Source organism: Sphingomonas oligophenolica (assembly GCF_039522915.1).
GTDB lineage: Bacteria > Pseudomonadota > Alphaproteobacteria > Sphingomonadales > Sphingomonadaceae > Sphingomonas > Sphingomonas oligophenolica.
Genome location: NZ_BAAAEH010000002.1, coordinates 115,344 through 168,847, shown reverse-complemented (window position 1 = coordinate 168,847; position 53,504 = coordinate 115,344). Strand labels below are relative to the sequence as shown.

64 protein-coding genes and 1 pseudogene (2 of these 65 cut by a window edge) are annotated in these 53,504 nt (G+C 65.6%); 35 read left to right on the top strand and 30 right to left on the bottom strand.

Going from position 1 to position 53,504, the window contains the following annotated elements; translation table 11 throughout:
* From ABD050_RS28985 to ABD050_RS01115, 5 genes and pseudogenes are all read right to left on the bottom strand, one after another.
* A pseudogene (locus tag ABD050_RS28985) lies at positions 1 to 11 on the bottom strand (glutaminase); its annotated part reaches 203 nt to the left of the window's first position; the annotation flags it as partial.
* Entirely contained in the window at positions 12 to 770 is a 759-nt protein-coding gene (map, locus tag ABD050_RS01130) for a type I methionyl aminopeptidase (RefSeq protein ID WP_343887275.1), read from the bottom strand.
* Positions 770 to 976: a ParD-like family protein gene (locus ABD050_RS01125; protein ID WP_343887274.1), complete on the bottom strand. Its 207-nt coding sequence runs from the start codon at positions 974 to 976 to the stop codon at positions 770 to 772. The genes map and ABD050_RS01125 overlap by 1 nt, the downstream gene beginning before the upstream one ends.
* A 90-nt stretch (positions 977 to 1,066) precedes the next feature.
* The gene (locus tag ABD050_RS01120; RefSeq protein ID WP_343887273.1) at positions 1,067 to 1,387 is read right to left on the bottom strand and encodes a hypothetical protein; all 321 of its coding nucleotides are present in this window, start codon (positions 1,385 to 1,387) and stop codon (positions 1,067 to 1,069) included.
* 6 nt (positions 1,388 to 1,393) lie between these two features.
* Positions 1,394 to 2,335, bottom strand: coding sequence for a glutaminase (locus tag ABD050_RS01115; protein WP_343887272.1), 942 nt, complete (start codon positions 2,333 to 2,335; stop codon positions 1,394 to 1,396).
* Between the two features lie 194 nt (positions 2,336 to 2,529).
* Here ABD050_RS01115 and ABD050_RS01110 point away from each other — a divergent pair, with 194 nt between their 5' ends.
* Positions 2,530 to 4,953, top strand: a complete 2,424-nt coding sequence (locus tag ABD050_RS01110; protein WP_343887271.1) for a TonB-dependent receptor — start codon at positions 2,530 to 2,532, stop codon at positions 4,951 to 4,953.
* Positions 4,954 to 5,061: 108 nt separating this feature from the next.
* Here the strand turns inward: ABD050_RS01110 and ABD050_RS01105 are convergent, their stop codons facing one another.
* Together ABD050_RS01105 and ABD050_RS01100 are read right to left on the bottom strand one after the other, a co-directional pair.
* Positions 5,062 to 5,754 carry a response regulator transcription factor gene (locus ABD050_RS01105; RefSeq protein ID WP_343887270.1) on the bottom strand — a complete coding sequence of 231 codons (693 nt, stop codon included), beginning with the start codon at positions 5,752 to 5,754 and terminating at the stop codon, positions 5,062 to 5,064.
* A gap of 137 nt (positions 5,755 to 5,891) precedes the next feature.
* Positions 5,892 to 6,224, bottom strand: coding sequence for a hypothetical protein (locus ABD050_RS01100; RefSeq protein WP_343887269.1), 333 nt, complete (start codon positions 6,222 to 6,224; stop codon positions 5,892 to 5,894).
* 171 nt (positions 6,225 to 6,395) lie between these two features.
* Here ABD050_RS01100 and ABD050_RS01095 point away from each other — a divergent pair, with 171 nt between their 5' ends.
* Complete coding sequence (locus tag ABD050_RS01095; protein ID WP_343887268.1) at positions 6,396 to 7,322, top strand: GGDEF domain-containing protein; 927 nt, start codon at positions 6,396 to 6,398, stop codon at positions 7,320 to 7,322.
* 51 nt (positions 7,323 to 7,373) lie between these two features.
* Here the strand turns inward: ABD050_RS01095 and ABD050_RS01090 are convergent, their stop codons facing one another.
* Positions 7,374 to 8,006 carry a PilZ domain-containing protein gene (locus ABD050_RS01090; RefSeq protein ID WP_343887267.1) on the bottom strand — a complete coding sequence of 211 codons (633 nt, stop codon included), beginning with the start codon at positions 8,004 to 8,006 and terminating at the stop codon, positions 7,374 to 7,376.
* A gap of 199 nt (positions 8,007 to 8,205) precedes the next feature.
* Between ABD050_RS01090 and ABD050_RS01085 the strand changes: the two genes are divergently transcribed.
* The 6 genes from ABD050_RS01085 to ABD050_RS01060 all read left to right on the top strand — a co-directional run bounded on the left by ABD050_RS01085 (position 8,206) and on the right by ABD050_RS01060 (position 16,544).
* The gene (locus ABD050_RS01085; protein ID WP_343887266.1) at positions 8,206 to 9,351 is read left to right on the top strand and encodes a sensor histidine kinase; all 1,146 of its coding nucleotides are present in this window, start codon (positions 8,206 to 8,208) and stop codon (positions 9,349 to 9,351) included.
* 10 nt (positions 9,352 to 9,361) lie between these two features.
* Positions 9,362 to 10,138 (top strand): LytR/AlgR family response regulator transcription factor, encoded by a 777-nt coding sequence (locus ABD050_RS01080; RefSeq protein WP_343887264.1) that lies wholly within the window; start codon positions 9,362 to 9,364, stop codon positions 10,136 to 10,138.
* 624 nt (positions 10,139 to 10,762) lie between these two features.
* A complete protein-coding gene (locus ABD050_RS01075) occupies positions 10,763 to 11,002 on the top strand; it encodes a hypothetical protein (RefSeq protein ID WP_343887263.1) in 240 nt (79 codons plus the stop codon).
* Entirely contained in the window at positions 11,003 to 12,412 is a 1,410-nt protein-coding gene (locus tag ABD050_RS01070; protein WP_343887262.1) for a sulfotransferase, read from the top strand.
* Positions 12,413 to 12,538: 126 nt separating this feature from the next.
* Positions 12,539 to 15,322 carry a TonB-dependent receptor gene (locus tag ABD050_RS01065; RefSeq protein ID WP_343887261.1) on the top strand — a complete coding sequence of 928 codons (2,784 nt, stop codon included), beginning with the start codon at positions 12,539 to 12,541 and terminating at the stop codon, positions 15,320 to 15,322.
* Between the two features lie 13 nt (positions 15,323 to 15,335).
* Positions 15,336 to 16,544, top strand: a complete 1,209-nt coding sequence (locus tag ABD050_RS01060; RefSeq protein ID WP_343887260.1) for a histidine-type phosphatase — start codon at positions 15,336 to 15,338, stop codon at positions 16,542 to 16,544.
* A gap of 4 nt (positions 16,545 to 16,548) precedes the next feature.
* Here ABD050_RS01060 and ABD050_RS01055 read toward each other — a convergent pair whose 3' ends face one another.
* Together ABD050_RS01055 and ABD050_RS01050 are read right to left on the bottom strand one after the other, a co-directional pair.
* The gene (locus ABD050_RS01055; RefSeq protein WP_343887258.1) at positions 16,549 to 19,905 is read right to left on the bottom strand and encodes a DUF3857 domain-containing protein; all 3,357 of its coding nucleotides are present in this window, start codon (positions 19,903 to 19,905) and stop codon (positions 16,549 to 16,551) included.
* A gap of 246 nt (positions 19,906 to 20,151) precedes the next feature.
* Entirely contained in the window at positions 20,152 to 20,502 is a 351-nt protein-coding gene (locus tag ABD050_RS01050; protein ID WP_343887257.1) for a c-type cytochrome, read from the bottom strand.
* Positions 20,503 to 20,956: 454 nt separating this feature from the next.
* Between ABD050_RS01050 and ABD050_RS01045 the strand changes: the two genes are divergently transcribed.
* A complete protein-coding gene (locus ABD050_RS01045) occupies positions 20,957 to 21,973 on the top strand; it encodes an alcohol dehydrogenase (protein ID WP_343887256.1) in 1,017 nt (338 codons plus the stop codon).
* 45 nt (positions 21,974 to 22,018) lie between these two features.
* Here the strand turns inward: ABD050_RS01045 and ABD050_RS01040 are convergent, their stop codons facing one another.
* On the bottom strand, positions 22,019 to 22,786 hold the full coding sequence (locus ABD050_RS01040) for an SDR family NAD(P)-dependent oxidoreductase (protein ID WP_343887255.1): 768 nt from the start codon (positions 22,784 to 22,786) through the stop codon (positions 22,019 to 22,021).
* A gap of 143 nt (positions 22,787 to 22,929) precedes the next feature.
* On the opposite strand from ABD050_RS01040, the gene ABD050_RS01035 reads away from it, so the two are divergent.
* The 7 genes from ABD050_RS01035 (at position 22,930) to ABD050_RS01005 (ending at position 26,889) form a co-directional block, all read left to right on the top strand.
* Entirely contained in the window at positions 22,930 to 23,253 is a 324-nt protein-coding gene (locus ABD050_RS01035; protein WP_343887254.1) for an ArsR/SmtB family transcription factor, read from the top strand.
* Entirely contained in the window at positions 23,250 to 23,660 is a 411-nt protein-coding gene (locus ABD050_RS01030; protein ID WP_343887253.1) for an SRPBCC family protein, read from the top strand. The genes ABD050_RS01035 and ABD050_RS01030 overlap by 4 nt, the downstream gene beginning before the upstream one ends.
* 32 nt (positions 23,661 to 23,692) lie before the next feature.
* A complete protein-coding gene (locus ABD050_RS01025; protein WP_343887252.1) occupies positions 23,693 to 23,938 on the top strand; it encodes a hypothetical protein in 246 nt (81 codons plus the stop codon).
* Complete coding sequence (locus ABD050_RS01020; protein ID WP_343887251.1) at positions 23,935 to 24,315, top strand: DUF1801 domain-containing protein; 381 nt, start codon at positions 23,935 to 23,937, stop codon at positions 24,313 to 24,315. Before ABD050_RS01025 ends, ABD050_RS01020 begins: the two co-directional genes overlap by 4 nt.
* A 128-nt stretch (positions 24,316 to 24,443) precedes the next feature.
* Positions 24,444 to 24,677 carry a hypothetical protein gene (locus ABD050_RS01015; protein WP_343887250.1) on the top strand — a complete coding sequence of 78 codons (234 nt, stop codon included), beginning with the start codon at positions 24,444 to 24,446 and terminating at the stop codon, positions 24,675 to 24,677.
* Entirely contained in the window at positions 24,635 to 26,035 is a 1,401-nt protein-coding gene (locus ABD050_RS01010; RefSeq protein WP_343887249.1) for an FAD-binding protein, read from the top strand. The genes ABD050_RS01015 and ABD050_RS01010 overlap by 43 nt, the downstream gene beginning before the upstream one ends.
* A 92-nt stretch (positions 26,036 to 26,127) precedes the next feature.
* Positions 26,128 to 26,889: an energy transducer TonB gene (locus tag ABD050_RS01005; RefSeq protein ID WP_343887248.1), complete on the top strand. Its 762-nt coding sequence runs from the start codon at positions 26,128 to 26,130 to the stop codon at positions 26,887 to 26,889.
* A gap of 24 nt (positions 26,890 to 26,913) precedes the next feature.
* Here the strand turns inward: ABD050_RS01005 and ABD050_RS01000 are convergent, their stop codons facing one another.
* The 4 genes from ABD050_RS01000 to ABD050_RS00985 all read right to left on the bottom strand — a co-directional run bounded on the left by ABD050_RS01000 (position 26,914) and on the right by ABD050_RS00985 (position 29,682).
* Positions 26,914 to 27,438 (bottom strand): nuclear transport factor 2 family protein, encoded by a 525-nt coding sequence (locus tag ABD050_RS01000; protein WP_343887247.1) that lies wholly within the window; start codon positions 27,436 to 27,438, stop codon positions 26,914 to 26,916.
* A 2-nt stretch (positions 27,439 to 27,440) separates the two neighbouring features.
* On the bottom strand, positions 27,441 to 27,794 hold the full coding sequence (locus ABD050_RS00995; protein ID WP_343887246.1) for a hypothetical protein: 354 nt from the start codon (positions 27,792 to 27,794) through the stop codon (positions 27,441 to 27,443).
* A complete protein-coding gene (locus tag ABD050_RS00990) occupies positions 27,791 to 28,978 on the bottom strand; it encodes an aromatic ring-hydroxylating oxygenase subunit alpha (protein WP_343887245.1) in 1,188 nt (395 codons plus the stop codon). The genes ABD050_RS00995 and ABD050_RS00990 overlap by 4 nt, the downstream gene beginning before the upstream one ends.
* Positions 28,979 to 29,058: 80 nt before the next feature.
* Positions 29,059 to 29,682: a TetR/AcrR family transcriptional regulator gene (locus ABD050_RS00985; RefSeq protein WP_343887244.1), complete on the bottom strand. Its 624-nt coding sequence runs from the start codon at positions 29,680 to 29,682 to the stop codon at positions 29,059 to 29,061.
* Positions 29,683 to 29,743: 61 nt separating this feature from the next.
* Here ABD050_RS00985 and ABD050_RS00980 point away from each other — a divergent pair, with 61 nt between their 5' ends.
* From ABD050_RS00980 to ABD050_RS00965, 4 genes are all read left to right on the top strand, one after another.
* A complete protein-coding gene (locus ABD050_RS00980) occupies positions 29,744 to 30,130 on the top strand; it encodes a nuclear transport factor 2 family protein (protein WP_343887243.1) in 387 nt (128 codons plus the stop codon).
* A gap of 121 nt (positions 30,131 to 30,251) precedes the next feature.
* Positions 30,252 to 30,716, top strand: a complete 465-nt coding sequence (trxC, locus tag ABD050_RS00975; RefSeq protein ID WP_343887424.1) for a thioredoxin TrxC — start codon at positions 30,252 to 30,254, stop codon at positions 30,714 to 30,716.
* Positions 30,717 to 30,825: 109 nt separating this feature from the next.
* Positions 30,826 to 31,071: a hypothetical protein gene (locus ABD050_RS00970; RefSeq protein WP_343887242.1), complete on the top strand. Its 246-nt coding sequence runs from the start codon at positions 30,826 to 30,828 to the stop codon at positions 31,069 to 31,071.
* A gap of 247 nt (positions 31,072 to 31,318) precedes the next feature.
* Positions 31,319 to 31,543: a DUF6771 family protein gene (locus tag ABD050_RS00965; protein ID WP_343887241.1), complete on the top strand. Its 225-nt coding sequence runs from the start codon at positions 31,319 to 31,321 to the stop codon at positions 31,541 to 31,543.
* Between the two features lie 28 nt (positions 31,544 to 31,571).
* Here the strand turns inward: ABD050_RS00965 and ABD050_RS00960 are convergent, their stop codons facing one another.
* Positions 31,572 to 31,964, bottom strand: a complete 393-nt coding sequence (locus tag ABD050_RS00960) for a hypothetical protein (RefSeq protein WP_343887240.1) — start codon at positions 31,962 to 31,964, stop codon at positions 31,572 to 31,574.
* A gap of 146 nt (positions 31,965 to 32,110) precedes the next feature.
* Between ABD050_RS00960 and ABD050_RS00955 the strand changes: the two genes are divergently transcribed.
* Entirely contained in the window at positions 32,111 to 32,263 is a 153-nt protein-coding gene (locus ABD050_RS00955) for a hypothetical protein (protein WP_343887239.1), read from the top strand.
* A 33-nt stretch (positions 32,264 to 32,296) separates the two neighbouring features.
* Here the strand turns inward: ABD050_RS00955 and ABD050_RS00950 are convergent, their stop codons facing one another.
* The 6 genes from ABD050_RS00950 to ABD050_RS00925 all read right to left on the bottom strand — a co-directional run bounded on the left by ABD050_RS00950 (position 32,297) and on the right by ABD050_RS00925 (position 36,094).
* Positions 32,297 to 32,452: a hypothetical protein gene (locus tag ABD050_RS00950; protein ID WP_343887238.1), complete on the bottom strand. Its 156-nt coding sequence runs from the start codon at positions 32,450 to 32,452 to the stop codon at positions 32,297 to 32,299.
* A gap of 50 nt (positions 32,453 to 32,502) precedes the next feature.
* Positions 32,503 to 32,892, bottom strand: coding sequence for a hypothetical protein (locus tag ABD050_RS00945; RefSeq protein WP_343887237.1), 390 nt, complete (start codon positions 32,890 to 32,892; stop codon positions 32,503 to 32,505).
* Positions 32,893 to 32,957: 65 nt separating this feature from the next.
* On the bottom strand, positions 32,958 to 34,487 hold the full coding sequence (locus ABD050_RS00940) for a terminase (RefSeq protein ID WP_343887236.1): 1,530 nt from the start codon (positions 34,485 to 34,487) through the stop codon (positions 32,958 to 32,960).
* Positions 34,484 to 34,744: a hypothetical protein gene (locus ABD050_RS00935; RefSeq protein ID WP_343887235.1), complete on the bottom strand. Its 261-nt coding sequence runs from the start codon at positions 34,742 to 34,744 to the stop codon at positions 34,484 to 34,486. The genes ABD050_RS00940 and ABD050_RS00935 overlap by 4 nt, the downstream gene beginning before the upstream one ends.
* 202 nt (positions 34,745 to 34,946) lie before the next feature.
* A complete protein-coding gene (locus ABD050_RS00930; protein WP_343887234.1) occupies positions 34,947 to 35,417 on the bottom strand; it encodes a hypothetical protein in 471 nt (156 codons plus the stop codon).
* Positions 35,414 to 36,094, bottom strand: a complete 681-nt coding sequence (locus tag ABD050_RS00925) for a hypothetical protein (RefSeq protein WP_343887233.1) — start codon at positions 36,092 to 36,094, stop codon at positions 35,414 to 35,416. Before ABD050_RS00925 ends, ABD050_RS00930 begins: the two co-directional genes overlap by 4 nt.
* Before the next feature lie 230 nt (positions 36,095 to 36,324).
* Between ABD050_RS00925 and ABD050_RS00920 the strand changes: the two genes are divergently transcribed.
* Positions 36,325 to 36,741, top strand: a complete 417-nt coding sequence (locus ABD050_RS00920) for a helix-turn-helix domain-containing protein (protein WP_343887232.1) — start codon at positions 36,325 to 36,327, stop codon at positions 36,739 to 36,741.
* A 546-nt stretch (positions 36,742 to 37,287) separates the two neighbouring features.
* Here ABD050_RS00920 and ABD050_RS00915 read toward each other — a convergent pair.
* Positions 37,288 to 37,575 (bottom strand): hypothetical protein, encoded by a 288-nt coding sequence (locus ABD050_RS00915; RefSeq protein WP_343887231.1) that lies wholly within the window; start codon positions 37,573 to 37,575, stop codon positions 37,288 to 37,290.
* Between the two features lie 206 nt (positions 37,576 to 37,781).
* Here ABD050_RS00915 and ABD050_RS00910 point away from each other — a divergent pair, with 206 nt between their 5' ends.
* Positions 37,782 to 39,026, top strand: a complete 1,245-nt coding sequence (locus ABD050_RS00910) for a hypothetical protein (protein ID WP_343887230.1) — start codon at positions 37,782 to 37,784, stop codon at positions 39,024 to 39,026.
* A gap of 610 nt (positions 39,027 to 39,636) precedes the next feature.
* Here ABD050_RS00910 and ABD050_RS00905 read toward each other — a convergent pair.
* From ABD050_RS00905 to ABD050_RS00895, 3 genes are all read right to left on the bottom strand, one after another.
* Positions 39,637 to 41,127 carry a phospholipase D-like domain-containing protein gene (locus ABD050_RS00905; protein WP_343887229.1) on the bottom strand — a complete coding sequence of 497 codons (1,491 nt, stop codon included), beginning with the start codon at positions 41,125 to 41,127 and terminating at the stop codon, positions 39,637 to 39,639.
* Positions 41,128 to 41,159: 32 nt separating this feature from the next.
* Positions 41,160 to 41,390 (bottom strand): hypothetical protein, encoded by a 231-nt coding sequence (locus tag ABD050_RS00900; RefSeq protein ID WP_343887228.1) that lies wholly within the window; start codon positions 41,388 to 41,390, stop codon positions 41,160 to 41,162.
* Positions 41,391 to 41,456: 66 nt separating this feature from the next.
* Positions 41,457 to 41,780 (bottom strand): hypothetical protein, encoded by a 324-nt coding sequence (locus ABD050_RS00895; protein WP_343887227.1) that lies wholly within the window; start codon positions 41,778 to 41,780, stop codon positions 41,457 to 41,459.
* 210 nt (positions 41,781 to 41,990) lie between these two features.
* Between ABD050_RS00895 and ABD050_RS00890 the strand changes: the two genes are divergently transcribed.
* On the top strand, positions 41,991 to 42,515 hold the full coding sequence (locus ABD050_RS00890) for a DUF1993 domain-containing protein (RefSeq protein ID WP_343887226.1): 525 nt from the start codon (positions 41,991 to 41,993) through the stop codon (positions 42,513 to 42,515).
* Positions 42,516 to 42,592: 77 nt separating this feature from the next.
* Positions 42,593 to 43,252, top strand: coding sequence for a retropepsin-like aspartic protease family protein (locus tag ABD050_RS00885; RefSeq protein ID WP_343887225.1), 660 nt, complete (start codon positions 42,593 to 42,595; stop codon positions 43,250 to 43,252).
* Here ABD050_RS00885 and ABD050_RS00880 read toward each other — a convergent pair.
* Positions 43,249 to 43,743 carry a hypothetical protein gene (locus tag ABD050_RS00880; protein ID WP_343887224.1) on the bottom strand — a complete coding sequence of 165 codons (495 nt, stop codon included), beginning with the start codon at positions 43,741 to 43,743 and terminating at the stop codon, positions 43,249 to 43,251. The genes ABD050_RS00885 and ABD050_RS00880 overlap by 4 nt on opposite strands.
* 277 nt (positions 43,744 to 44,020) lie before the next feature.
* Between ABD050_RS00880 and ABD050_RS00875 the strand changes: the two genes are divergently transcribed.
* Positions 44,021 to 44,623 (top strand): alpha-ketoglutarate-dependent dioxygenase AlkB, encoded by a 603-nt coding sequence (locus ABD050_RS00875; RefSeq protein ID WP_343887223.1) that lies wholly within the window; start codon positions 44,021 to 44,023, stop codon positions 44,621 to 44,623.
* A gap of 4 nt (positions 44,624 to 44,627) precedes the next feature.
* Here ABD050_RS00875 and ABD050_RS00870 read toward each other — a convergent pair whose 3' ends face one another.
* Positions 44,628 to 45,797, bottom strand: coding sequence for a DUF418 domain-containing protein (locus ABD050_RS00870; protein ID WP_343887222.1), 1,170 nt, complete (start codon positions 45,795 to 45,797; stop codon positions 44,628 to 44,630).
* Positions 45,798 to 45,890: 93 nt separating this feature from the next.
* Here ABD050_RS00870 and ABD050_RS00865 point away from each other — a divergent pair, with 93 nt between their 5' ends.
* From ABD050_RS00865 to ABD050_RS00850, 4 genes are all read left to right on the top strand, one after another.
* Positions 45,891 to 46,127 carry a hypothetical protein gene (locus tag ABD050_RS00865; RefSeq protein ID WP_343887221.1) on the top strand — a complete coding sequence of 79 codons (237 nt, stop codon included), beginning with the start codon at positions 45,891 to 45,893 and terminating at the stop codon, positions 46,125 to 46,127.
* Positions 46,128 to 46,130: 3 nt separating this feature from the next.
* Positions 46,131 to 46,757, top strand: a complete 627-nt coding sequence (locus tag ABD050_RS00860) for a hypothetical protein (protein ID WP_343887220.1) — start codon at positions 46,131 to 46,133, stop codon at positions 46,755 to 46,757.
* 183 nt (positions 46,758 to 46,940) lie between these two features.
* The gene (locus ABD050_RS00855) at positions 46,941 to 47,687 is read left to right on the top strand and encodes a helix-turn-helix domain-containing protein (protein ID WP_343887219.1); all 747 of its coding nucleotides are present in this window, start codon (positions 46,941 to 46,943) and stop codon (positions 47,685 to 47,687) included.
* 116 nt (positions 47,688 to 47,803) lie between these two features.
* On the top strand, positions 47,804 to 48,253 hold the full coding sequence (locus ABD050_RS00850; RefSeq protein WP_343887218.1) for a nuclear transport factor 2 family protein: 450 nt from the start codon (positions 47,804 to 47,806) through the stop codon (positions 48,251 to 48,253).
* 20 nt (positions 48,254 to 48,273) lie between these two features.
* On the opposite strand, the gene ABD050_RS00845 is transcribed toward ABD050_RS00850, so the two are convergent.
* Positions 48,274 to 50,112: a hypothetical protein gene (locus ABD050_RS00845; RefSeq protein WP_343887217.1), complete on the bottom strand. Its 1,839-nt coding sequence runs from the start codon at positions 50,110 to 50,112 to the stop codon at positions 48,274 to 48,276.
* 481 nt (positions 50,113 to 50,593) lie between these two features.
* Between ABD050_RS00845 and ABD050_RS00840 the strand changes: the two genes are divergently transcribed.
* From ABD050_RS00840 to arsC, 5 genes are all read left to right on the top strand, one after another.
* The gene (locus tag ABD050_RS00840; protein ID WP_343887216.1) at positions 50,594 to 51,028 is read left to right on the top strand and encodes a hypothetical protein; all 435 of its coding nucleotides are present in this window, start codon (positions 50,594 to 50,596) and stop codon (positions 51,026 to 51,028) included.
* A gap of 226 nt (positions 51,029 to 51,254) precedes the next feature.
* A complete protein-coding gene (locus ABD050_RS00835; protein WP_343887215.1) occupies positions 51,255 to 51,695 on the top strand; it encodes an ArsI/CadI family heavy metal resistance metalloenzyme in 441 nt (146 codons plus the stop codon).
* Complete coding sequence (locus ABD050_RS00830) at positions 51,695 to 52,054, top strand: ArsR/SmtB family transcription factor (RefSeq protein ID WP_343887214.1); 360 nt, start codon at positions 51,695 to 51,697, stop codon at positions 52,052 to 52,054. The genes ABD050_RS00835 and ABD050_RS00830 overlap by 1 nt, the downstream gene beginning before the upstream one ends.
* Before the next feature lie 11 nt (positions 52,055 to 52,065).
* A complete protein-coding gene (locus ABD050_RS00825) occupies positions 52,066 to 52,722 on the top strand; it encodes an MIP/aquaporin family protein (protein ID WP_343887213.1) in 657 nt (218 codons plus the stop codon).
* On the top strand, positions 52,719 to 53,129 hold the full coding sequence (gene arsC, locus ABD050_RS00820; RefSeq protein ID WP_343887212.1) for an arsenate reductase (glutaredoxin): 411 nt from the start codon (positions 52,719 to 52,721) through the stop codon (positions 53,127 to 53,129). The genes ABD050_RS00825 and arsC overlap by 4 nt, the downstream gene beginning before the upstream one ends.
* 16 nt (positions 53,130 to 53,145) lie before the next feature.
* Here arsC and ABD050_RS00815 read toward each other — a convergent pair whose 3' ends face one another.
* Positions 53,146 to 53,504: the final stretch of a 2OG-Fe(II) oxygenase gene (locus ABD050_RS00815; protein WP_343887423.1), read on the bottom strand. The gene runs 394 nt beyond the window's last position; the window shows 359 of its 753 coding nt (coding positions 395-753); its start codon lies beyond the right edge, outside the window; the stop codon is at positions 53,146 to 53,148.

The window sequence follows — 53,504 nt, the reverse complement described above, 5'->3', positions numbered from 1 at the left end:
TCATAATGGCCTCACGTCCCATCACGCCGCAAGGTGAGCACCTCGACGCCGTCCCCGGTCACCGCCACGGTGTGCTCGAACTGGGCCGACAGCTTCCGGTCCTTCGTGACGACCGTCCAGCCGTCCTGCTCGGTCGAAACCAGGCGGCTGCCCTGGTTCAGCATCGGCTCGATGGTGAACACCATGCCCTCCCGCAGTTTCAGCCCTGCCCCCGGCCTGCCGAAATGGAGGATCTGCGGCTCCTCGTGCATCTGCCGGCCGATGCCGTGCCCGCAATAATCCCGCACGACCGAATAGCCGTTCTTCTTGGCATGCCGCTCGATCGCGAAACCGATGTCCCCCAGATGCGCACCGGGCCGCACCGCCCTGATGCCTTTCCACAGCGCCTCCTGCGTCACCTGGACCAGCCGCCGCGCCGCCGGCGGCGCATTGCCGACGAGATAGGTCTTGCTCGAATCGGCGATGAAGCCGTTCTTTTCCAGCGTGATGTCGAGATTGATGATGTCGCCGTCCCGGATGATCTCGTCGGGGTCGGGCACGCCGTGGCACACGACATGGTTGATCGAGCAGTTCAGGACATATTTGAAGCCATATTGCCCCTTGCTCGCCGGCCGCGCGGCGAGATCGACGGTGATGAAGCGCTCGACCAGGTCATTGACCTGCATCGTCGACATGCCGGCGAGATCCTGCCCGTCCAGCATCTCGAAAACCGAGGCGAGCAGCCTGCCGGAGGTTCGCATGAGCATCAGCTCATCGAGCGTCTTGACCATCAGGCAGCCATCGCGCCGGCCATGCTGACATGCGCGATCTCGAACTGCATCTTCACGATCTCGTTGAACGACAGGGTGGGATTGGCCTCGGCGAGCATGCCGATCTTCATCCAGAACTCGGCCTGGGCATTGATCGACCGGCACATGACCGTGCTGGCCCGGCGCGCCTCCTCGTGAAGTTCGCCGTCGATTTTCACAATGCCCATCGGATCCCTCGGCGCTCGCTTGAAAGTACGAACCATATACGGTTCGTATATTCTGCGGTCAACGAGTTGGTGGCAGTGCGTGCCGGAGTCCTAATCTCGCTCGGAATATCGGGGCGGGTTGCGATATCCGGTTCGGCGTTGCGCGTTGATATCGCGGAGAGCAATGATCGCCCATGCGGCGGCGGCGGCGACGAAGAGCATCAGGGGCCACAAGGGCGGATCGTCGGGACTGGCAAAAACGCCTACCGTAATGGTGGCTGCCGCGAGCAAGAAGAGGCTGATCAGGCGCAACCGTTCCAGCGGCCAATAGCGGTAGTCGAAGTCCGAATAATAGTCAGCGACGCGGGTCACGCCCACCCAGTCCAACGCGGGCACGAACAGGACCGCGCCGATGATTTCCGCCGTGCTCATCCGCCGTCAGCCCCCAACCACCGGCTCGAACACCGACCAGCCGGTCCGGTGCACCAGCCGCTCCAGCGCCAGCGCGCCGAGCTGCGAATTGCCCCGCGCGTTCAGCCCCGGCGACCACACGGCGATCGAGGCCCGCCCCGGCGCGATCGCGAGGATGCCCCCGCCGACGCCGGATTTGCCCGGCAGGCCGACCCGGAAGGCGAATTCGCCCGAGCCGTCATAATGGCCGCAGGTCATCATCAGCGCGTTGATGCGGCGGGCGCGCCGCGGCGAGATGACTGAATGGCCGGTCGCCGGGTTGATCCCGCCCGCCATCAGATAGCGCCCGGCAAGCGCGAGTTGGCGGCAGCTCATCGCCAGCGCGCACTGGTTGAAATAGACGCCGAGCGTCAGTTCGACCTGATGGCGGATATTCCCGAACGCGCGCATATAGTTGGCGAGCGCGATGTTGCGGAATCCGGTCTCCTGCTCGGCCGCCGCGACGGCGCCGTCGACGAAGATGCCGTCTTCCCCGGCCAGCGACCGCACGAAGCGGAGGATCTCGCCGATCGCCTCGCGCGGCGCGTGATTGCCGAGGATCATGTCGGCGATGACGATCGCGCCGGCATTGATGAAGGGATTGCGCGGGATGCCCGCCTCGGTCTCGAGCTGGACGATCGAGTTGAACGCAGTGCCCGAAGGCTCGCGCCCCACCCGCTCCCACACCTTGTCGCCGATCGAGCCCAGCGCAAGGGTCAGACTGAAGACCTTCGAGATGCTCTGGATCGAAAAGGCCTCGTCGGCGTCGCCGGCCATGTGGCAGGTGCCGTCGGCCTCGACCACCGCGATGCCGAATTTGCGCGGATCGACCGTCGCCAGCGCGGGGATGTAATCCGCCACCATGCCGCGATGCGGCGCTTCCGCCATTTCAGCGGCGATCTCGGCGATGATGGTTGCGAGCCCGGGCATAGCCGCTTTTAGCGAGCGGCCGGGCTGTGAACAGCAGCTTCTCGATCGGCGAAGCCTGACATGGCCGCAGCTATCCCGCACCGCAGCAAAATATTAAAACCGTAGCCTGGCTGTAACCCCGGCGTCGCACAGCGCGCCTAGCCGCACCCCCATCGGAGGTTCCGACTGAACGGAACCCGGTTGGGGGTCAAACCATGAAGAAATCCGCCATTCGCAAGCCGTTGCTTGGGACAGTCGCCATGCTCGCGCTGCTGGTCGGCACGCCCGCCCGGGCCGCTGGCTCGTCCGATGCGGCGCCGGCGAAGGCCCCCGATACCGACGCTGCGCCCGCGAAGGCCACCGATGCGGACGCGCCCGCCGGCGACAGCGAGATCGTCGTCACCGGCCGCAAGACCCGGTCCGTGGCTGAAGTCTCCGGCGTCGAGATCCAGAAGATCCTGCCGGGCATCAGCCCGTTAAAGGCAATCCAGACCCTGCCCGGCGTGACCTATCTCACCGCCGATCCCTGGGGCAACAATGAGCAGAACATCTCGCTGTTCATCCACGGCTTCAACCAGCAGCAGCTCGGCTATACGCTTGACGGGGTTCCGCTCGGCGACCAGCAATATGGCAATTACAATGGCTTGTCACCGCAACGTGCGATCATCTCGGAGAATGTCGGCCGGGTGACCCTTGCCTCGGGCGCGGGCGATCTCGGCACTGCCTCGACGAGCAATCTCGGCGGCACCATCGACACCTTCTCGAGCGACCCGAAGGATAAGATGGGCGCGACGATCAGCCAGACCGTCGGCAGCTATTCGAGCTTCCGTACCTTTGTGCGCGTCGACACCGGCACTTTCGGGAACGGCAATGCGCTCTATCTCTCGGGCGTGCGCCAGGACGGCCGGGCCTGGGATTTCCAGGGCAAGCAGGGCGGCTATCAGGCGAACGCCAAGTTCGTTCACGACGATTCGACCGGCAAGCTGACCCTCTACGGCGCCTATTCGGACAAGACCGAGCCGAACGAGGACGCGACCGTCATCACCGCCGCGACCGTCGGGACGGCGCCCTATACGCGCCCCTTCTTCTATCCCGACTTTGCCGGGATGGAGGCGTATCTGGCATCGCCCGCCTACAAGGCGGCAGGCTCCAACTATCGCAACTATTACAGCGACGCGCAGCGGACCGACTATCTCGGCTATGCGAAATATGACCTTCATATCAGCGACAAGATCAGCTGGTCGAACCAGGGCTATTACCATCATGACGACGGCGTCGGCGTGGTCGCCGGGCCGATCGACGTCGCCGGGCTTCCCGGGCTGTTCGCCAAATATTTCCCGACCCTGACCGCAGCCCAGCTCAACGCGCAGTTCGGCGGCTCGGGCCTCGCCAGCCGCACGACTGAATATCGGATCGACCGCGAAGGCCTGATCTCGACGCTTCAGGTCGAGCTCGGCGACCACCAGATCGAGCTTGGCGGCTGGTACGAGCATCAAAGCTCGTCATCCTATCGGCGCTGGTATGCGCTCGACGTCAATCACCCCAGCTCGCCCTATACCCGCCCGCTCGACTATGAAGCGCCGCAGATCACGCAATATGGCAGCGAAATCCGGGTCGACGAGATCCAGACCCATATCCAGGACAGCTGGCACGCCCTGCCCACGCTGACCGTCCTGCTCGGTTTCAAGAGCGCCTTCCAGAAGGCGAGCCAGCGCGTCCCGGTTCAGCCGATCCCGGGCTCCTTCTCCGGCTCGACCGCGCTGCCCGTCGGCCAGCTCAACACCGACACGCCCTTCCTGCCGCAGATCGGGCTGCTCTGGGATGTCAGCCCCGACAGCCAGGCCTTCCTCAACGTCCAGAAGAATGTCCGCCAGTTCCAGACCAGCGCAGCCGCGGGCCTGTCGCCCTTCGCGCTCGGCAGCCAGGAAGTGTTCGACGCGTTCAAGGCAAATGTGAAGCCCGAGACGAGCTGGACCTATGAGGTCGGCGCCCGCACCCACAAGGCGCTCGCCTGGGGCCCGATCACCGGCTTCGAGGGGCAGATCAGCTTCTACCATGTCGATTTCAGCAACCGCCTGCTCGCGATCAGCCCGACCACGGTGATCACATCGATCATCAGCGGCGCGGCGGTGATCCAGAATGTCGGCGACGTGAAGACCAACGGCATCGATCTCGCCGGCACGCTGCACTTCGGGCCGCATTTCTCGATCTACAACGCGCTCTCCTACAATGACTCGCGGTACATGCAGAACTATCTGGTCGGCCTCGCCCAGACAGTGGTGCTGACCGCGGACAAGAAAGTGCCGGGATCGCCCGAGTGGCTCAACAAGACGGTTGTGTCGGCCGATTACGGGGTCTTCGACGCGCAGCTGGTCGGCGACTATATGGGGCGGCGCTTTGCGACCTTCACCAACGATCTGTCAGCAAAGGGCTATTTCACGCTCTCCGGCCGGATCGGCGCGACCATTCCCCTGCCGGGCGGCGCGGTCGTCAAGAAGCTGTCGGTCAGCGTGAACGTGACCAACATCACCAACCAGACGGGCGCCTCGACGCTGAGCATCGCGCAGCCGACCAACACCTACAATGCCTTCCCGCTGGCGCCGCGCCAGGTGTTCGGCACGGTGAGCGTGGGATTCTAGCGCTGGTCCGACGGGCGTGCCTTGTCCCGCGGACAAGGCGCGCCTGCTCGACGGTCGCCGGATCACCGGGGCGCAGGAGATCGACTGGCCCGGACGGGATGCCGGGGGCTATGCCGCCTGGCTGGTGTCGACGGCCCTTCTGGGGCCAACGCGCCGCCAGCCATCGGGGCGACGCTCCGGCGCGCTTCCCTCGAAATTCCAGCGCGCGGCGAAAACCACGCGCATCCCCTCGGCCAGGCTGCGCACGCCGAGTTTCCGCATCAGGTTGGCGCGGTAGATCTCGACGGTGCGCGGGCTGATCGCCAGGTCGTCGGCAATCATCTTGTTCGCCCGCCCGTCGACAAGGCCCTTCAGCACATCGCGCTCGCGGCACGACAGATGGCCGATCTTCTCGCGCGCCGCCTCGCCCATCAGCAATTCGACCCGCTCGGCGTCGAGGCGTGCACCTGCCGCGTCGATCGCAGCGAGCAACGCCTCGTCGTCATAAGGCTTGGTGACGAGATCGGCCGCGCCCGCCTTCATCGCGCGAACCACCACGGGAATCGCCTCCACCCCGGTCAGAAGCACGGTGACGAACCTGCCCTCACCCGCCGCGCGAAGCGCGCCGACGATCTCGGCGCCGTCGATATCCGGCACCTGGAGCTCGAGCAGCACGATGCCTGGCTCGAGCGTGTCGGCCGCTTCCAGGAAAGCCCTCCCGGTCCGAAAAGTCCGGACCACGAGATCCCGCTTGCCGTGGAGCAGCATCGTGACAGACCGGCGCACGGCGGCGTCATCGTCGACGAGATAGACAAAAGTCATGGCACTTCCTGATACGCGGAACAGGTGGCGTGTGACGCTGAACCGACAGGCCTGCCGCCACATTTTGGAATATCGTGATTAACATCCATTAAGGTTTGATAGCGCGGCACGGAATCGGCGCAGTTCAGGTCTTTTACCTATTCCCCGATGGGGCCACTATCGATCGGGCTCAGGCTTCCCCCCCCCCCGATAAACGGGGGAAACTGGCGCAACGTCACGCTCGCCGAGAGCTGGTAGAGCCATTCGCGGCGGCGATCGAGAAACAGGAACAGCCGCGCATCGCCGTCCAGCCGGTGCAGCCCGGCCGAGGCGAAGAACGTCGTTTTGCCCGCCTCGCGCCAGCCGACCCGATCAAAAATCGTCTGCTTGCCAAATCGGCCACAGCCAACGCGGAATTTGGTTTTCGCTTCTGGCGCGCTATAGGCTGTCGCGACGACGTTGCCCTTCGGGTCCAGGATCGAAAAATCCACTGCCTCCTGTGCTTTGCGCTAAGCATATAAGAAGCGGGCGGTGGATGCGACAGCCGATCCGTCGACATTCAACCTCAGACACTACCGATCAACAGCACTCGTTAACGCGAACAGGGTAGACGTCCTACCCTGATTGGATTCGCCCGACCGTCGGGCAACAGCGGAATTGGCATGACAGTAAGCTGGAATGCCGGGTCGTTCGAGCGACAGCTCAGAACGGGCGGACAAATGTTCGAGGCCGCGTTTCACGCCGCGGTCATCGGCAAGGCCATCGTCGCGGTGACGGGGCATATCGTCGAAGCGAATGCATCGCTCGCGGCGATGCTCGGTCGCGCGCCCGAGGCACTGCGTGGCATGCATTTCGCCGATTTCACGCATCCGCACGATATCCAGGCCGATCTCCATCTCTTCGACGAGGTCATGCACGGCGCGCGCGACAGCTATCAGCTCGAAAAACGCTATCTGCGATGTGATGGCGCCACGGTTCACGTCCTCCTCAGCACCACGGTGGTGCGCGAGGATAACGGCACGCCCATCCAGTTCATCTCCGAGATCATTGATCTGAGCGAGAGCCGGCGGGTCGGCATCGCGCTCGAGGAAGCCAATGCCAAGCTGCGCAGGCAGGTGATCACCGACCATCTGACCGGCCTCTATAACCGGCGCGGCTTTGAAGACGCGCTGGCGGCAGTGTCTCCGGGCGAGACGGCCAGCCTGTTGCTGGTCGACCTCGACGATTTCAAGGCAGTGAACGACCGGCTGGGGCACGAAGCCGGAGACCTCGTGCTTGCCGAAGTCGGCAGGCGGCTGCTCGGGTTGGTCAGTCGCGGCGATTGCGTCGCGCGGGTGGGCGGCGACGAATTCAGCATCATCCTGGCCGGCGCCGGTGCCGAGCTGGCTCAGGAAACCGCGGCGCGCGTCGTCGGCCATCTGGGCGCCGTGTTCCATGTGGGAGGCGATCTCGTGCATATCGGGGCAAGCGTCGGGGCCGCCTGTTCCGATCCGAATTGCGCGACGCCCCGGGGGTTGAAGGCGAAGGCCGATGCGGCACTCTATGCAGCCAAGCGCGCCGGGCGCGGGACATGGCAACTGGCGGATTAGCCGTCGCCCCACCCGATTTTCCGGGCCCGATTGTCAGGGGGGAGTCGGGTTTCACCCGGACTCGGGGGGTCGCTGAACCATTGGAAGCCATTGGGCGAGAATGTCGAACGGAACCGGGCTGAGAAAAGCCAGGCCCGCAACGCCGCCCCGGCTCCAGCGCACCTGGCCGGTGAGCGGCGGCAGGCCGTCAATGAGCAAGGTGAGCTTCTCCCTGACATCGACCGGCTCTTCGACGGCGACCCGGGCACCACCCTGCGATATGTTGTTGAGGGTGATCGGGCGATGGACCATGTTCACCCGGGCGGTCGCGCCGATATTCAGCTCAACACGCGGCGCGCGCGGCGCCGGCGCATCGGGAAAACGCTCGCGGACCGAGAGGATCAGCGCCGGATCCGTCCGTTCGGCGAACTGTACGCCCATGACGCTGTCGCGCTGCCAGACCACCCGTGCAGGAATCGTCACGCCGGACGCGAACTCGAACGTGACCGCGCTGTCGACCTCGATCGCCGAATAGACATGCGCGGTGAGGCCGCGCGACGAGAGATTGCGGACCAGGCAAAGCTCCTCGCGCTCCGAGGTGCGCAGCTTGGCGACGAGACGAACCGTCATCTGACGGAATTCCTCCCGCCGGTCCGGCACTACAGCGGCTTGCGCGGGCGGGTCGGGCTCGGGATTGCTGGCCATGCTCGAACCTCCTGCGACTGGGGCGTGGCTGAACCGGGCCGTCCGCCGATCCGCCGATAGCCATCCCTCCTGCGCAATACTTGTGGATCGTCAATATTACAAAGACGTCAACAACGCTGGAAAAGCCCTTAACAGAATCTTCCGGACGCACCATTGCAGCGTGCTTTGCGTCATCGGGGCCGCCCGGCTATCACGCGCCATGCGGTCGAAGGGTGACGAGATGGACAGCTACAGGGCCGAAACGCTGCACTTGCCGCTGCTCGATCTAGTCCCGCGCTTCAGCGGTGCGTACCGCACGGTGATCGCGGCGCGGCAGCGCTCGACGCTCTACCTGATCGCTGCCTTCTGGCTGTTCACCTTCGCGGTGCTATCGATCCACTCGGCCGTCTCCGAGGCACTCCCCTTCCAGATCCTCGGGCCGCGCCGGCTCCTGACCGCCGCGTTCGGCACGTTGCTGTGTCTCGCCATGGTCAGGTTGCACGCCAGGCTGCGCTCACGTTCCTTCCCGCGCTGGATCCTGTGGGGAACGATCGGCGCCCTGGTGATGGCGATTGCCGTTACCGGGTTCAGCATGGTGATGAACCGGATCGTCGCCCCGCTGCCCGGCATGCCCGCCATTAATACAGCGGAGATGATCCAGCGGATCCTGCTCTGGTTCGGCTATTGCCTCGCCTGGACCGGCACGCATCTCGCAATGACCTATCATTGGGAGGTCGAGGACGAGCAGCAGCGGGCCGCGGCGCTGGTGGAACTGGCGCAGCAGGCGCAGATTGCCGCGCTGCGCTACCAGATCAACCCGCATTTCCTGTTCAACACGCTCAATTCGATTTCGGCGCTGGTAATGGAACGCCGCAACGACGATGCCGAGTCAATGCTGCTCAACCTTTCAGCCTTTGTGCGCACGACCTTCGCCACTGATCCGAGCGCGCTGATCCCGCTCAGCGAAGAGGTGGGGCTGCAACGCCTCTATCTCGAGATCGAGGAAGCGCGCTTTTCTGAGCGGATGCGCGTGATCTTCGAGATCCCCGAAAGTCTCGAGGGCGCCCTGGTGCCAGCGCTGATCCTCCAGCCGCTGGTCGAGAACGCGCTGCGCCACGGCGTCGGCGAATCCGAGGCGATGACGGTGGTGCGTATCTGCGCTGCCCGCCGCAGCCACCGTCTCCAGCTCCTCGTCGACGACGATGGAGCCGGCTGGCGGCGCAGCGGCGGCACCGGGCTCGGGCTCAACAATGTCCGCGATCGGCTCCAGGCGCATTTCGGCGACCAGGCGAGCTTCACGGCAGGGGCGCGCGCAACCGGCGGCTTCCGCGTCGAGCTCGAGCTGCCGCTCGAGCTGGCCGCATGAAGCCGCTGCCGTGAAACCGCTGCGCGCGATCCTGGTCGACGACGAGCCGCTCGCGCTGGGCCGGCTTTCGCGCTCGCTCGAGGCGATCGAGGAGGTCGCCGTCATCGGCAGCACCACCAGCAGCAGCCAGGCGCTGCGGCTGATCGGCGAAAGCCGTCCCGACGTGGTGTTCCTCGACATCGCGATGCCGGGGCTCAACGGCTTCGAGCTGGTCGAACGCCTTTCGGCCGGCGACCTGCCCGCAATCGTCTTCGTCACTGCGTTCGACACCCATGCCGTGAAGGCCTTTGGGGTGGACGCAGCCGACTATCTGCTCAAGCCAGTCGCGCCCGATCGCCTTCGCGCCTCGCTCGGCCGTGCGCGCGCCTGGCTCGATGGGCGTCCCGGCCGGGACCGTACCCCTGCGCCGGACGCGGATGCGGGCCGGGAGGCGGAGAATGCGGCACCGGCCATCGACAGCCTCTGGGCCCATCGCCACCGCGAGGCGGTGCGCATCGACATCGACAGCGTCGACCTCATCGAGGCCGAGGGCGATTATGTCAGGCTGCACAGCGCCGATGGCGGCGGGCTGGTACGAATGACACTCTCGGCGCTCGAGGCACGGCTCGATGGAGCCACCTTCATCCGCATCCACCGTTCGGCGATCTGCCGGCGCAGCGCGATTACCGGGCTGCGGCGCAAATCGACCGGCGCGCTGGTCGCCACGCTCGGCAATGGCGACGAGGTGCCGGTGGGGCGGAAGTTCGGTGGCGGACTGCGCACGCTGTTGCGGCGGATGCAGCGATGACTTTAATACAGATTAATAAGGGACTGTTTATCGCTGCCTTTTCCGCCACATGGCTAGAATGTCATATCTCGTTGGAACTTTTTCGTGGGACGTTCGTCGCGCATTGGTGACGATTGTCGCATGTCGTTGGCGGGGCGTTTCAACCTCACCTAGGCCCGGGCCCAGGTGAGGCGGTTATAATGTCTCCGCTACGCTGACAGCGGGAATGACACAGCGACATTGCCCCCGTTGCTGCAGTTCCCGCTGTCATCAGCGTCTATAAATAAAAGAATCGGTCGCACGGGTGAACACAGGGGGCGCCGGGCAAAATGTCCGGTGCGGTAAAAGGAGGTGCACGACCGATATGGGAACATTGAAGGGGCGAACCCTATGGTTCCGGCCATGCGCGCAAAGGGCCTTGCGTACATCGTCGAATGCTCCGACATGCGCCTGTTCTCCGAGTGCTCGTCCGTCTGCGCTCACGCGTCCGTTGGCGCGTGCGCGCTTCCACCTGGCACCCGGACGATGAGCGTCGTCCCCGGCGCATCGACCCGGCCCCCGGCTGCAACGGCACCAGTTGCGCTGGAGCCGATATTTCAATTCCTGTATGGATGGCGTCGCCATCAATGTCGCGGAGCGCGTTCGATGTGCCTGTTTGCTTACCGTCCTTCCATCCTTGCCGCGGTCGCGATACTTGCCCTGACGCCGGGGCCGGCGCTCGCTTATGGCGGGCCGGGCCTCGGGCTCGGCGCGATCTCGACCGCATTCGGCGTGCTCGGCGCAATCTTCCTCGGGATATTCGCGTTGCTCTGGTATCCCTTCAAGCGGCTGGTCAGGCGTATCCGCGCGAGCGTGCCGCGGCGTGGCGGCGATCCGGACAAATAGGTGTTGGTCACCCTGTTCCTGTTCGCGGCGACCGTCGCGACGATAGAGTTGGCTCGAGGGGTGCGGCTGCTTGCCCGTTTCCGCGAGCTCGCCGTGGTCGGTGGCCGATCGGCCCGGCTGCTCCCGCGCACCGGCGTCTCGGAATGGGCGAAGGAACGCGCGATGCGGCTGATGGCGGTAAAGCTGCTCGGCAGCTCGCTGCATGCCGGCGCGCTGCTCACGCTGGCCGGCATGCCGCTGGCGCTGGCGCTGGCGGTGACCCGCGATTCACCGACTGACTGGGGGGCGCGAGCGCTGCTCCTCACCGCGACGATCGGCTACTCGCTCGCGCGGCGGCGGTTCCGCATCGCCCCCGACACCGCCGAGCACCTCCTCCACCGGCTGACATTGGGCAGCGCGCCGGTGCGCGACATCTCGTTCGATATCGAGCGCGCCGCCTATCGGACGAAGCTGCCGCGCGACGCGGGGCCTGGGCCGATCTTCGTCACCGGACTGGCGCGTGCCGGCACCACGATCGTGATGCGGAGCCTGCACGAGAGCGGCGGCTTCGCCTCGCTTTCCTATCGCGACCTGCCGCTGCCGATGGCGCCCAACAGCCTGGCGCGCCTCGCGCGCGGCGCGAAGCGTTCGGTCGCCACGCAGGAACGTGGACACGGCGACGGCATCTTCCACGATCTCGACAGCCCCGAGGCGATCGAAGAGGTGTTCTGGAGCCATTTCGAGGGCGCGCGCTATCGCCAGCCGCAAGCGCTATCGCCGCAGCCGGTCGCGCCCGATACGATCGCTGCGTTCCGCGATTATGTCGGGCTGGTGCGGCTGCGCCATGGCGGCGGGCGCTATCTGTCGAAGAACAACAACAATGTGCTGCGGCTGCCCGCGCTGATCGAGGCGTTTCCCGATGCGGTGCTGCTCCACCCGTTTCGCGACCCGCTGCAACAGGCGGCGTCGCTACGCCACCAGCATCGCCGCGCCTGCGCGCTGGCCGAGGAGGACCCGCGCCGCGCCAGTTTCATGACCTGGCTCGGCCATCACGAGTTCGGCAGAGATCAGCGGCCCTTCGCCTTTCCCGGCGCGCCCGGGCCCGATGAGGACCGGGAGTCGCTGGATTACTGGGTGAAAGCGTGGATCAGCGTCTATCGCTCGCTCTCGCTCCAGCCCGAGGCAGTCGGCGCGCAGCAGGTCTTTGTCGATTATGACCGGCTGTGTCGTGGCGGCGGCAAGCTCGGTCCCCTGCTCACTGAGCGGCTCGGGCTCGACCGGACGCATGAGCCGGCCGGGTTCAGGCCGCCGGCGCCTCACGCGGTGGAAGAGACGAGCCCAGCGCTGATCGCCGAAGCCTATGCCCTGCACGCCACGCTCGTCCAGCGCGCCGAACCGACCCCGGGATTTCACCGGGCCGTCGCCGGCTGACGATCGACGCCGGCATCGGCGATTTCCCCGACGGGGAACATTGGCAAAAATCAATCTGTAACCTGACCGTCATCGAACCGTCGCGCGCTGAAGCTACCCGCCCCCCAGGGATAGCCGGGGGAAATCATGACCAGCATTGCTTCGTTGCGCGCGGGATGCGCGCTTTTCGTATTGGCGTTCGGCGGCTTCGCGGCACAAATGGCATGGGCGGAGACGATCCGCGGACGAATCGTCGACGACGCCAAGCGCACCGCCCTGCCCGGCGCGACGATCCGCATCAGCGCGACCGGCGCGACCGCGACCGCCGCCGCTGATGGCAGCTTCTCGATCGACGGCATGCCCGCCGGCACCCAGCATGTCACGATCGACTATGTCGGATACGATACCAAGGCGATCGATCTCGAGGCGAGCGCCGATCCCGCGGCCATGGATATCGGGCTGACCAGCGCGGTCGCGGCGGCGGATATCGTCGTCACCGGCAACCGCCTGGCCGAGCGCCGGGCACTCCAGACCAAGAAATCGGCCGACAATGTCGTCGAGGCGCTCTACGCGAACGATGTCGGCAAGCTGCCCGACCAGAATGTCGCGGAGGCGGTGCGCCGCCTCCCCGGCCTCTCCGTCGCCAACGATCAGGGCGAGGGCCGCTATGTCATCATTCGCGGCATCGACCCGAACCTGATCAACGTCACGCTCAACAACCAGACGCTGCCCGCGCCCGAGCCCGGCGGCCGTGTCGTCAAGCTCGACGACATTCCCTCGTCGCTGATCGCGGCCGTGGTGGTGACGAAGTCGCTCGTCGCCTCGCAGGACGCCAACGCAGTCGGCGGCGCGGTCGATATCCGCACCGTCTCCGCGTTCGACCGCAACAAGAGCTTCTTTCTCGATGGCCGGGGTGCCGCCGGCTATTACAAGCTCAACGGCAAGACGCCCTATGAGCTCGACGGCCAGGTCGGCGGGATTTTCGGGCAGTTCGGGGCGGTCGTCTCGGTCAATTATTCGAGCCGGCCGATCGAATCCGAAAATTTCCAGGGCTCGACCAATTATGTCGCGCAGCCCAATGGCAGCCTGGTTCCCGACCAGAACGGCCTGCGCGACTATAATCTGGTCCGTACCCGGCTCGGCGTGGTCGGCAATTTCGACTGGCGCCCGAATGACGACGTGAAAATCTATCTGCGCAGCAGCTATTCGAAATTCACCGATCACGAGACCCGCGACCAGAACCGGCTGGGCAGCGAAACCAATATCACCACGACCGGCGCGACCACCGGCACCTTCAACGCAGTCGGCACCGTGCTGGTGCGGCGACGCGAGGAAGACGACAACACCAAGTCGATCACGCTCGGCGGCGCGTTCAATCTCGGCGGCGGCACGCTGGAAGCCTCGGGCGGCTGGACCAAGGCGGTGAAGACCGACCCGATCCGCAGCGAATATACTTTCTCCACCGCGCGCGGCATCTCGAGCAAGGCGCCGGTCGCCGTCTCCTACGATCTCTCCACCGAACCGGTCTACAGCTTCACCGACACGGCCGGCGCGTTCTCGGACGGCAGCCGGTTCGGGCTGACCAAATATAATCTCGAGACGCGTCAGGCTTTCGAGGAATTGTGGCAGGGCCGGGTCGATTACACCCTGCCGATCGGCCTTGGCGACGATTCCTCGATCAAGGTCGGCGCGAAATATCTCGATCGGCACAAGTTCAACAACCAGGACAAGCTGAATTACAAACAGGGCAGCGTTGCCTGGGGCCTCAACACGGTTTCCCGTACCGGCGACACCGGTTTCTACGACGGGATGTTCGGGTTCGGCGAGCGGATCGATTATAATGCGGCGCGCGCCTATGCCGATGCCCATCCCGGCGTGATCGCGATCGATACGGGGAGCACCGTCTCCGACACGCTCTCCTCCGACTATGACGTGCATGAATCGATCAGCGCCGGCTATGCGATGGCGACGCTGAAGTTCGGCGGGCTGACCCTGGTGCCCGGCATCCGCGTCGAGCATACCGAGGACAGGAACAGCGCGAAGCTCGTCAAGACGGGCTCGACCGTCAATGACGGGTATGACAGCTTCGGCAGCAAGCAGTATACCGACTGGTTTCCCGGCCTCAATGCCAAGTATGAGATTGACCGGAACTTCCTGCTGCGCGGCGCGGTGACCACCTCCATCGGCCGGCCCAATTATGCCGACCTTGCCCCCTACGTCATCGTGGTCGACGGGTCGCCGGCATCGGTGGCGCTCGGCAATCCGTCGCTCAAGCCGTACAAGGCGCTCAACCTCGACGCCTCGCTCGAATATTATCTGCCGAGCCAGGGCGTGCTGTCGATCGGCCTGTTCTACAAGCATATCGACAACCCGATCTACACCCAGACCGCCCGGATGCTGAACGGCACTTATGCCGGGGTGGCCTATGCCAGCGCCGACGTGTCGCAACCGCTCAACGCCGACGACGAAACGGTGCAGGGAGTTGAGGTAAACGGCCAGGTACAGTTCACCTTCCTGCCTTCACCGTTCGACGGGCTCGGCATTTCAGCCAATTACACCCATGTCAGCGGCCATGCGAGCGCCCCGGGCTTGCGCGCGGGCGACATCCCGCTCTTCGACCAGTCGCACGACATCGGCAATGTGCAGATCTTCTACGAGAAATATGGCTTCGCCGCGCGCGTGGCCTTCTCCTACCGCTCGGCCTATCTCGATGCGCTGGGCAAGAGCGCTGCCCTGGACCAATATACCGATGCCAATGGCCAGATCGACGTTCATGCCAGCTACCAGCTCCTCAAGCAGGTCACGATCTTCGCTGACGGCACCAACCTGACCGACGCACCGTGGCGCCGCTATATCGGCAACCCCGGCCAGCTCGTCGAGCGCGAGCGCTACAGCTTCCTGCTACGGGGCGGCGTGCAGGTTCATTTCTGACGGGGACGAGATGATGAGGAAGCTGATCCTGGCGGCGGCAACGCTCGCACTGGCCGCCGGTAGCAGCGCCGAGGCGAAGCCCGGCGTTGCCGTCGAGCGCATCGTGCTGCTGATGCGCCACGGTGTCCGCCCGCCGACCAAGGCGCAGCCGATGCCGGTGGGGATCGCCGTCGACGCCTGGCCGGCCTGGCCGGTCAAGCCGGGCTATCTGACCCCGCACGGCGCGCAGGCAGTGACCCTGCTCGGCGGGTTCGACCGCTCAGTGCTGGCGGCGCGGCTGTTCGGGCACGCCTGCCCGCCGGCCGGATCGGTCTCGGTCCATGCCGACAGCGACCAGCGCACGATCGCCACCGCGGATGCGTGGCTGGCCGGCTTCGCCCCGGGCTGCGGCATCATCAGTGACCATCATGCCCAGGACGACCCCGACCCGCTCTTCTCGCCGATCGACACCGGCGCAGTGCCGTTCGACCCGGCCCGCGCCAATGACGCGGTAGCCGCCGATCTCGCGCCCGGCGGGCTGGCCGCGGTAGAGTCGGCGCAGCGCGGCGTGCTCGCCATGCTCGATCGCATCCTGTGCGGGCCGAAGCCGGTCGCCGGGTGCGGCGTCTCGGGCAAGCCGAGCCGGCTCGTGCCGGCTGACGCGGGGCAGAAGCCCAAGTTCAAGGGCGCGCTCGATCTCGGCTCGACCGCCGGGCAGATCCTGCTGCTCGAATATGCCGAGGGCAAGCCGATGGCCGAGATCGGCTGGGGCCGCGCGAGCAGGGCCGACATTGCCGCGGCGAGCACGCTCCATGCGGTCGAATATCGGGTGCTGGCGCGGCCAGCCTATGTGGCGGCGAGCAACAGCGCGCTGATCGCCAGGCGCATGGTGGCCGCGCTGACCGATCCGCATGCCGCCCGGCTGACCCTGCTCGTCGGCCACGACACCAATGTCGCGGCGCTGGCGGGATTGCTCGACCTCCATTGGCATGCCCCCGGCTTCGCCGCTGACGATCCGTCGCCGGGCGGGGCGATCGGCTTCGAGCTGGTCGGCGACGGCGCGGGGAAGCGCTTCGTCCGGGCGATCTTCAGGTCGCAGTCTCTCGACGGGATCAGGGCGCTTGCGCCGGTGCCGGCCAGCGCGGTGACGATGCTGCCGATCCCGGGGTGCCGCGCCGTGCCTGGCCGGGGTTGCCCGCTGGCGCGGTTCACGGCGCTGGTCGAACAGCGGCTGGCGCGCTGACGGGTCAGGACGCCTTCGGCTTCGTCCCCGTCTTCACCTCCGGCATGGTGACGCCATAGCCTTCGAATTCAGTACCGACATCGGGGTTCACCTTCAGCGCGGCGCGCATATCGGTCTCGGCCTTGGCGAAATCGCCTTTCCGGGCCTCAGCGACCGCACGGCCATAAAGCGATTCCGCCCCGGTCGGGCGCCCCGCCAGCGCGCGATCATAGCTGGTGATCGCATCGTCGAGCCGGCCGAGGCGGAGCAGCGCGAAGCCGCGGCTGTCGAGGATCGCCGACGCATCGGGGCTCAGCGCCAGCGCCGCGTCGCAATCAGCCAGCGCCGAGGCAAGCGCGACCCCGGCGGTCGATTTGGTCCAGCACAGATCGTTGAGAGCCGACGCTGTCCTTGAAAGGGCATGGGCAGCGGCGAAATCCCTCTCGCCCAGCGCGACATTGCCCGCCTTCACCTGCGCAGCGCCGCGCAGCACGAGGAGATGGGGTTGGTCGGCGTGCAGTGCCTGCGCGGCCGTCAGCGTCGCGATCGCGCCGGCATAATCATGCTGGTCCTGCTGGACCTGCGCCTTGAGCACCAGCGCCTCGAAATCCCCCGGATCGAGCTTCAGGGCAGCTTCGAGATCAGCGAGGCGGCCGGCATAATCGGTTCTCGGACGCACATTGCTGCGATTGATATAGATATAGCCCTGGGGCTCGAGCGCGAGCGCCCGATCGAAATCGTGCATCGCGGCATCGCGCAGCCCGCTGGAGGCGCGGATCCGCGCGGCGACGACATGGGCATAGGCAAGATCGGGATTGGCGGCGACCACCGCGTCCGCCTGGCGCAGCGCGCCGGCCTGGTCGCCCCGATTGCGGGCGATATTGGCGAGCAGCAGATACATGTCCGTCGAGCGCGGATTGCGCTTGATCGCGGCATTCGCATCGACGATCGCCAGATCGATCTCGCCCGCCGCGCGGTGCGCCTGAGCGCGCTGTTCGATGGCGAAGCCGTTGCCGGGATCGATCTCGAGCGACGTCGTATAGGCAGCGACCGCCTCGGCCGGCTTGCCGCCCTGCATGGCCAGCATGCCGCGCGCGCGAAACACGACGGCGTTGCGCGGATCGATCACGGCGGCTGCGCTCAGATCCGCATTGGCAAGGGCGGTCTCCCCTTTCCACGCATGCGCGATGCCGCGATCGGCCAAAGCGAGGGCAGACTTCGGATCGAGCCCGAGCGCCTTGCCGAAATCGGCGATCGCCTCGTCCATCCGGCCGCGGTCGAGCAGCATGTTGCCGCGCTCGACAAAGGCGTCGGCGGTGGCCGGCGTCTCCTTCATGGCCGCATCGACCTCGGCTGCGGTCAGGATGTAATTGGCCGGCTTGCGGACATAGAGGGTCTGCTTGAACAGGTCGCGCAGCTTCTCCTGCGCAGCGGGCGCTTCGGACGCGGGGAATTCGGGCGCGAGGCTGTGTTCCTCCTCCTCGACCGTGAACACATTGCCCTTGATCTCGGCATGGCGCTTATAGGCGATGCCCGCCACGGCGGTGTCGACATCCTCGCCGTGATAGACAGTGAAAGTGCCGCCGCCCGGGGGCAGCAGGATCGTCTCGCGGGTGCGGGTGTGATCGGGATAATTGACCGCGAAGGGCGCGGTCTGGTCCTGTCCGGGATCGCGGCTGAAATCGGCGCGATAGCCGACCCACACGCCATCGGTTTCGTAATAGCCGTCATTCCATTCCATCTTCGCGGTGCCGTCCATCACCAGTTTCAGGGTGCGGGCGGCGGGATCGAAGGAATAGCTGGTGCTCTTCGGCTCGATGAAATCATATTTTGCCTTCCAGAAGGCGCGCAGCGCCTTGTCGCGATCAACGGGCGTCATGTTCGCAATGCCGAGATTGGTGACGATCGCGTCGTCGTCGCGCAGCAGCCGCTCGGCATGGGCCGGCGCGGGCACGGTGATGCCTGCGGTCGCGTCGATGCGGAGCGAGATCTCGGCCTGGGGCTTGGCGAAGGGCGGCGGCACCATCGCGACCAGCTTGCTGGTGCCGGGCACCAGCGGCAGCCCCCAGTGGAAATTCGGCACGACCAGCGCGTCGAGCGCCTTGTCGCCCAGGCGCGTGCCGTCGAGCCAATAGACCCGGCCGCCGATCGTCGCGCGGACCAGCACATGGTTGAACAGCGTGACCGCCGGCAGCCGCGCGTCCATCCCGTCGCCGATCTCGGTGCTGACCACCACCGGCACCGCATCGATGCCGACGCCGTGGAGAAGCGCCAGCAGCAGCACCGTCTTGCCCTTGCAATCGCCGAAGCGCCGCGACCAGGTGGTATCGGCATCGGCCGGGATCAGCCCGCCGTCATTGGTGGCGAGCAGGACATAGCGCACCCGGTCCTGCACCAGCGCCAGCGCAGCCTCGGCGCGCTTGACCGGATCGGGCGAGATCGCCTTGATCTTCGCGACCTCGGCCTGGAGCGGGGATGCGGGCGCAAGGGTGGACGCCTTGGCGAACAGCGGCCCCATCAGATCGGCGACGCCGGCCCATGAAGAGAAATCGCTGATCTGGACCGAGCGGCCATATTGGAAGCGCGCCGGCGCCCCCTTGGGCGGGGTGATGACCTTGACGTCGTCGAGCGACAGCTCGACCGAGGCGATGCCGCCTGCCTTGGCCGGCTTCAGCGCAGCAATGCCGCCCGTGCTGCGCAGCTGCACCGGCAGCGATGCGGGCCATTGAGCGCGCATATGCGCCCGCGCGATGTTGAAGCCGTTCCACACCGCGGTGCCCGCCTCGACATGACGGCCCAGCGCCGGATCAGTGCCGGCGATCGAGGCCGAGAAATCGATGATGTCGCCTACCTGCAGCCCTTCGGGCTGGATCGTCGCGGTCAACTCGCCGTCGATCGTCGCATTCTCCATATTGGTTTCGCGACGCGCGACGATGAAGGTCTGGCCCGAGGCGAGCACGTCGATCACCTTGTCGCCGCGGCGGATCAGCAGCTTGTGGATGGTCGGCGCCTCGAAATCCGGATTCCAGGACAGCGAGACCATGCCGGCGGCGAGCCCCTGCGGCGTCTGGATCTGGAGCGCGTTCTCGAACCAGCGGGTCTGGTGGCCCGGGGTGAGATCATATTGCTCGTCCTGGAGCAGCAGCTTGACCGCGACCTCGTCGGGCTTGGGATCGGGCGCCGGAATGACCGAGGGCTTCACCCAGGCGGGCGCGGGGCCGAAGGCGAGCTTCTCGACGCGGGCGGCGCCGGCGACCGGATCGGCCGCCCCTGCCCCGCTCGCCGACATGCCCGCCGCCGCCATTCCGGCACAGCCGAGAATCACCCAATGCTTCATCATCTGCCCCTTGTTCGTGGCGGTGATGCTAGCCGGTTTGCGCACGGGTGCAATCGGGAGCTTGCGCGGGGGATATGCCGGGTTGGTCAAGGGGTTGGCGGGGGTGGGCGGATCGTTGCGGGGGCGGTGCGGATCACGACCGAGTCGCCTCACCATGATCATCCCGGTTCCCGTGCAATAGAGTGAGGCGCCGGCGACTCAGGGGGCCGGGCAAGCCCCCTGTTGCGTCTCCTTCAGGCTGAGCGCCGACCGGGTGCTTTGGATGACCGGCCCCGCTCGCCGCGGGTGGGATCAGCTTTTTGGAGGCTGTTTGAGACTGAGAATATAGGCGACCACGTCGTTCGCCTTGCGATCGGACAGGATCAGATTCGGCATTGTCGGGTGGGGCGAGCGCAGGAACGCAAGGAGAGACGTTCTGGTGGTGCTTTGCATCGCGGCGATATCAGCGAAATCCGGCGCCCCGCCGAATAGATGCAGCGTCCCCGCTCGCGGCACGACGACATGGCATCCCGAGCACTCGGCCTGGGCCAGCTCCCGGCCTGCGCTGATATTGCCCGGCCGATCCACCTTCTTCGCCTGAACCGAAAGCGCTACGGCCCCCGCTGCAAGGGCGATACTCGCTGCGACGAAACCCGGTTTCATGCCAATCCTCCTATCACATTGCTTGAACTTCGCCGGTTTAGGCCGGCAGCATGGGCCAGCGTGTCTTGATCGGGATCGGGCATGACAGAGCTCCCGTGTGTAGAGGGGGCGCCGTCAGCGACCGGAGCGGGAGCGCCAGTCTCGACCGACATTCGCCTCCCCCACCATTGCCTCACAGGACAGCATGAGGACCGAGGCTCGTCACTTCGTAATCCTACTGAGCGCGGCAGAGCCCTACCGGGAAGTTGGGCGGATGGTTATGCGGGGACGGTTGTTTGGTGCGGCAGCGACTGTTCGGGCGTCGCGCTGCCTGTCGCGGCTGGCTGGCCGGCATGATTGACTATCGAAGTTCGAACGGCGTTAAGTCGTTCTCAAACCGCCTTCAACCGGCCTCCTCCTCAGGCCCCCAATGCAGTAAACTGGCGCCCCGCCCTCCCCAGCAAAGGCACCCACCATGTCCAAAATGATCGCCATGCAGGTCCCGCGCCCCGGCGCCCCGTTCGAACGCGTCGAGCGCGACATTCCCGCCCCCGGCCCGACCGAACTGCTGATCCGCATCCACGCCTGCGGGGTCTGCCACAGCGACGTGCTGACCGTTGCAGGCCATCTGCCCGGCATCGCCTATCCGCGCGTGCCCGGCCATGAAGTGATCGGCACCGTCGAGGCAGTCGGCGAGCAGGTGAAGGGCTGGACCGCCGGGGACCGCGCCGGGGTCGGCTGGTTCGGCGGGTCGTGCGGCTATTGCACGCGCTGCCGGCGCGGCGACCAGTTCGCCTGCCTCAATATCTCGGCGGTGACCGGCGTGACGCGGGACGGCGGCTACGCGACCCATATGGTCGCTGACCAGTCAGCCGCGGCGCATGTCCCCGCCGATCTGGACGAGATCGAGTCAGCGCCCCTGCTCTGCGCGGGCATCACCACCTTCAACGCGCTACGCAACTGCGGCGCCGGACCGGGCGAGCTGGTCGCCATCCACGGCGTCGGCGGGCTCGGCCATCTCGGCATCCAGTTCGCGCGGCGGCTCGGCTTCCGCACGGTCGCGGTCAATCGCGGGCGCGACAAGGAGGCGCTTGCCCGGTCGCTCGGGGCGCACGACTATATCGACAGCGAGGAGGGCGACGTCGCCGAGGCGCTCCAGAAGCGGGGCGGCGCAAAGGCGATCATCGCCACCGTCACCAGTGCGGACGCAATGCAGGCGATCGTCGGCGGGCTCGGTCCCAACGGAACGATGATGGTGATCGGTGCGGTCGGCGCCTTTCCGGTCGATACGCTGGCGCTTCTCGGCAAGCGCGCCGCGGTGAAAGGCTGGTATTCGGGCGTGGCGGCGGATTCGGAGGATGCGCTTGCGTTCAGCAAGCTCAATGACGTCGCCTCGATGAACGAGATCTACCCGTTCGAGGAAGCCCAGGCAGCCTATGACCGGATGATCAGCGGCAAGGCGCGCTTCCGCGTCGTGCTCAAGATGGACTGACCTTTCGCCCTCGCTCCCTCTCCCGCCGGGAGAGGGACGTTGACCTCATCCCGCCGTCCATCCGCCATCGACCACCACTGAACTCCCCGTCATCAGCGTCGACGCATCGGATGCGAGCAGCAGCAGCGCGCCGGTCAGTTCCTCCATGCGGCCGAGCCGGCCGAGCTTGATCCGGCTCAGCACATAGTCGCGCGTGCCGGGCGTCTCCAGGATCGGGCGGGTGAGCTCGGTGTCGATGAAGGTCGGGCAGATCGTGTTCACGCGGATGCCGTGCGGCGCGAGATCGATCGCCATGCATTTGGTCAGTCCCTCGAGGCCGAATTTCGAGGCGCTGTAGAGCGAGCGCCCGCCCCCGCCGACCAGCCCCATCTGCGACGAGACATTGATGATCGAGCCCGGCTTCTTCGCCGCGAGCAAGCCCTTCGCCACCGCCTGGGCGACGAACAGGGCCGCCTTGAGATTGAGGTTCAGCACGGCATCATAATCCTCCTCGGTCACCTCGGTGATGAAGCGGATGCGGTTCGCGCCGGCATTGTTGAGCAAGATATCGAAGGGCCCGCGCGCCTCGACTTCGCGGCGCATCGTGGCGATGTCGTTGACGTCGAGCGTGAAGGCATCGGCCGCGAAGCCGGCATCGCGGATCTCGGCCGCCCGCGCCTCGACCTCGCTCGCCGTGCGCGCGCACAGCGTGACCGACGCGCCTGCCTGGGCGAAGACGGCGGCGGCGGCAGCGCCGATGCCGCGTCCGCCGCCGGTGATCAGGGCCTTCTTGCCCACGAGGCTGAAGGAAGGAAGTGGCGGGGTGAGCGTCATGGCTGAGCCTCGTAAAGGGGTCGGTTTCGATCGGCATCCCGATATCCGCGCCATCCCGGGCTTGCACCTCCCGATTTTCGCGATTGACTCTCATATAACTCAATGGTTATGGATAACCCATAGCCATAGAGTTATGCGTTCCGATGCCACAGACCCAGGACCTTCTCTTCAGAACGCTCGCCGACCCGACCCGGCGCGCCCTTTTCGAGCGGCTGTGCCGTGAGGGCGAGCAGACGGTCGGCGCGCTGACGGCCCGCGCCGGCGTCTCGCAACCCGCCGTCTCGAAGCATCTCGGCGTGCTGAAGCAGGCCGGGCTGGTGCTCGACCGCCATGAGGGCCGACAGACCCATTATACCGCACAGCGCAGTGCGCTCGCCCCGTTGATCGACTGGACGAGCCAGATGACCGGCTTCTGGGAAAGCCGGTTCGACGACCTCGAAGACCTGCTGAAAAGGATGGACCAATGACCCTCAGCGCGACTGAAACCCGCACCGTTACCGTCGAACGGGAGATCGCCTTTCCGCCCGAGAAGATCTGGCGCGCGCTCACCCAGCCGCATCTCATCGCCGAATGGCTGATGAAGAATGATTTCGCGCCCGTGGTCGGCCATGGCTTCACGCTCAGCGGGGACTGGGGCTCGGTCGCGTGTGAGGTTCTCGAAGTCGAGCCGAACCGGAGCCTGTCCTATAGCTGGGGTGCGATGGGCCTTGAAAGCACCGTCACCTGGACGCTCAGCCCAACGGGCAAGGGCACCCTGCTGCGCATGGACCAGGCCGGGTTCAGGCAGGATCAGGAACAGGCCTATCAGGGCGCGAAATTCGGCTGGAAGAAATTCTTCGCCAATCTCGAGGAGCTGCTCGCACGGGCGGACTGAAGCCCGGCGGGCGCAGGAAAGGAACCATGCCAATGAACGTGAACCAATGGGTGCGGCAGATCCATCGCTGGCTGTCGATCGCCTTCACCGCCGGTGTCGTCACCTATATGGTGGCGATGTCCTTCGGGCAGCCCCCTGGCTGGGTCGGCCTGCTCGCGCTCGTCCCGCTGATCGCGCTGCTGCTCTCCGGCCTGTATCTGTTCGTGCTGCCTTATGTCGCACGGTGGCGCGGCGCGCGGCGCGTCGACGGGCATTGGGCGGCAAGGGAAGCGTCATGAGCGCCGGGGAGAAATCGCCGTCGCAACTGATCGACGAGCGGATCGCTGAACTGGGCGACTGGCGGGGCGCGATGCTCTCCCGGCTGCGCGGCCTGATCAAACAGGCCGAGCCCGAGGTGACCGAGGAGTGGAAATGGCGCGGCGTGCCCGTCTGGTATCGCCACGGCATGGTCTGCACCGGCGAGACCTACAAGAAGGTGGTGAAGGTGACCTTTGCGAAGGGCGCTTCGCTCGACGATCCGACCGGCCTGTTCAATTCGAGCCTCGACGGCAATGTGCGGCGCGCGATCGACTTTGCCGAGGGCGCCGAGATGGACGAGGCCGCCTTCAAGGCGCTCGTCCGCGCCGCCGTCGCGCTGAACGCGGGGCGCGGCTGAGCGCCCGGCGCTCCCGCCCTTTCGCCGGCTGGACGGCGGAAGATCGGATCCCGTTTCATCCCTGATGGCCCGGCTCCGGCGGGGCGTGATACTCCTATGCGATCCTGTGGTCGTGAGAGGGAATCGAGATGAACCAGGCCCCGACGCGCGGCGGCGCATCACCCCTGCTCCTCAGCGATCGCCAGGGCTTCGACCGGCGCTGGTATGCCGACGGACTCGAGGCGGTCTATGTCCCGGCCAGCCTCGACCAGGTCGCCCCGTGCGTCCAGGCGGCGCTGTCAACCTATGGCCGCGACGTGAAGATCAGCTCGGGCCGGCATTGCTACGAGATTTCGTCTATAATGACGGCACGCGCGCCGTGATCGACATGTCGGCGCTGAACCAGGTCGGGTTCGATCCCGTGCGGAAAGCCTGGTTCGTCGATGCCGGGTGCGAGAACTGGACGGTGTATCGCACCCTGCTCAACGGCTTCGGCAAGACGCTGCCGGCGGGCTCCTGCTATTCGGTCGGCGCGGGCGGGCATATCACGGGCGGCGGATACGGCCTGTTGTCGCGCCTGCACGGCCTGACGGTCGATCACCTGACCGGGGTCGATATCGTCACCTGGGACGCACTGAGCCGCCAGGCTCGGCTGCGCCATGTCTCTGAAGCAAGCAGCGACGGCGCCGAGCGGGACCTCTTCTGGGCGCTGCGCGGCGCCGGCTGCGGCAATTTCGGGGTGATCGCGCGCTACTGGTTCGCCGACCTGCCCGATGCGCCCGATCATGCCGCGCTCCTGACGCTGGCCTGGAACTGGAGCGACCTGACCGAGGACCGGTTCGCGGGTCTGCTTCATCTCTATGCCGAGATCGTCGCCGCCATGCCCGAGAGCGATTTCAGCCTGTTGAAGCTCAACCATGTCGCCGCGGGGCAGATCGGCCTGATCTACCAGAGCGTCTCGCCGCCCGGCACCACGGCGGCCGACCACCGGTTGCGCGTCGCCGGGCAGGCCCGGATGCTGCGCAGCCGCCTCGGCGCGATCGCGCCCACCAGCCCGCTGCTGCGGCCGCTCGGCGGCCATCCCGGCATGATGACCACGCTGCCGGCGAGCGAGAACGAAAATCACCTGACCTATCTCGAGGCGCTGCAGACGCTGAACGGATCGGGGCCGAACCAGTTCGGCAAATACAAGTCGGCCTATATGAAAAAGGGCTTTCCGGCTGACCAGGTGGCGGCGATCCACCACTGGCTGCAGACAGTGCCCGAAGGCGTCGCCGCAAGCGACATGGCGCAGAGCCTGCTCCAGGTGGACAGCTATGGCGGCAGGATCAACCGGGTGAGCCCGACCGCGACCTGCGTGCCGCAGCGAAGCTCGATCATGAAGCTGCAATATCAGACCTATTGGAACAATGATTCAACCGCCGGCATGCCGCTGTCGCCGGCCGACCGGGCGCAGGAGGAAGCGCATCTCGGCTGGATCAACCGCTTCTACGCAGCGGTCTATGTCCGGACGGGCGGCACGCCGGACCCGGCACGTGACCCTTCGGGCACGGTCGACGGCTGCTATTTCAACTATCCGGATGTCGAGCTCGGCTCGCACGCGCGCGGCGATGTCGATCACGCGCTCCGGCTCTATTTCCTGGAGAATTTCCGCGACAACCCGCGCAATCTGGTCGCGATCAAGCGGCATTGGGACCCGGAGGATTATTTTCACCACGCGCAGTCATTGCCAGTGCGGTAAAGGGGGCCAACGCGCCCGGAGCCGAGCCCCGAAAGAGGGAGAGCCGCGAAGCGCCTTTCATGCGTTGAGCCGGAATGACATCGCCCGAACCCATGGAAATCGACCCGCCGCCCGGCCGATACCGCCCTTCCCGCTCGCCCGGTCCGGCGATCGGCGCGGTCGCGGTGCAGCTGCTGATCGGCTATCTGCTGGTCACCGGGCTTGCCATCGGGCTCACCGCCCCCGTGCCCGACGCGCTCAAGGTCTTCTCCATCGGCGCGCCGCCGCCACCGCCGCCGGTCGAGCGCGTCATTCCCCACAAGGCGAAGAGCCACAAGCCCGACGGCGCCGCCTCGCCCGCCAATCTGAAGGCGAAACCGACCGAGGTGGTCGCGCCGCCCGTCGCGATTCCCGTGCCGCCGACAGTCGCCGCCGCACCGAAACCGGGCCCCGGCGCGGCCCCCTCGGCCGGGGCGAGCGATGTGCCCGGCCCCGGCACCGGAGCCGGCGGCCAGGGCAATGGCACCGGCAGCGGCGATCAGGGCTCGGGCGACGGCGATGGCGACGATACGCCGCCGCGCCTGGTGCACGGGCGGATCAGGGACTCGGACTATCCTCCCGCGGTCTGGGAGAGCAATGTTCCGCAAACCCTGCTGACTCGCCTCAGCATCGATGCGACCGGCCGTGTTTCCCACTGCGCCATTGCCCGGTCGAGCGGCAATGCGGCCTATGACGCGGTCACCTGCCGGCTGGTCGAGCAACGCTTCCGCTTCGCTCCCGCCCGCGATTCGCATGGTCGGCCAGTGCCCAGCTTCGCCGAGGGCGAGCATGAATGGACCGGCCGCCCGCCGCCGGCGGACCAGCGCGCCGATTGAGCGCCAGGCCCGCTTCCTTCCGCGTCAGCCCCGCGCGCCGCGCCTGAACAGGCTCTGCGCGCAGGCGCTGTAGCTCGGATCATCAGCCCCCTGCCCCATCAGCCCGCCGCCGGTGAAGGGCCGTCTGATCTTGAGGTCATAGGTGACCACCCGCTTCGCGAAGCGCCATTTGCCGTCGGCCGAGCGCCGGTAATTGTCGATATAGCGCACGGCCATGAAGTCCTCGAGCCGGCCGCCGGCGCCGTCCGGGATCACATGCCAGGCAAGCGCATAGATCTCGCCTTCGCCTTCATCGCCTTCGACGCTGACGAGGTGATTGCAGATGTGATGCCCGCTATAGGGCATATGCGGGAAGGCGCGCTCGATGAAGTCGCAATAGCCTGACGCCGGCCCGTCATAGGTGTCGCCATGGCTGTCGGTCGCGTCCTCGGTGTAGAGATCGCGCAGCAGCGCGATATCATGGCGATCGATCGCGCGCGAATAAAGCATGCCAAGCTCGCGGATCGCTTCCCTGTCGAGCAGATGCCGCAGCCGATCGCCCTCGCTCATCGTCATCCCTCCTCGCCCTCGTCGGCCGGCGTCCTGCCGATCCGCATCCGTTCCCGCCACCGCGCGCCGCCGGATTCGTCGGGGCCCTGGATCTCGACTGCCTGGGCGACATGGGCGAGCGACAGCATCATCGCCATCAGGCGCTGCTCGGCCGCGTCGAGCCCGGCGAGCGGCCGGCTGTCGAGATAGTCCAGCGCCGGCGCGAGCAACGGCCCCGCCGCCTCGAAGAACGCCTGGCGCTCCTCCGCCGACGAGGCGCCACGGAGCGCCGCGCGGTGAGCGCTGCCGGTGATCGCCCATCGCGGCGCAAAGGGTTCGAGCGCCGCGAAATCAAGCGGAAGCAGCCTCGCGGTCATGCCGTCACTCCTTGCGCATGGGCCGTCACGCGTTCGTCGACCGCGAGATAGAGATGGCGGCACAGCGCCTCCATCGACTGGAAATGGATATGGCTGAGCGCGCCGCTGCTCAGCCCGCGCTGACCCGCTTCGATGATCGATATGTCTTCGGAATGGATGTCGCGCAGCGAGGCGAGCGCATATTCCCTGGCGAAGCGCTCGCTCGCATTGGCATCCTCGCCCACCCAATAGAGTCGCACCACGCCGCGCGAGCGGTCGGCGGCGATTGGATAGACTGTGTGCGAGAAGGGCTGGGTCGGCGTGCCGATCACGAACAGGTTGGGGAAGAAGGCGAGATAGTCGCGCCCATAGGGCAGGTTCAGCAGCCCGCGCGCCGCCGCCGCCCGAAAGCCGCGCCCGAAGGCGGCGCCCTGGAACGGCTTCACCGCCGGCTCGGGGTTGGTCCAGATGCGCTGCGTGCGATGCGGGCCGTTGAAGCCCATGCTCGCCGGATAGCCGAAGGGATTGTCGCCGCCGACCCCTGCCCCGCCCGAGCGCGGATGGATGAAGCGGAGGTGATAATTTTCCTGGAAATTGTCGTAGGTCAGCTTCCAGTTGGCCGCGATGTCATAGCTATATTCAGTAAAGGTCGTCGCCTGGGCGATCGGCATCTGCTCGAGCATCGCCGCGTAATCGCCGAGCCATTCGCGGAGCGGCTGGGCATCGGAATCGAAATTCACGAACAGGAGCCCGCCGCAGCTGTCGAGCGACACCTGCGGCAAGGCGCAGTCGGCCTTGGCGAGGCCGAAAGACTCGAAGTCGGGCGCCGAGAGCAAGGCGCCGTCGCTGCCGAAGGTCCAGCGATGATAGGGGCAGCTGAAAGTCGAGCGCCGGCCGGCGGCTTCCTCGACCAGCTGGGTGCCGCGATGGGTGCAGACATTGTGGAAGGCGCGCAGCTGGCCGTCGCGCCCGCGCACGATCAGCAGCGATGCGTTGGCGAATTCGAGCTCGCGCCGGATGAAGCTTCCCGGCTCGGGAAGCTCGCAGGCATGGCCGATCTGGATCCAGCTCCTGAGGAACACGGCGCTCCGCTCGAGCTCGAAATAGGCCGGGTCATAATAGGGTTTCGCCGGGACCGGCCCGGTGCCCAGCCAGGCAACCTCGTCGGCCTCGATCTGCCGAAAGCGCGCGCTCGCCTCAACCACACTCGACTCCTCTCTCTCAAGGCTTGTTCGAGCGTATCTGCGCCTTTCGGCGAACTTTTACAACAACAGTGTCGAAAAACTTAGTCGTGGCGCAGCGAATCCCGGGCCAGCATCCGTTGCTGCTCGATGCGAAAGCGCTCGACGATCACCGCCTCGTCGAGGTCGGGGCGGACGCTCTGGCGGAAGACGCGCGGCCCGATGATCGCCCCGGTGAGAAGGAAGGTGCAGTAGATTTCGGCATCGACTCTCTCGCCGAGGCTCTCGGCGATGCCGGCGACCAGCTCGTCCCATCGCGGATAGCGATCGCGGATATCGCCGGGCGAGACGAATTCCTCGATCCACAATTTGATGAGATCGGGATTCTCGATGACGAAGCGCGCGATGAACGCGATCCGCTCGCTCTGGCTTTCGTCAGTCGAAAAGGCCGAGGCAAGCTGCTCGGAGGACCAGAGGCGCACCGCTTCGAGCAGCGCCTCGCGGCTGGCGAAATGATAATAGACGGTGGTGCGATTGATCTTCAGCGCCCGCGCCAGGCCGGAGACCGACAGTGCCTCCACCCCCTTTTCGGAGATCAGCCGGACCGCCCCTTCGATCAGTTCCTGGTGAGTGACTGAATAAGCGCGGTTGCGCCGGGAGCCTCCCGTTGGTTCCTTCACAGCGTCCATCTGCGCGCCATGCACTGATATCGCGAGGGCGCGCAACATGCGTTGCAATGCCGGCCCCCCGGCCTAGAGTTGGTCGAACCCCTTGCCCATGGGAGGACGCGTGACTGAACCATCGGCCTTTGCAGCGGAATGGCGGGACGCATGGAACGCTCATGATCTCGATCGCGTGCTCGATCATTTCCATGACGATGTCGTCTTCACCTCGCCCGTCGCGGCTGCGATCTTTCCGGAGACGCGGGGCCGCCTGCGCGGGAAGCCGGCGCTCAGGGCCTATTGGGCTGAGGGATTGCGGCGCATTCCCGATCTGCATTTCACCATCGAGCAGCTGTTTGCCGGGGTCGATGCGATCGTCATCCGCTATCGCAACCAGAAGGGCGTTTCAGTGAGCGAGGTTCTCGTCTTCGAAGACGGCAAGGTGAAGAGCGGACACGGCACCTATCCCATCGGCGTCGACGATCCGGCGGGCGCCTCGGCGGCGGCCGCATGAAGGAAAGATCCGGCCCGACCGAACCTCGGGGAACCCTTCGTGCCGCCCGATTGTATCATCCTGCGACCGCGCGCCATCCGGCCGCGGGCCGCAGCCCGACGGGGAGATCAGGGTGACCGCCATGAACACCGATCGCGGATCCGCTGCCGATACGCTGGTCGTCGCCTGCCCGGTCGACTCAGCGCTCAACCGCGTGCCCCGCGCCAGGCTCGGCGGCGATCCGAAATGCGGCACCTGCCACAGTCCGCTGTTCCAGGGCCGTACCGTCGCGCTGACGGCCGCGAATTTCGACCGGCACACGCTCAGGAGCGAGTTGCCGATCGTGATCGATTTCTGGGCTGCCTGGTGCGGCCCATGCCGGATGATGAGCCCGAGCTTCGAAGCCGCCGCCGCGCAGCTCGAGCCGCGCGTGCGCATGGCCAAGCTCGATACCGAGGCCGAACCCGCCCTCGCCGCGCGCTTCGCCATTCGCGGCATCCCGAGCATGATCCTGATCCGCAGGGGCGTCGAGATCGCCCGCACCTCGGGCGCGATGTCGACGGCGGCGATCGTCCAGTGGGTCGAGCAGGCGCTGGCGCGGGCGTGATCATCAGGGCGCCATCGCGGCATCATCGGCGCTGAAAAAACGAATTGGAACCGAAACGACCGCGCGTCGTTGTCAGCGTCCGGGGTACTTTTCATTTGGGATATCAGCCATGAAGATGATCGCACTTCTGCTCGCCGCCGCCGTCGCGACGCCGGCCATCGCCCAGGACACCACCATGCCGGCACGCGCGCCGACAACGGCGACGACGACGACAACGACTGCAGCCGACAGCACGACGACCTATCCGCCCTGCTCGGCCACCGTTACCGATCAGTGCATCCAGCGCGGCGGCAGCGGCGGCGGGCATCGTCATCACCCGCATCACCCGCATCACCGGCATCACAAGCACAAATAAACCGGGGTCGAGGGCCGCTCGCGGCCCTGTCGACGTCCAACCCGGACCGGACATGAATCGTCTTTCCCCGGCGCGGGCCGGGGCCTGATTGGGGGGATGCTGGTGACAGATGCGTCGCCGGCTTTTCACCGCCAACCGGCCCCTGCCTCCGCCGCGGAATCCGTGTCTCCCCGCGGCGGCTGATCCGACCGCACGGGGCGCACATGCGCCCTTTCCAAATGTTCCCTTTTCGTTCTATTCTGCCCGTATGCCCCGATTCGACTCAGAGCCCGCTTTCCTCGCCACCGCGAGAGCCGTCGCCACCGCCAGGGATGCGATCGCCGAATCGCCCGGCTGGGTACGGGTCGGCCTGACCTTCGGCAATGAGCGCCTGCGCGAGGAAGCATTGACGACGCTGGCGGCAACCGTCGTCGAGCGGCTCGAAAATCCGCCGCCACCCTATGATGCCGATCAGCTGCCGCTCGCGCTCTGAGGTCGCGCAGCGCCGCCGCATGGTCCGGCTAGCCGGCGCGGTGCAGCCGGTTGCGCATATCCTCGATCCCGACCCGCGCAACGGCGTCATTCGGGTTGGCCGCCGAGATGATGTTCGAGATATGGCCGATCATCTGGCCGATCAGGTCGAAGCTCTGAAGGGCCACGGCGTGGCGTTGCAGCATCACCGGATCGGCCACCAGCTGGTCGCCGACGCTTTCGAGCAGCCGGTTGATGTAATCGAGCTCCTCGGCCAGCCGCGTGTTCAGCAGCGTCGGGCTTTTCGTGAGCGGCGGCACCCTGACCGGCACCGGCTTGGGAAGGCTGTTGCTCGCTGCCTGGCGGCGCACCTCTGCCTGGATTTCGTCAACACGCTGCTGGTGGCCGGCGCGATCGAATTCCGACGTTCCAAATGCCATCACGCCCCCACTTCCCTGATCCGGAACTAACGCGTGGCCCTTGCCGACCGGTTAACGCCATTACTGTGGTAAAAGATGCGGCGCGCAAGGAATGTATTAACCTCGCTCGCGTAGATCGGCGTCGTGCTTAAGAGGGGGCTACCGGCGCCATGCTCAAATTCATTCTTGCCGCAATATTGTTCCTCGTCCTGAGCGACATGGCAGTCGATCATGGCGCGCAAACCAAGCGCGTCGTCGCGCTCGGCAATGGCCTCGGCCATTGGGTGATGCACATGGGCGACGGGTCAATCTTCGGCAAATAGCACCGGCGCGCGCCGCGGGCCGGCGCGCAGCCGCTATTTCGGCTCGGTGAATCGCTTCACCTTGACCGGCAGATCCTTTCCCTTCGTTCGCCGCGAGGGGATCTGCACCGGGTGCTTCTTCTTCCACTGCGCGAAGCTCATCGGGCCGTCGGGCGTGTCGATCATGATATCGTCGGTTGAATCGGCCATGGCGAAACTCCTGTTCGAACCGCGACGACGCCGGGGCGGCCGGATCGTTCCTATTCGAACGCGCGATGCAGGTCCTCGAGGTCGACTTCCTCGATAACCGGAATGGCTTTACTCGCCAGCAAGGTGCCGCACCAGCAGGCGACCAGCATGGCCGTGGGAACGCCGACGACGCGCCACAAGACCACGCCGCGCAACGAGCCCTGACGCAGATAAACGAAGTAGAAGACTCCAAAGGCCAGAAGCGCGACGAGCAGGCCGACCGCGATCCAGCCGCTCCACTGGGTCCTGCCGACAAAGGTGCCCGCATAGCCGCCGGCGAAACAGGCGAGGACCATGCCGATCGCCGGTGCCCAGGTCCTTTCGGGAATCTTGACGGCGATGAAGATCACGACCGCCATCGCCACGATCGCGGCGACGACGCCCAACGCGGCCCTGATCATGATGCCGACCTCCCTTTCGCACGACGCTAGCGATGAGGGTCTGCGGAAACCAATGGCCTCGCCCCTCACCGGATATCCCGGTACAGATCCTCCTCCTCGGCCCGGCGGTTCTCCGGATAGCGTGCCGGATCGAGCCATCCCGGTACCGTGCGCGGCATGACCGGCTCGGCAAAGGTGCAGGCAAGCGCATCGGCATCGTCAGGCGAGGCGAGGCCCCTGCCCTTCATATGCTTCTTCTCCTCGAGCCGCACTGCCTGATCCGCGTCGAAGCCATATTCAGGCCCGGTCAGGTCATCCTCGAGCCCCTGGTGATCGGGGATGCAGCCGCTCTCGAGCCAGTGGCGCATATTGGTCCACATCTCGGCGCGCTTGTTGGCGACGCGGATTCGGGTGCCGCCGATCCACTGCGCCTCGCGTACCCGGTTGTTGCCGAACCAGACCTCGAACACATTCTCGACCCCGAGCTGGCGCAGCCGGTCGACCACGCCCGCGCCGATATTGCCGGCATCGACGAAGATCGCATCGGGCTTCCACCGCGCCGCCGCGAGCGCTATGTCGCCGGCCAGCGTCATGCTGTCGCGCTGGTGCCAGCGCTGCCATGGCCGCGTCCGCGCATCGCGGCCGCAGCGGATCGCCAGCGTCGAATGATCGTCGCCGAACCGCGCGCAATCGACCCCGAAGATCACCGGGTCAGTGCCGAGCGCCCCGCCCGGCAGCCGCGCCCGCGCCGCCGCCACGCTCGCCCGGTCGATGAATTGCATCGACGAGGCGGACGGGAATTGCCCGAGCACGCGCACCTTCACGATGTCGCTGTCGAGGCCATAGGTATCGACCAGCTCGTCGAGATAGGCCTTGTTGGTGCCCTCGACCGTCCGGCTGTCGATCTGCGCGGTGTTCCACAAGGACCGGTGCCGCCCGAACAGGGTGCGGAAGGTGCCGGTGCCCTGGGTCGGGTTGCCGAAGGCGAGGAAGATGATCTCGGTCTGCTCGTCGGTCAGCGCGCCGAGCGCCACCTCCCACACCTTCGCATCGATGCCGCTTGCTTCGTCGAAGATCAGCACGATCCGCTTGCCCTTGTTGTGCAGTCCGGCGAACGCCTCGGTATTGTTGGTCGACCAGGTGACGAGATCGGCCCGCCAGCCGCGCTCATGGCCCTTCTGGGTCGAGACGAGCGCGGTCGCGGTCGGGGTGAACCAGTCGGCGGTGACCGAAAGGCGCGACCATTTGCTGATCTCGGGCGAGGTCTTGGTGAGCAGCTGGCTCTCGGTATTGGCGGTGATGATGATCCGCGCGTCCTCGCAGGTATCGAGCGCCCATTTCACCACCATGCCGATCAGCGCCGACTTGCCGATGCCATGCCCGGAGGCACGCGCGATTCGACATGGGTGCCAGCGCGTCGCGGGATCGGCGAGATGCGTGCCGATCGCCTCGAGCACCGCCCGCTGCCATTGCCGCGGCCCGGTTTCGCCTGCCAGCACGCCCTCGCCCCAGGGATAGGCATAGAGGACATGGCCAAGCGGATCATGGGTGAAAGCGGCGATGTCGCCCGCAAGCGTTGACTGCGGATCGGGTTGGGGGGCGGTCCTGCCGGTCATCGTCCCTCCACCACCTGCCGCCTGCGCCGGGCGATCGTCTCGGCAAGATCAAGAATATCCACGTCCATTTCCATCTCCTGCCGCGGCCGCCCCCAGCCACGATCGAGGATCGCGTTCGCGGCGGAAACCTTCGCGGCATCGCTGCCGCCGTCCTTCATCACGGTCGCCAGGGCATCGATCGCGGCTTCGGTATGCGCGCGGGCGAGTTCCGAAAGCGTCGGGCCTTCGGGCGCGCGGCCACGGATGCGCTTAGTCATCTTTCTCTCCTCCCGCTTCTATCTCCCTTCCCGCTTGCGAGTTTCGGGTCGGTCAGGCTCCCAGCCTGACCTGAACGATGCGGGGCATCGTTCGCCCGAAACTGGGTCGGGGGGAGGGCATGTGAGGGATCAACCAGCATCGATCGGGACACGCCCTCCCCTAACCCCTCCCACAAATGGGAGGGGGACTCCGAGACCCGCTTCATTCCCCCTCCTCCTGCGCACGAAGCGCCGTCACCCGAACCTGCCACCCCGCCCACACCAGCGCGCCGAGAAAATCCTGCACGCTCATTCCCTCGCGCCGTGCCGCCACGATCATCTCGCGCGCCAGATCGGGCTTGCGTGCCTGGACCCAGGAGATCGGCACCGAGGGCGCCGATCGCGGGCCGGTGCCCGAGCGCCAGTGCGGCGCCTCGTTGATCACCGCGGCGGTCCTTTTGCCCGTCGCGACGATCGTCATCCGGCGCGATCGCTGGAAGCGCTCGACCGCGATCAGCCCGCGCTTCTCGAGCTTCTGGACGATGGTGACGGTGGTCGAGATCGAGTTGCAGCCGGTATGTTCCTGGATGTCGTCGGCTGTCGGCGCGCGCCGGCCTGCCTCGGCTGCCTCGGTGATCAGCGCCAGAGTCTTGCGCTCCCACTCGCTGAGCGGCCCGGTCCTGCGCCACCTCATGCCGTCACCCGCGCGGCGATTGCCGCGGTCAGCGCGCCGACCGGACGGGGCCCGGAGCAGTGGTCGCGCTGGCGTGGCCGTGCCGGGGGCCTTGCCCAGGGCCTCGCATCGAGCTGCTCGAGATAGGCCGCGCGCTCGGCTGCCGACATTTGCGGCGAGGCGGGCTTCGCGCTCCCGCGCTCGCCCAGTTCGAGCGCCTTCAGGAAATTGCCGGGGCTGTCGAGCAGCCAGCCGAGCGTCGCCTTCCAGCCATGGTCGTTGCCGCCGCAATGGAACCGGCTCGCCGAAACATTGGCGATCGCATCGAACACCGCTTGTTCGCCATGGGCCTTCACCCGCGTCGCCAGCCTTGCCCGGCGCGTATCGTCGAGCTTGCGAACCGCGCTCAATCCGGCATGCGCCGCCGCCCGGTTCCAGGCAGTCACCACCCGTTCCGCCAGGGGGGGAAGAATCTCGAATTCGAGCGGCAGGAGCGGATCCGAATCCCGATCGGCCGGCGTAGGAATCCCGACTAGATCGAGCGCCACCTTGCTACGCTCCCGGTAGCGCGCCTGACGCTTCGCTCCTGGCGAACGCCGGTCCGTCGCCCCCTCCAGCCGGACGACCGCGTCGACCAGCCCGTCCCCGCTCACCCCTGCCTCGATCAGCAGCTTTATTGCCATCGCCATCACGCTCATTGCCTATCTCCCAGGCGTCCTGCTTCCTTCAATCCACGCATGGCGGTGACGTGATCGCGACCGGCATCGCTGCAGGAAGAACCGCGCAATGAAGCCGCGCCGCGCTGTGAGACACATCGCTGCGGAGGAATCACTGCCATGCCGAGTTGCTACGATATTTGTAGCTTTATTGCAAGAAAAATACGCATTTCGTTAGTGACAGGTGAACGAATCCGCGTCATCATACCCCCATGCTGGGATCAAGCGATCTTCTCGCGGCGCTCGAACGCCTCAAGGCGCAAGGGCTGACGACCAACGCCCAATTGTCGCGGCTGCTCGGCCTGCCCTCGTCGCGCATTGCCGAGATCTTCGCCGGCAGGCGCCAGGTGACGATCGACGAGATGAAGCTGATGGTCGAGCATTTCGGGCTCGAAGGCGCCTCGCCCGCCCCTAGTGCAGAGACGCTCGAGCCGATCCTCGATGCCCTGCTCCCGCTCGCGCCGCCTGGAAAGCTGACGGATCAATCGCGGCGAGCCTTAGCCGAAGCGCTTGCATATGGTCTCGAGCTGCTAGGAGCGCCGTCTGCCAGTCCGGCCAGCCCGGATGCGCTAAAGGTGGCTGCGCGCGCAGCAGCCGTTCGATTTCGCGAGACAGCGACAGCATCGTAACCCGGCACAAGGCGCAATCCAGATAACAGGGCGCGCAATTGTTGAGGCACTCGGGCGTGTCCAGCGTGATGCGTTTCATGAGGCCGCGCGACTCCTTCACCTGTTCACTATTTGTTCTGGCCGAGAGAGTCCAACTTGTCTAGGATTTTTCCTATGCACGGGCGAGCCCCTCAGCGACCGATTCAATCGCGACGGGAATCATAGGAGGAAGTCCACGGACAAAGGCCCGTGTGGCCTGCCTCCCGGCTCTTTGACATGACGAGATATGGGTTCGGCACCGGCCGCCGCTGTTCCCCGCTGTTCTGTGGAACCGCGCCGCTGTTCCGTCGCTGTTCCGCCGCTGTTATCTCGCTGTTCTCCGATAACAGCGAGATACTCGCCAACCGATTGATAATGAACGGAGAAATAGCCCCCGAATTTCCAACATAACAGCGGCGGAAAATAATGTTGCGGAAGAACAGCGGGAACAGCGGAAAAATCCGGAGTCGCTATGGGCCGCCGGGCCGATGGGGCGGCAGCCGGACCTGCCGTCCCGACGGGCCTCCCTCAGCGGCAGATGCGCACGCGGTGATGCCAGCGCCATTCGGTCCAGCAATGCGGATAGCGCCAGCCATAGCCATGATAGCGCGCCGGCCGCCAGCGCGGGCCATGCCAATAGCGGCGGTCATGCCAGCCGCGATCGCGGCCATGATCCCAGCCGCGATCCCAACCGCGATCATAATCATGGTGCCAGCGGCCATGGTCGCCGCGCCACTCCTGGGCGGTCGCGCTGGTGCTTGCGGTCATCGCGGCAACCATCAGGCCGGTTGCGGCGAAGATATGCGAGATCTTCATCGTCCTTTCCTTTCAGCCCGGGGGTCGGGCGATTGGGAAAATACGCATTTCCGCGGGAAGCGTTGCTGAATGCGATGGTCATCCGCGGTACAGGCTGGCCGGCAACTTGGGGCCTTTGATGGGCCGGAATGATATTGCCGCGCCTTTCGTCGATTCAACTCTACCGCATTCCATGTCTAGCCAGTTCCGCACTCAAGGAGGCGTGAATGGCCAGCCAACCACCTTACCCGATCGACGACATGCCGACATCCGACGATGCGCCGGCGCCCGAGACTGAAACCACTTCGCCGCCTACCGAGCAATCGGCGGTAGCCGCGCCCGAAATTCCACCAGATCTCGCGCCGGATCCAGTTTCAGCCGAACCCGTTACCAACACCGGCGATCCAGCGCGCTGGGCGCCCCCAGCCACGCCGGGTGCCGACCCTGCGCCGGTTGCCCCGTTCGGGCCGAAAAGCGTGCGCGGCGGCAACATGTCCATGCGCGTGTTGAGCCGGGCGATGCAGGATCTCGATGTCGTGACCGGCGGGAAACGTGCCGCAACCTATGACGAGGTCGACGAATATGTCGATCGCGCCATCAGGACCGAGCAGGCTCTTGAGCGTGCTGCCATCGCCGCCTGGGCAACGTCGCGGCAACCGGCCGGCGCGCCGGCAATGGCCGGTGATCTCTCCGGCCCGGGCGACCAGAGCACCGATCAGCCCGGCGATGCTCCCACGACCGAAGCCCCGCCCTCACGGCGAATTCCCGACGGCGGGACATCCTTCGGTGAGCCGCACGCGCAAAGCGCCGTTTACTGGCGGCGCCCCAAGCAAGCGCCGGCTGACACGGAGTCAAGCGACGGCATGGACGGTCAGCCAAATCCCATTGGAGCGCCGCGGGACGATCCGACGCTGCAGCAGGTCGATTTGCGACCGTTCGATTTCGGGTCCCCCTATGTCAAACGCTCCAACCATTATTGGGAGCTTCAGGCCAAGCTCGAAAAAGCCGGAGATCGCGACACCTATTATTTCGAGTCCGTGGCACGGATGACGGCCAATCTCGCGAATATGGATGGGTGGGCTTATGGAGGCCAGGCTGACCTCGATCCCCAGGTTCGCGCCTATAGCGAAAAGCTGAGCCAGGCCATCGCCGATTTCAATGATGGCCAAGTCGCCAAAATCATATCCGGCACGATCCCCGAGCGCGGAACCGCCCTGGACAGCAAGCTTGTTGTCGACGAACAGAAATTCATTCAGTCCAGGCTAGACAATCTCCGAAAAACCAACAAGATTTTATATGATGACTTCGTCAGGGGAATAAACAGGAATGCCAATGTGACGGGGTGGAAATCCTGGGCCAACAGCATTACCGATGAAGCGGTTCATCGGGCTGCCGAAGAAACCCGGCGGATACTGGGCAGGCCCATCAACTTCGCAACATCAATGACAGAATTGCCATGGGCAATCAAATGACGAAGGATATGAGAAAGATGGCCGAATTCGTAAAGGAATTGCGGAAACAGAACGAAATCAACCTTCCTACTTTGTAGTTTTTGGGGCGCAGCATGACATTTGCGGAAAAAATAAGAAGCAAGGGACTCACCTTCGGCTACATCACGCAAAAAACTTCTGAAGCCATATTCAGCTCAATAATATTATCTATTTCTGGTATTATTATTCAGAAATTTTCTTATGATCCTCAATATTATGGAATCTACAACAATCCTAGCTCACTTGACTCCGTATTGGAAAGTTTTGCAGTTACTATATTTTTTAATATCTTCACACTTTATCCCATTATGATGTTCGTTCCCCTGCTTATATCCAGGAGTTTTTTCAAGCTCAACAGAATACAAACCGCAATAATCTCAGCAATTTCTTCCCTATTATATGTTATGGGTTGGTCTTACTGCATCGATTTTTTCGTGAATTGGACGATGTGGATCGTATTCATCATGACGACATTGTTTGTCTTCTGGTCTTCATTTCAGTTTTATCCTGGCCCAGAAACTGACGATCCAACTCATTTGTACTGACAGATTCTCACGAATGAAGGTTGCCCCGACTCATGCGCCCCCATCCTTCACCCCGGCACTTTCCGCCGCGGCCAGCGCAGCTTGCGGAACAGGCCGCGCCGGGAGAGCGGCTCGAACATCTCCTCCGGCCCTTCCGGGTCGAGCAGTTCGTTGTCCGCCAGCCATGTCTCCGCCTCGCTGAGGTCAGGCACCGCATAGGGCCGCAGCGTCTTGCCCTTTCCGCGCAGCGCCTCGATCGTCGCGATCAGCGAGCCGCTCTCGTCGATCGCCTGCGAGACCTGGCCGATGTCGAGCCCGAGATGCTCGGCGATCAGCCCGTCGCGGATGCGCCGGATCTGTGCCGTCTCAGCGCCCTCCCCATGGGCGTCGATCGACAGGTCGCATTCCGTATCGAGCCTGAGCGAGCGGTTGTTGACGTTGGAGGACCCCACCCTGAGGATTCGGTCGTCGGCGATCAGGATCTTGGCATGGACGTAGATCGGCGTGCCGCCGGCCGTGAACGGATGATAGATGCGCAGCCGGTCCTGCCTGTCGCGCAGCTTCAGCGCGCGGAACAGTTCGGCGCGCGCGCTGTCCATCGCCAGCGGCTGCAGCCAGCCTTCGGCGGCCACGGGGTTGATGATCACGATCTCGGGCGGGTTCTCGCCCTCGAGCCGGGCACCGACCCACTCGGCGATGCGGCGCGAGGCGAAATACTGGCTTTCGATATAGAGATGCTGCCGCGCCGCCATGATCTGGTCGCGGTACAGTTCCTCGATCTCGCGGACCGGCTGTTCGTCCTCCATCAGCGGCACCGAACGGGCGATCGCCATGTCGACCGCGGTGAAATCGACCGGCAGGCCTTTCGGCCAGCAAGAGCGGTCCAGCTTGACCGGCGCCGGCGGTGCGGCGCCGGATCTCTTCCAGCGCGCCCGGCCGAGGTCGCCCAGCGCGCGCGCCAGCGCACCGTCAACTGCCCAGGCCGCATCATGCCAGGGCAGCGCGGGCTTGCCGTTCGGCTGGGTGCGCCGCGGATCGTCGTCCTTGTGCTCGCGCGTGTCCCAGCGATTCGCGGTCATGTCGATCCCGCCGCAAAAGGCGAGGCAATCGTCGATCACGATCAGCTTCTGGTGGTGCGAGGCGCCGGTCGGGTGATGGTTGTCGAGCCGGGCGTGCATGTGCTCGCGCCTGATCCAGCCGAGCAGCGAGACCAGCGTGCGGCCATGCACCAGCGTCTTCAGCGCGCCCATATCCCAGCGCAGCAGATAGATCTCGAGCTCGGGCGTGCGGTCGACCAGCCAGGAGAGCAGGTCGCCGATCCGCGCCGGCCCGTCGTCGCCGGCCTCGGCCTCGACCTCGATCCGCGCGTCGAAGTCCCAGCCGATCAGCAGGATCTGGCGCTTCGCCGCGAGCATCCCGGCCCGCGCGAAGCGGAAGTAATCGGCGGCGTCGATGATGACCGCGGCGTGGTCGGCGCGCGCGACCTGCCAGCAATTCCGTCCGGGGACGAAGAGCGTGTCGGTACGGTCGTTGCGCGATGCTGCCTTACCGGTCGGCATCTGGCGCCACGATCATTGCCTTTCGGTACGGCTTACCGGGCATGGGCCGCCCCGCGTTGCTCCCTGGCCGCCTTCGCTGCCTTGGCCGCACGGTGATGGCCGATCCAGCACCCCGCGACCGCCCCGGCGACCGCATGCCCCTTGCCGACATAATGGCCGGCCACGCCGCCGATCGCAGCGCCCTTCAGGCAGCCCTTGGCAAAGGCCGGCGAGGCGGAGACGATCATCGCAGCCGCGGCAAGGCTGAGAGCGAAACGGGACATGGCAAGCTCCTTGGTTCGACAACGGCATTGGTAACGCGCGCCGCGTCAAAACGGCGCGCGCGCCAATCAATTATCCTTCACGCCGACCACCGGCACGTCGACCTTCTTCTTGGTCGTCTCGACCTTGGGCACGTCGATCGTCGTCGATTTGGTGCCGACCACCAGTTCCTTCGAATGCACATTGACGTCAGGCAGGCTGCCGCCCTTCGCGCTGACGTTCACATCCGGCAGCGAACCGCTTTTCACATTCGCGCTCCAGAATCCCGAAGCGAAAAGAATAGCAACGATGGCGACAATGATGACCAGAACGATGGCCACCACGCCACCGGGGCCAATCCCGCGGCGTTCGACGACTGTGCTGTCCGGTTCTTCGCGAATATAGTCGGCCATGATACTCTCCATTTACTAGGACTTCGGATAACCGCGTTCAGCCGCGCTTCGTTCCAGCATTGGGAAAGCGTAACATTGGTGCGAACGGTGCTGGTCACCGACGCTCACGGACGGCGTCCCATTGCGAATCCCCCGGCTTTGGCCGATCCTGTGCGCTGCACTCAATCTCTCAACCGGCGCGGTTACGCCGTCCGAAGCGAAAGACACGTCATGCCCTTCTCCCTCTATGCCGCGACCATTCCCTCCTATCGCCAGATCCTCTCGGCGGTCGCCGCGCTGCTTCGAAAGGCCGACTCCTTTGCGGCCGAGCAAGGGATCTCGTCCGACGATCTCGTCAGGCAGCGGCTGGCCGAGGACATGCTGCCCTTCGGCTATCAGGTGAAGTCGGCCGTGGCCCATTCGCTCGGCGCGATCGAGGGGGTCCGCGCCGGCGTGTTCAGCCCCGACCGGAGCCCATGGCCTGACACTATTGCCGATCTCGGCGCGCTGGTCGCCGAAGCGAACGCGGCGCTCGAGGCGATCGAGCCGGCCGAAATCGATGGCTTTGTCGGCCGGCCGATGCGCTTCACCATGGGCGAGATGCGGATGGATTTCGTCGCCGAGGAATTCCTCCTCTCCTTCTCCCAGCCGAATTTCTATTTCCACGCGACAACCGCTTACGACATCCTGCGCGCAAACGGCGTTCCCCTCGGCAAGCGCGATTTTCTGGGCAGGCCGCGCACGATCGCCAGCTGAAGATGGACGCATTGGGGCCACCTGCCGGCTACCTGGTCAGCTTTCATACAGCCATGTGCCGTTAAAGCGGCGAAGCCATGGCAAGCAGTGACGAAATCAGCTCTCTCGGTGCCGCGATGGGCCCGCATGCCCCGCTCTATCTGCTGCTGCTGATTCTGGTGATCGCAGCGCTGCTGGCGCGCCGCGCGACCGTCTTCCGGAGCTTCCTGACGATCGCGACATGGGGCGCTCTCGCCGCCCTGCTGCTGGTGGTGACCGGGCAGCGCGCGCGCTTCGATCCCTATCTGGCCCGTCTCGCCGCGATGCTGAAGCTCGACGGCCAGGAAGTGGTCGGCAAGGAAGTGCGCATCCGCATGTCGCCCGACGGCCATTTCTGGGCGCGCGCGCGGATCGGTGGGGTCGAACGGCGCATGCTGATCGACAGCGGCGCGACCGTGACCGCGCTGTCTGCCGACAGTGCGGCCGAGATGGGGCTCCGGCCCAACGACGCGGTGTTCCCTGTCGTGCTCAACACCGCCAACGGCCAGGTCGCGGCGCAGACCGCTACGGTGGATGAATTGCGGCTCGGCGACATCACTGCGCGCGATCTCACGGTCGTCGTATCGCCCGCGTTCGGCGACACCGATGTGCTCGGCATGAACTTCCTGTCGCGGCTGAAATCATGGCGGGTGGAGGACGGAACGCTCATCTTGGTGCCGCATCACCCGCAGGCCGAGACCCGGCAAGGCCCGGCTTAGCTCGAGGCGCTCCGCTCGCGCCTGATGCTCCCGATCAGTTCGGCATAGACCCGCGCGCTCTGCAGGAATTCGTGCCGCAGGGCGATGTCGTCAGTGCGCGCTGCGCGGCTGCGCGCTTCTTCCTCGCGCCGAATATAGCGCGACTCCCGTTCGCGCAGGACGGCATCGTCGGTGAATCTGGGCGTGGCGGCCGGATTGCCGTCGCCCGCGGACGGCTCCGCCTGACGTCGCGGACCGGGCTCAGGCGCGGCGATGTGTCTTGTGAACCCGTATCGGCCGGTATTGGCGTCACCATTGTCCAGATACACCACACCCACGGCTTCCGGCGCATCCGTCACCTCGAGCTCGATCGCGATCGGCGCATTGAGCGAATTGCCGCGATGCGCCCTTGCCGACCGGAGACAGGCAACCATCGAGCCATGATCGGGGCCGCGCACCAGGATCAGCCCGCTCGAATCAAGCTTTCGCCAGCTCCAGACGGATCGAATCATGCCGCCGCCGATGGGGCTCACCGACGACCTGATGAAAACCTCATATCTGTGATCGGCGCCGCTCATGGAATTGCAACATTATCAAGAGGTTATTATTTCGATATCACCGTATAATCAGTAATATATGGTATTTCACAAAGGTTAATTCGAAAGATAATTTCTTCGGCGTAACGTTTGTCACGCTCTCCTGGCGACGGGATCGAGACCCGCCTGAAACCGCGATCTGCATCGAGGCGCAAGCTGGTGGATTCGCCGTCGCGATCCCTACATTGCGTTCATGCCCGCCGCCATCACCGATCTTTTCGACAATGCGTCGCCGGCCATCGGCCCGCCGGGCCTCGCCTACGCGCCGGATATCATTACCGCCGCCGAAGAGCAGGCGCTGCTCGCCGGGCTGGCCGGGATCGAGGTAACGCCGTTCCGCTTCCAGGGCTGGCTCGGGAAAAGGCTGACCGCCTCCTTTGGCTGGCGCTATGATTTCGACACCGCCCGCTTCGATCCGGCCGATCCGATCCCCGATTTTCTGCTGCCCCTGCGCGAAAAGGCCGCGGGTTTCGCCGGCCTATATCGCGACGATCTCGTCCAGGCGCTGGTCGTCCGCTACGATCCCGGCGCCGGCATCGGCTGGCACCGCGACCGGCCGCTGTTCGAGCATGTCGTCGGCATCTCTCTCGAAGCGCCTGCAACGCTCCGCCTGCGTCGCCGCCGCGAGCGCGGCTTCGATCGTACCGCCCTCCCGCTTGCCCCGCGCTCGATCTACCATCTGAGCGGCGAGGTACGGCACGGCTGGGAACACAGTATCGCCGCGATGGCGGTCCGCCGCTGGTCAGTAACCTTTCGCAGCCTGTCGGAGAAGGGGCTGGCCGCGGTCGCCCGATAGCCCCCTAGGCGCGTCGTACGAACGGGATGGCGAGCGTCGTGTTGGTCAGCGCGCGCCACAGCCATTCCAGCGGCCCGTACAGGAAATAGCGGAACCACAGCCGCGCCAGCGGTATCTGCACCGCGAACGCGATCACGCCCATCGCCAGCGCTTCGGCCTGGCTTATCCAGGCGTGCATGCCGAGCCCGAAACCATAATAGAGCGGCACGAAGACGAGCGACTGGCCGATATAGAGGCTGAGCGTCATCCGTCCGACAGGGGCGAGCAGCTTCAATATTGGTTGCGCAGCAGTCTGGTAGAGTTCGATGAACAACACGACCTGGATGGTCATCGCCGCCAGCGCACTCCAGCTTTCGAACGCCCATTCGACGTTGCGCCGCATTGCCCCGCCGGAATCACCGACGCGCCCGGCTGACTCGATGCAGATCGGGCCGAGGAAATACAGCGCGACCCAGCTTGCGATTGCGATCGCCAGCACGACGCGCCTCTGGCGGACAAACCGGTCGGGCGCGGCAAAGAATCCGCTCCTGCCGAGCAACAGGCCGATGACGAACAGCCCGGCGATCTCGGTCAGCCGCCCGGTTTCGATATAGAACCACCATTTGGCGAGCGCGCCGTCGACCAGATTGGCGCGGAAGGCCTCGCTTAGCGATCCGTTGGCGAGGATCGTCAGGCTCGGATCAGTGAAGAAATGCGGCAGCTGGCGGGCCCAGGCTGCGCCCGCAAGGGCGCACCAGGCGTGGATCAGCAGCGGTATCTCGGCAAAGCACAGGGCAGCGATCAGCAGCAGCGCGGATCGGCTCCGGATCCGGTGGAACAGCAGCAGGAGCAGCCCCATCGGCGCCAGCACCTGAAGGATGTCGCCGCGATAGACCAGCCCGTGCAGGATCCCGAAGACGAACAGGATCGCCAGCCGCCACGCAAAGCGCGCGCTGAAATCGACCCCGCGCTGCGCCGCCCGGTCCATGATGATGAAGAAACTGAGCCCGAAGCACAAAGCGAACAACGCGAAGGCCTTGCCAGCGAACAGCCCGAACACCCAATCATGCACTGCGCTCGGGGTCGGATGCGCCCAGTACAGCTCGAACAGTTCGACTGAATGGACGAGGAAAAGCCCGAACAGCGCATAACCGCGCAGTGAATCGACCAGCTCAAGGCGCGACGGCTGTTCCACGATACATCCCCCCCTCGCCCCCTGTTGGGCTTGGAAGCTTGTGTATCGAGACCTCAGGCCGGCGGCAATCGGAGGCGACTCGGCGTCGGCATCTTGGAAGGCTATCGCCTGGCGCTCGATCTTGCACGCCAATGCCGCGAGGAGCATATCGGCGCCATGGCCACGCAGTCAGAATCCATAGCCTCCAGGTCTGCCAAGAGCGCCCCGGTCATAATGGGCCGAAGCGCGGCGACGGGTGCGTTCGTGTTGAAGCCGGCTTCGAAGTCAGGCGCGATTTCGAACAAGGATGCCCGGAACGCGATCCGGATCGTCACCGGCAAGAAAAAATAGACATTGGCCGACGATGCCCGGCCATCGACGGTCGATGTCTTCATCAACTGCCCGTTCGACCAAGACTACGCGCCAACGTTCAGGGCGCTGATCTTCGCCATATATGCCTGCGGTTTCCGGCCTCGTTCAGCCCGGGAACTGGATGACGGCGGGCAAACCCGGATCGACAAGCTCTTCAACCTGATCGCCGAATGCCGGTACGGGATACATGATGTTTCGCGTACCGAACTGGATGGAAACGGCTTGCCCCGGTTCAACATGCCGCTCGAGCTTGGCATCTTCCTCGGGGCGAAGCGCTTTGGCGGCAAGGCGCAGAGGCTCAAGCGCCTCCTGATTCTGGATACCGAGCAATATCGCTATCAGATGTTCATTTCGGATCTGGCTGGCATCGACATTCACGGCCATCGCGGCGACCCGGCAGTTGCAGTGCGGGAGACGCGTGACTGGCTGGCGAATGTTTCGCGGCGCCATCTGCCTAGCGCAGACAGGGTGGTGCGAACGCACGATGCCTTTCTCGCGGATCTTCCGGCGCTGTCCGAGGCGCTCGAGTTCGATCCGGAAACCATTCCCTATGTCGATTTCGAACGCATCGTCACGAACTGGCCGATAGCCGCGCCCGCGCCCCGATAGCCCACCCATCGCATTCACATCCGCGGCGATCACCCAGTGCCCGGATCACCAGGCCATGGCGCACAAGCACGGCCATTCGCGGTGATTTTCGGGCGCCTCGCGTCATGTGATATTATCTTTTCCAACCCTGTTGACGGCAGTTGCGGAAATGTGCGGATAGTCGTTACGGGAGTGCGCGCAAGGATGTTCGATCGGGATTTGCTGGAGGCGGAAACACGCGAGGTCGGCCACCGCGTGCGCGAGCAGCTCGCGCGCCGCCGCATCTCGCGCCAGGCGCTCGCCGACATGGCGAAGATCAGCCTGTCGACGCTCGAAAAATCGCTCTCCGGCACCCGCCCCTTCACCCTTGCGACGACGGTCCGCCTCGAGGAAGCGCTTGGCGTCCCGCTCCGCCCCGGGCCGGCACCGGCGCCCGCCGTCTCGCACGACCTCGCACCCGAACATATGGGCGCCTATGCACGCGCCGCGGTGCGCTGGATCGAAGGCCGCTACCTCACCCTCCGCCCGAGCTTCGGCAGCCCCGGCGACATCTTCGCCTATGTCACGACGATCCGCTGGCTCGACGAGGCAGGCCATCTCGGCTTTGCTGAATCGCAGCGCCTGGATGCCCGGTTCGAGCAGGGCGGACATGTCTCGATGCCCAATCTCTCGGGGCATATCTATCTCGTCACCAATGTCGCCGGCCAGTACCGGCTGGTGATCCTCGGCAGGCCGACGATCGAGGGATCGCTTTATGGCCTGCTGACCACGCTCCAGGTCGGCAAGGGCTCGCAGCTCGTGCCCGTCGCCTGCCCGATCGCGCTCGCCCGGCTCGATCCGGATGCCGAACCCGCGATCGGTCGCATCAACCCCGACGCAGCGGTCTATCCCGATTACCGCGAGGCGCTCGACGGGGCGATCAGCGGGGATTTCGTGCGGTTTCCGGGGTGATGCGCGGCGATCTCCGGGGAGATCGTCAATATCATATATGATCTGTTGTGCGCCGATCTCCGTGCCGCTATTCCCTCTCGAAACTCGGGACGAACCCGAAGGGACGGAGAGAAGACATGAAGATCGTCACACTGGCCGCAGGCCTTTCCCTGCTCTGCGCTAGCGCCGCCCAGGCCGCGGACCGGACGCCCGAGCAGGTCGTGAAGGACCATGTCGCGTCGATGAAGACTGCCAATGTCGACGCAGTGATGGCCGATTATGCCGCTGACACGGTCGTCATCACCCCGCCGGGCCTGGTGCCGTCTCAGGTGCCCGCGACCGGCCCGGGCGTCTATTCAGGTATCGCCAATGCGCGGAAGGTCTTTGTCGTGCTCACCGGCAGCGGCAGCATCGCGGGCATTCGCTCGATGGAAACCACGGTCGAGCCGCTTGGCGGCGATGTCGCCCTGCTCCACTGGATCCAGTTCCGCGGTACGCCGCAGCAGGTATCCGGTACCGACGTGTTCGTCGTGCGCCGCGGCAAGGTCGCGGTCCAGGACATCATCGTCGACGCGCCGGCGCACTAAGCCACCCGACCGGAAGATCCTCAATGCGGCTCATGCCGATGACCCTCGGGGGTGGGATGACCAGCCGGCGCTGACGGCTGGGACCGGAGGACCGGCGCCGGGTGCGGCTGGACCGGCGGCGCCGGCGGCCGTTGGCGTGCCTGGATCGCGGCGCGCTGTTGGGCCTGGGCTGCCTGGCGCTGCTGGGCTTGCGCCTGTGCCTGGGCTGCCTGGCGTTGCTGCGCCTGTATCGCCTGGCGCTGCTGCGCTTGCGCCTGGGCTTGAGCGCGTTGCTGCGCCTGCACCGCCTGGCGTTGCCGGGCCTCGGCCTGCGCCTGGGCTGCCTGGCGTTGCTGCGCCTGTATCGCCTGGCGCTGCTGCGCTTGCGCCTGGGCCTGAGCGCGTTGCTGCGCCTGAACCGCCTGGCGTTGCCGGGCCTCGGCCTGCGCCTGGACGCGCTGTTGCGCCTGACGCTGCTCGGCCTGGACGCGTTGCTGCGCCTCGCCACGCTGGCGGGCCTGCGCCTGTTGCTGCGCCGCCTGCTGTGCCCGGACCTGGTTCTGCGCCCGTTCCCGGGCTTGTGCCGCGTCGCGCAGCTGCGCCTGCCTGGCCAGTGCCGCAGCCCGATTCTGTTGCTGCTGCGCGGCCGCCTGTTGCGCCATCATCTGCTGGCGCCGGGCCTGATCCTGTTGCTGCTGCGCCGCCTGCTGCGCCCGCACCGCCTGTTGATGTGCCGCCATATCAGCGCCCGGCCGGTAGCCGACATCGGGGCCAAGCGGCCGTCGCGGTCCCTCGACGCCGCCGGTCACCGGCTGGGGTTGCGGCTGCTGCTGGTTCGGATTGATCCCGGGCCGTGCCCCGGGGGGCAGCGGCATATCCTGCGGGCGGCGCTGTGGCTGGCGCGCCTGCGCCATGATCGCGTCGCGCTCCTTCTGCGCTGCCCGCTGCCGGGCCGCCGCATCGCCGTCGAAGCCGGGGGCGGGCGGCGCGAAGCGGCGGTCGTCATGCGCCCAGCTCGCCCTGGTCCAGGCCGGCGGGATCGCGCGCGGCGGTGGCGGGGTGCTGAAATCATTTCCCTGCCAGGCGGCAAAGCGCACCGCATCGGCGCGGCGCCGGGCTTGTTCCTCATCCCAATGCCGCGCTTGTTGCGGCGCGGTGCGCTGATGATATTCCTGCCAGGAGGGCTGCGCCGCCCGCTCCGCCGCCCAGCGGCGCGCGTCGACGATCGCTTTCTGCCGCGCCGCCCAGTTCGCGGCGATCACCGGACGCCGTTCGCGCGAGGCGCCGTAGAGCGCGCGGCCCCGGGCATAATAGCGCGAGGCATAGTCGAGCCGCGGGCCATAGTCGCCATCGGGAATGATGCTGCCGTCAGGGCCGTACACCACCGCGAGCCGCCCGCCGTCATAACCATAGCCATAGGATGGATCGCGCACGAAATAGGGCGAGTCGGCGCCGGGCCGGTAATAATAATAGCGATAGCCATCGCTGAGCGGCTCGACGAACTCGATCGAATTGTCGTAACCCTGCCACGCCCAGGGTTCGACATCGTCATAATAGAAGCCGTAATCGGGCGGCGCGTCCCCCAGGGCATCGGCGAAGCCCGAGGCGTCATCGGCATAGGCATAATCGTCGCGCGGATCGGCGACGCGCGCCGTGCCGATCCGCCGGCTCGCCGGAAGCAGGGCGGCCGCGGGCGCATGGGCTGGCTCGGTCGTGCCGCCCGGCGCAAGCGGCAGCGTCGCGGGCAACGCCGGCAGCTGATAGGCCGCCTGGTCGCGGCCGGTGCCGCCCTGGGGATTGCAGCCCGCCAGGGCGAGCCCGGCGACGATTGCCGCAGCAGCGGCTGCGCCGCGCAAATGGGTACGGAAATGCTCGGTCATGGCATCACTCCTCGATGCCCCCCAAGCGCGCAGACTGGAACATCGTTCCTGAACTCGCGCTGGCCCGGTCGTTCATCGAGGGGTTCGCCTGCTCCGCCCCGTATGGCGGAAAGCAACAGGCCGGTCATCCCAAGTACGAGGCCGAACCTGCGGTGACTTCCCCCTCAAAAGCAAGGCCGGGCTCCATTGCTGGAACCCGACCTTACCCTGACCCGTAAAATGAGTTTCCTCAAAATCGGCTCGCGCCGGCGATACTACCATTGCGGCTTCGCTGCCTATTCCTGATTATCGGGATTCATTCGCTATCACGCACATTGTGGGACACTGCCTGATCGATCGATCGGCCCAGGTAGCGATGAATGGCGCCTGCATGTCCCATTCCGGACCCATTCACCGCGACTCAGCCAAACCGGTTTCCAAGCTGGCACGGCAAATGTTCGATCCGAACCTCCCGCGCCCCGCAGATTGAAGGAGCCGCACCATGAAGAATCTTTTCACCAGGGTCAGCCTCGCCCTGGCGCTCGGCGCCACTGCCCTGACCGCCGCCGCGCCCGCCGATGCCCAGCGCTATAATGGCGGCTATCGCAACCATGACGGCACCGGCACGGCCATCGTCGCCGGCATTGCAGGCCTCGCGATCGGCGCAGCCCTTGCCTCGAGCAGCAATCGCCGCGACGGCTATTACGAGCAGGACGGCTATTATGCCCAGCCCAATTATTACGACCAGCGCGGTTATTACAATCAGCGCGGCTATTACGACCAGCGCGGCTATTACGACCAGCGCGGCTATTATGCCGATCGCGGTTACGATCGGGATCGTGGCTATGACCGTCATCGTCGCCATCATCATGACGGCGACCGCGACTATCGCGGCTACGACCGGGATGAAGGCTACAGCCAGGGCTATGGCTATTGATCGGCGAATCCATCCGGGCGAACCCAAGCCGCCCGGATGGAACTAACACGGGTTAGGCCGGTTATATCTTGCGAAGCGGCTTGCCCCCCTCGCCGCTTCAAAATCTCGGAAGCCCCGTCAGCGCCCCCCGCTGGCGGGGCTCTCCATTTGGGGCCCTTCCATCCCGACGGCCTTGATCATATCGATATTTCGGATATATTCGAATTATCGAATCGAGGAGGCGGAGATGAAACGGATTCACCTTCACGTCAGCGTGCCGGACATCGACCAGGCGATCGCCTTCTATACGACGCTGTTCGACGCACCGCCCGTCGTCGTCAAAACCGATTACGCGAAATGGATGCTGGAGGATCCGCGCGTGAATCTCGCCATCTCCTCGCGCGCTCGTGCGGCAGGGGTCGATCATGTCGGCATCCAGGTCGACAGCGCCGCCGAGCTCGCCGAACTCGCCGGGCGGTTGAAGGCGGCGGGCTCGCAGACCATCGACCAGGAGGCAACCACCTGCTGCTACGCGAAGTCGGACAAGAGCTGGGTCGCCGATCCCGCCGGCGTGCGCTGGGAGAGCTTCTACACGCATGGCGAAGCGACTGCCTATGGCGAGGACGAAGCGTTGCCCTCGCCCGCTGCCTGTTGCGCGCCCGCGGTCAGCGAAAAGGCGTGCTGCTGATGCAACTGCCCGTTGCCGTCGATGCCCTGTCGGCGCTTGCGCATGGCAGCCGTCTCGCTGTCTTCCGCCTGCTGGTTCGCGCCGGCGCCGACGGCATGCCCGCCGGCGAGATCGCCCGCGAGATCGGCGCCCTGCCCAACACCCTGTCCTCGCATCTCACCATTCTCGGCCATGCCGGCCTGATCCGGTCGCGGCGCGATGGCCGGTCGATCATCTATTCGGCCGATTATCAGCGGATGCGCGATCTGCTCGGCTTTCTGGTCGAGGATTGCTGCGCCGGCCAGCCGGAAATCTGCGCGCCGATCCTCGGCGCCACCGGCAAGGCAGTTTGCTGCCCGGGCGAAACCAGCGCGGCATGATTCCGATAAGCATGACTCGGCGGCTGGCCGCCGAAGCGCTCGGCACCGCCATGCTGCTGGCGATCGTGATCGGATCGGGCATCATGGGCGAGCGCCTCGCCGGCGGCAATGTGGCGATCGCGCTGCTCGGCAACACGATCGCGACCGGTGCCGGGCTTGTCGTCCTCATCACCATCTTCGGTCCGGTCTCGGGCGCCCATCTCAATCCCGCCGTCACGCTCGTCATGCTGATCCGGCGCGAAATGGATGCGCGCACCGCCGCCGCCTATGTCGTGGCGCAGGGTGCCGGTGCGATCCTCGGCGCCTGGGTTGCGCACGCGATGTTCGCCGAGCCGCTGCTGCAGATATCCGCCAAGCTGCGCGATGGGCCGGCCCAGGGATTTTCGGAATTCGTGGCGACCTTCGGGCTGATCGGCACGATCCTCGGCACCCGGTCGCGACCCGATACCGTCCCGGCCGCGGTCGGCCTGTACATCGTCGCTGCCTATTGGTTCACTGCGTCGACCTCGTTTGCGAACCCGGCCGTCACCCTTGCACGCAGCCTGTCCGATACCTTCGCCGGCATCGCCCCGGCATCGGCCCCCTTGTTCATCGCCGCGCAGTGTGCGGGCGCCATTGCCGCCGCCTTCCTGTTCGGATGGCTGTTGAAGGAGAAACCCCGGCTATGAGCGACATTTTTCCCGTCACGATCTATCACAATCCCGACTGCGGCACCTCGCGCAACACGCTCGCGATGATCGAGGCAGCCGGCTATGCGCCCGCCATCGTCGATTATCGCCAGACCGGCTGGACGCGCCCGCTTCTCGCCGATCTGCTTTCGGCGATGAAAGCCACGCCGCGCGACCTGCTCCGTGAAAAGGGCACCCCCGCCGCCGAGCTTGGCCTGCTCGATCCGGGGGTTTCGGAGGAGGCGATTCTCGACGCAATGGTCGCCCACCCTATCCTGGTGAACCGGCCGATCGTCGTCACCCCCAGGGGCGCTGCCCTGTGCCGCCCGTCCGAACGCGTCCTCGCGCTGCTCGACAAGGTTCCGGAGCATTTCGTCAAGGAAGACGGCGAGGTCGTTCGGGGATAGCCGATCCGGCATGCCCTCAGCGCGCGTCGTGGAAGATGATCCCCAGCGTGTGGCGATGCCCCGAGCGCAGCCGGCTGACCCCGTGGCGCATCTTCACCCGGTAATCGCCGCGCACGCCCTTGCTCGGCCGCTCATTGACCGCAAAGACAACCGCATCGCCCTTGGCGAGCGGTACCACTTCCACCCGGGTCTGCATGCGCGGGCGTTGCTCGGTCAGCACGAACTCGCCGCCGGTGAAATCCTCGCCCGGCGCCGAGAGCAACACGGCAACCTGCAGCGGAAAGGCGAGATCGCCGTACAGATCCTGGTGGAGGCAATTATAGTCGCCCTCGCCATAGCGGAGCAGCAACGGCGTCGGCCGCGTCTGGCCTGCGG

Bases quoted from the DNA above. Each gene is read 5' to 3' on its own strand.
- ABD050_RS00965 (WP_343887241.1), top strand. From the start codon at position 31,319: ATGCCCCGATTCGACTCAGAGCCCGCTTTCCTCGCCACCGCGAGAGCC.
- ABD050_RS01115 (WP_343887272.1), bottom strand. From the start codon at position 2,335: ATGCCCGGGCTCGCAACCATCATCGCCGAGATCGCCGCTGAAATGGCG.
- ABD050_RS01020 (WP_343887251.1), top strand. From the start codon at position 23,935: ATGAGCGCCGGGGAGAAATCGCCGTCGCAACTGATCGACGAGCGGATC.
- ABD050_RS01040 (WP_343887255.1), bottom strand. From the start codon at position 22,786: ATGACGCTCACCCCGCCACTTCCTTCCTTCAGCCTCGTGGGCAAGAAG.
- ABD050_RS00935 (WP_343887235.1), bottom strand. From the start codon at position 34,744: ATGACTAAGCGCATCCGTGGCCGCGCGCCCGAAGGCCCGACGCTTTCG.
- ABD050_RS00835 (WP_343887215.1), top strand. From the start codon at position 51,255: ATGAAACGGATTCACCTTCACGTCAGCGTGCCGGACATCGACCAGGCG.
- ABD050_RS00900 (WP_343887228.1), bottom strand. From the start codon at position 41,390: ATGTCCCGTTTCGCTCTCAGCCTTGCCGCGGCTGCGATGATCGTCTCC.
- arsC (WP_343887212.1), top strand. From the start codon at position 52,719: ATGAGCGACATTTTTCCCGTCACGATCTATCACAATCCCGACTGCGGC.
- ABD050_RS00995 (WP_343887246.1), bottom strand. From the start codon at position 27,794: ATGACCGCGAGGCTGCTTCCGCTTGATTTCGCGGCGCTCGAACCCTTT.
- ABD050_RS00950 (WP_343887238.1), bottom strand. From the start codon at position 32,452: ATGGCCGATTCAACCGACGATATCATGATCGACACGCCCGACGGCCCG.
- ABD050_RS00840 (WP_343887216.1), top strand. From the start codon at position 50,594: ATGAAGAATCTTTTCACCAGGGTCAGCCTCGCCCTGGCGCTCGGCGCC.
- ABD050_RS01050 (WP_343887257.1), bottom strand. From the start codon at position 20,502: ATGAAACCGGGTTTCGTCGCAGCGAGTATCGCCCTTGCAGCGGGGGCC.
- ABD050_RS01035 (WP_343887254.1), top strand. From the start codon at position 22,930: ATGCCACAGACCCAGGACCTTCTCTTCAGAACGCTCGCCGACCCGACC.
- ABD050_RS01110 (WP_343887271.1), top strand. From the start codon at position 2,530: ATGAAGAAATCCGCCATTCGCAAGCCGTTGCTTGGGACAGTCGCCATG.
- ABD050_RS00940 (WP_343887236.1), bottom strand. From the start codon at position 34,487: ATGACCGGCAGGACCGCCCCCCAACCCGATCCGCAGTCAACGCTTGCG.
- ABD050_RS00850 (WP_343887218.1), top strand. From the start codon at position 47,804: ATGAAGATCGTCACACTGGCCGCAGGCCTTTCCCTGCTCTGCGCTAGC.
- ABD050_RS01015 (WP_343887250.1), top strand. From the start codon at position 24,444: ATGAACCAGGCCCCGACGCGCGGCGGCGCATCACCCCTGCTCCTCAGC.
- ABD050_RS00875 (WP_343887223.1), top strand. From the start codon at position 44,021: ATGCCCGCCGCCATCACCGATCTTTTCGACAATGCGTCGCCGGCCATC.
- ABD050_RS01030 (WP_343887253.1), top strand. From the start codon at position 23,250: ATGACCCTCAGCGCGACTGAAACCCGCACCGTTACCGTCGAACGGGAG.
- ABD050_RS01075 (WP_343887263.1), top strand. From the start codon at position 10,763: ATGTGCCTGTTTGCTTACCGTCCTTCCATCCTTGCCGCGGTCGCGATA.
- ABD050_RS00905 (WP_343887229.1), bottom strand. From the start codon at position 41,127: ATGCCGACCGGTAAGGCAGCATCGCGCAACGACCGTACCGACACGCTC.
- ABD050_RS00825 (WP_343887213.1), top strand. From the start codon at position 52,066: ATGACTCGGCGGCTGGCCGCCGAAGCGCTCGGCACCGCCATGCTGCTG.
- ABD050_RS00895 (WP_343887227.1), bottom strand. From the start codon at position 41,780: ATGGCCGACTATATTCGCGAAGAACCGGACAGCACAGTCGTCGAACGC.
- ABD050_RS00845 (WP_343887217.1), bottom strand. From the start codon at position 50,112: ATGACCGAGCATTTCCGTACCCATTTGCGCGGCGCAGCCGCTGCTGCG.
- ABD050_RS01120 (WP_343887273.1), bottom strand. From the start codon at position 1,387: ATGAGCACGGCGGAAATCATCGGCGCGGTCCTGTTCGTGCCCGCGTTG.
- ABD050_RS01025 (WP_343887252.1), top strand. From the start codon at position 23,693: ATGAACGTGAACCAATGGGTGCGGCAGATCCATCGCTGGCTGTCGATC.
- ABD050_RS00885 (WP_343887225.1), top strand. From the start codon at position 42,593: ATGGCAAGCAGTGACGAAATCAGCTCTCTCGGTGCCGCGATGGGCCCG.
- ABD050_RS00910 (WP_343887230.1), top strand. From the start codon at position 37,782: ATGGCCAGCCAACCACCTTACCCGATCGACGACATGCCGACATCCGAC.
- ABD050_RS00855 (WP_343887219.1), top strand. From the start codon at position 46,941: ATGTTCGATCGGGATTTGCTGGAGGCGGAAACACGCGAGGTCGGCCAC.
- ABD050_RS01000 (WP_343887247.1), bottom strand. From the start codon at position 27,438: ATGAGCGAGGGCGATCGGCTGCGGCATCTGCTCGACAGGGAAGCGATC.
- map (WP_343887275.1), bottom strand. From the start codon at position 770: ATGGTCAAGACGCTCGATGAGCTGATGCTCATGCGAACCTCCGGCAGG.
- ABD050_RS01005 (WP_343887248.1), top strand. From the start codon at position 26,128: ATGGAAATCGACCCGCCGCCCGGCCGATACCGCCCTTCCCGCTCGCCC.
- ABD050_RS01045 (WP_343887256.1), top strand. From the start codon at position 20,957: ATGTCCAAAATGATCGCCATGCAGGTCCCGCGCCCCGGCGCCCCGTTC.
- ABD050_RS01105 (WP_343887270.1), bottom strand. From the start codon at position 5,754: ATGACTTTTGTCTATCTCGTCGACGATGACGCCGCCGTGCGCCGGTCT.
- ABD050_RS01060 (WP_343887260.1), top strand. From the start codon at position 15,336: ATGAGGAAGCTGATCCTGGCGGCGGCAACGCTCGCACTGGCCGCCGGT.
- ABD050_RS00930 (WP_343887234.1), bottom strand. From the start codon at position 35,417: ATGAGGTGGCGCAGGACCGGGCCGCTCAGCGAGTGGGAGCGCAAGACT.
- ABD050_RS00985 (WP_343887244.1), bottom strand. From the start codon at position 29,682: ATGTTGCGCGCCCTCGCGATATCAGTGCATGGCGCGCAGATGGACGCT.
- ABD050_RS01090 (WP_343887267.1), bottom strand. From the start codon at position 8,006: ATGGCCAGCAATCCCGAGCCCGACCCGCCCGCGCAAGCCGCTGTAGTG.
- ABD050_RS01085 (WP_343887266.1), top strand. From the start codon at position 8,206: ATGCGGTCGAAGGGTGACGAGATGGACAGCTACAGGGCCGAAACGCTG.
- ABD050_RS00945 (WP_343887237.1), bottom strand. From the start codon at position 32,892: ATGATCAGGGCCGCGTTGGGCGTCGTCGCCGCGATCGTGGCGATGGCG.
- ABD050_RS01065 (WP_343887261.1), top strand. From the start codon at position 12,539: ATGACCAGCATTGCTTCGTTGCGCGCGGGATGCGCGCTTTTCGTATTG.
- ABD050_RS00890 (WP_343887226.1), top strand. From the start codon at position 41,991: ATGCCCTTCTCCCTCTATGCCGCGACCATTCCCTCCTATCGCCAGATC.
- ABD050_RS00830 (WP_343887214.1), top strand. From the start codon at position 51,695: ATGCAACTGCCCGTTGCCGTCGATGCCCTGTCGGCGCTTGCGCATGGC.
- ABD050_RS00915 (WP_343887231.1), bottom strand. From the start codon at position 37,575: ATGAAGATCTCGCATATCTTCGCCGCAACCGGCCTGATGGTTGCCGCG.
- ABD050_RS00970 (WP_343887242.1), top strand. From the start codon at position 30,826: ATGAAGATGATCGCACTTCTGCTCGCCGCCGCCGTCGCGACGCCGGCC.
- ABD050_RS01125 (WP_343887274.1), bottom strand. From the start codon at position 976: ATGGGCATTGTGAAAATCGACGGCGAACTTCACGAGGAGGCGCGCCGG.
- ABD050_RS00925 (WP_343887233.1), bottom strand. From the start codon at position 36,094: ATGAGCGTGATGGCGATGGCAATAAAGCTGCTGATCGAGGCAGGGGTG.
- ABD050_RS00880 (WP_343887224.1), bottom strand. From the start codon at position 43,743: ATGATTCGATCCGTCTGGAGCTGGCGAAAGCTTGATTCGAGCGGGCTG.
- trxC (WP_343887424.1), top strand. From the start codon at position 30,252: ATGAACACCGATCGCGGATCCGCTGCCGATACGCTGGTCGTCGCCTGC.
- ABD050_RS00955 (WP_343887239.1), top strand. From the start codon at position 32,111: ATGCTCAAATTCATTCTTGCCGCAATATTGTTCCTCGTCCTGAGCGAC.
- ABD050_RS01095 (WP_343887268.1), top strand. From the start codon at position 6,396: ATGACAGTAAGCTGGAATGCCGGGTCGTTCGAGCGACAGCTCAGAACG.
- ABD050_RS00920 (WP_343887232.1), top strand. From the start codon at position 36,325: ATGCTGGGATCAAGCGATCTTCTCGCGGCGCTCGAACGCCTCAAGGCG.